This window comes from Hydrogenophaga sp., from assembly GCF_014773545.1.
Classification (GTDB): domain Bacteria; phylum Pseudomonadota; class Gammaproteobacteria; order Burkholderiales; family Burkholderiaceae_C; genus Hydrogenophaga.
In genome coordinates this window covers 1-57,545 of sequence record NZ_SDDV01000001.1, presented here as the reverse complement: position 1 = coordinate 57,545, position 57,545 = coordinate 1, and the positions used below count along the sequence as shown (strand labels likewise).

The window sequence follows — 57,545 nt, the reverse complement described above, 5'->3', positions numbered from 1 at the left end:
ACGGCATGCTGGTCGGACCGGCCGCCAGCACGGCCGAGATCGAAGCCTTTCGCCACGTGCTGCTGGCCAAACCCGAGAGCTACATCGCCCAGCCCACCCTGGCGCTCTCGACCTGCCCGACCTACGTGCAAAGCGGCGTGGCGCCGCGCCACATCGATTTGCGGCCGTTCGTGCTGTCGGGCAAAACGGTCCAGATGGTGCCGGGCGGCCTGACCCGCGTGGCGCTGAAAGACGGCTCGCTGGTGGTCAATTCTTCGCAGGGCGGAGGCACCAAAGACACCTGGATTCTTGAGGACTGAGCCATGCTTTCTCGCACCGCCGACCACCTGTTCTGGATGTCTCGCTACACCGAGCGAGCCGAGAACACCGCCCGCATGCTCGACGTGAATCACCAGACGGCGCTGCTGCCCTTGTCGGCCGTCGTGGCCCAGCAAGGCTGGGAGGGCCTGCTTGCCATCAGCGAACTGGTGCCGCTCTACACCGCCCGGCACGGCGCCGCCATTGCACCGCGCCAGGTGCTCGACTTCATGGTGCGCGACGAAAACAACCCCTCGAGCATCGTCGCCTGTTTGCGCGCGGCGCGCGAGAATGCCCGCGCGGTGCGTGGCGTGCTCACCACAGAACTCTGGGAGACGCAGAACCAGACGTGGCTGGAGATGACCCGCTTGCTTGGCAGCGACGAGTTCGAGCGCGATCCAGGCCGGTTTTTTGAATGGGTCAAGTACCGCTCGCACCTCTCGCGTGGCGTGGCAGTCGGCACCATGCTGCAAGACGAGGCGTTTCACTTCTACCGCATGGGCTCATTTCTGGAGCGCGCCGACAACACGGCGCGTTTGCTCGACGTCAAGTTTCATGCGGCGCAGAACGATTTTTTTGGTGCGGTGCGCGAAACCGAGCAGGAATACGACTTCTACCACTGGAGCGCCATTTTGCGCAGCGTCAGCGGCTTTGAGGTCTACCGCAAGGTCTACCGCGACGTCATCTCGCCCGAGCGCGTGGCCGAGCTCTTGATTCTGCGCGCCGACATGCCGCGCAGCCTGGCCGCCAGTCTCAACGAAGTGGTGAACAATCTCAGCGTGGTGGCCAACGACCATTCGGGTGAAACCCTGCGCCGCGCCGGCAAGCTCAAGGCTGACTTGCAGTACGCTCGCATCGATGAAATTCTGGCCACCGGCCTGCACGCCTTTCTGACCCAGTTTCTCGACCGGGTGAACGAACTCGGCCGTCGCATCAGCAAAGATTTTCTACTGCCAAACGTGCACTGAACCCGATCTGCGCTTTGCCCGGGGACTTAAAGCCTGCGACAAGCGCGCGCGGCGGCCCTGCCGCCGATGGCTGCTCGGGCCAGGCAAACAGCGCTGACCCGTGACTGAGCGACCTGCATCCGCATGGACCATTTGTCAACCCGACCGCCGAACGCGTGTGCGCCTGTCGCCGCCGGCAGCGCCGCTGCGCCGCTGGACGTGGCCGTCATCGGTGCCGGAGCGGCCGGCCTGATGGCCGCCCAAGTGCTGCAAGCAGCCGGCCAGCGTGTGCATTTGTTCGACGCCATGCCTTCGGCTGGACGAAAATTTTTATTGGCCGGCAAAGGCGGCTTGAACCTGACGCACGCCGAAGCACCGGACGCCTTCATCAGCCGCTTTGGCGCGCGCGCCGAGGTGCTGCGCCCGCTGCTGCAAGCCTTTGGTCCGCAGGCCGTGCGCGATTGGGCCGCAGGTCTGGGCATAGACACATTCATCGGCAGCTCGCAGCGCGTCTTTCCGCTCGACATGAAAGCCGCGCCGCTGCTGCGCGCTTGGTTGCAGCGGCTGCGTCACAGCGCGCTGGCGGCGCCAGCGGTGCAGTTTCACATGCGGCATCGCTGGCTGGGCTGGGCCGAAGACGACCCCGGCACGCTGCGTTTTGCCACCCCGCAAGCCCTGCTGGCTGTGCGTGCCAAAGCCACCGTGCTCGCCTTGGGTGGGGCGAGTTGGGCGCGACTGGGCTCTGACGGCGCCTGGGTGCCCCACTTGCGCCAGGCCGGGGTGGCGGTGGCCGACCTGCTAGCCAGCAACTGTGGCTTTGATGTGGCCGGTGCGGCTCTGCATGGCCAGACGGAGGGTTGGAGCCCGCACTTTGCCAGCCGCTTTGCCGGTCAGCCGTTCAAGTCGGTGGCGATTGACTGCAAGGACTCATGCGGTCAGCGATTTTTGCGCCAGGGAGAACTCGTAGCCACCGCCACGGGCGTAGAAGGCAGCCTGATCTACGCCGCATCGGCCTTGCTGCGCGATGAAATCGCCCGCAACGGATACGCCACGCTGGCGCTCGACTTGCTGCCCGCGCGCAGCAGCGAGCAGGTGCTGGCGCAACTGAGCCATCCGCGTGGCTCGCGCAGCCTGTCGTCGCACTTGAAAAGCCGACTGGGGCTAGACGGCATCAAGCTCGCCATCCTGCACGAGTTGCTGTCCAAAGACGTGTTGCACGACCCGCCCCGCCTGGCGGCTGCCCTTAAAGCCTTACCGCTGCGCCTGCTAGCGGCGCGCCCGATCGATGAAGCCATCAGCAGCGCCGGTGGCGTCACGTTTGAGGCGCTGGACCGGCAACTGATGGTCAAACACCGGCCCGGCCTGTTCTGCGCCGGCGAAATGCTGGACTGGGAAGCGCCTACCGGCGGCTATTTGCTCACCGCCTGTTTGTCCAGCGGCGTGGCCGCCGGGCAAGGTGCGGCCCGGTACCTGGCCGATAATCCCACATAATCGGGTTCGCCGCAGTTGCTTTATCAACCGTCGGCAAACCCAGAGAACCTCTCAGTGGAGAAGATGGTCATGACGACAATTCGCAGCATAGTGGCAGCCACCGATTTTTCGTCCGGCTCCAACGCCGCTCTCGAGCGCGCCTTGCAACTGGCGCTGGCGCACAAGGCCTCGCTGTGCCTGCTGCATGCCTGCGATGCAGGCGCCTGGAGCCGGGTCAAAAGCATGTTTGCGCCAGGCAGCCTGAGCGCCGCTGCGCCCCCTTCAGCCTCCTTGCTGCAAGAGCGCCTCAACGCGCTGGGGCAGGAACTGAGCGAGCGCGCCGGTTGTGCGGTTCCTGTGCATTTGAGCCTGGCGCCGGCGCACGAGGCGATCAAAGACCGTGTGGCAGCGCAAGGGGCTTCATTGGTGGTGCTGGGCTCGCGCGCAGAGCCGGCCCTGATAGGCCTGGGCAGCACGGCGTCCAAGGTCGCCCACGCGGGCGTTGCACCGGTGCTGATCGTGCGCAGTGCAAGCGCGCAGCCCTACACCAAAGTACTGACTGCACTCGATATGCGCGACGGCGCGGCGCACACCGCTGCAGCCGCGCTCGGTCTGTTTCCGGCTGCCCACCATTATTGGCTGCACGCCCTCGATGGCGCGCTGGCCAAAATTCACGGCTTCGGCGGCATGCCCAAGGAAGGGCTCAGGGTGTTGCAAGACGCGCTGGAGTCGCACCTCAAGCAACAGATGGAGCAACTGGCGCAGAGCTTGCAGGCACAGGCCGCGCATCCGATCGATACCGAAGTGGTCGACGACGTGGCAGCGCGTGCCGTCGTTGCCATCGCAGCCGAATTGGCGGTCGATTGCGTCGCGATTGGCCACCACAGCGAGCGCTCGCTCGGCCAGCGCCTGCTGGGCAGCATGACGCAGCATGTGCTGCACCAGACCCGCTGCGACGTGCTGGTGATCCCCTGAGGTTTTTCATCCTGCAGCCGGCCAGCTTGAGACTGACTGGTCCCGATGGATCTGGTCGGCTCAAAGCCGGATTTGGCTTGCGGGCGTGGCCTGGCAGCGCTGCGGCACAATCGACGCATGTCCCTGCTGTCGCCTTCGCCAACCACGGACTTTGCGGCCGTCAATGAAGTGCCCGCCCAGGGCGAGTGGGTGCGCTTTGCCGGCTCGCCGTTTAAGCTCTTCATGCCCTACCCGCCCGCCGGCGACCAGCCCGAGGCGATTGACCAACTGGTCCAAGGCATACAGCACGGCGAGGTGTTCCAGACCTTGCTGGGGGTGACCGGCTCGGGCAAAACCTTCACCATGGCCAACGTGATCGCCCGCCTGGGCCGCCCGGCCATCGTGTTTGCGCCCAACAAGACGCTGGCGGCCCAGCTCTACAGCGAGTTTCGCGAGTTCTTTCCGCACAACGCGGTCGAGTATTTCGTCAGCTACTACGATTACTACCAGCCCGAGGCCTACGTGCCGCAGCGCGACTTGTTCATCGAGAAAGACAGCGCGATCAACGAGCACATCGAGCAAATGCGCCTGTCTTGCACCAAAAGCATTCTGGAGCGGCGCGATGTGGTGATCGTGGCGTCGGTGTCGGCCATTTACGGCATCGGCAAGCCCGAGAGCTACCACCAAATGGTACTGACGCTGCGCAGCGGCGACAAAATCGGTCAGCGCGATTTAATCGCGCAACTGGTGCGCATGCAGTACACGCGCAACGAGCAAGACTTCTCGCGCGGCAAGTTCCGCGTGCGCGGGGACACGATCGACGTCTTTCCGGCCGAACACTCCGAACTGGCGATCCGCATCGAGTTGTTCGACGACGCGGTCGAGGCACTGCAACTGTTTGACCCGTTGACCGGCCGCCTGCGGCAGAAAATACCGCGCTTCACGGTCTACCCCAGCAGCCACTACGTGACGCCGCGCGAGCAGGTGCTGCGCGCGGTGGAGGCGATCAAGCTGGAATTGAGCCAGCGCTTGCAAGAGCTGCAGGCCATGGGCAAGCTGGTCGAGGCGCAACGGCTCGAGCAGCGCACCCGCTTCGACCTGGAAATGCTCTGCGAGCTGGGCCACTGCAAGGGCATAGAGAACTATTCGCGCCATCTGGCCGGCAGCGCCGCTGGCGAGCCGCCGTCGACCCTGACCGATTACCTACCCAAGGACGCGCTGATGTTCCTGGACGAAAGCCATGTGCTGATGGGCCAGTTTGGCGGCATGTACAACGGCGACCGGGCGCGCAAGACCACACTGGTCGAATACGGTTTCCGGCTGCCCAGCGCGCTCGACAACCGGCCGCTCAAGCTGGAGGAATTCGAGCAGCGCATGGGTCAGGTGGTGTTCGTCTCGGCAACGCCGGCCGACTACGAAAAAACCCACTCGGGTCAGGTGGTCGAACAACTGGTGCGCCCAACCGGCCTGGTCGACCCCGAGCTTGAGGTGCGCCCGGCCACGCATCAGGTGGACGACGTGTTGCAGGAAATTCGGCTGCGGGCAGAAAAAAGCGAGCGCGTGCTGATTACAACGCTGACCAAGCGCATGGCCGAGCAACTGACCGACTATTTGACTGAAAACGGCGTCAAGGTGCGCTACCTGCACAGCGATGTCGACACGGTGGAGCGGGTCGAGATCATTCGTGACCTGCGCCTGGGTGTGTTTGACGTGCTGGTCGGCATCAACTTGCTGCGCGAGGGCCTGGACATCCCGGAAGTCTCGCTGGTGGCGATTCTGGACGCCGACAAGGAAGGTTTTTTGCGTTCCGAGCGCAGCCTGATACAGACCATAGGCCGTGCCGCGCGCAACCGCCACGGACGCGCCATCTTGTACGCCGACCGCTGCACCGGGTCGATGAAAAAGGCGATCGACGAGACCCAGCGCCGCCGCGTCAAACAACTGGCCTACAACCAAGCGCATGGCATCGAGCCGCGCAGCATCCAAAAACCCATCCGGGACTTGATCGACGGTGTCTACAGTGAAAAGTCAGATCGGCAGGTGCAGCGCCAGGCGGCCGCGATGGCCGACCTGGCAGGCAGCGAAGAAATGAGCGAGCGCGAGCTGGCGCGCGAGATCAAGCGGCTGGAAAAACGCATGCAGGAGCACGCGCGCAACCTGGAGTTTGAGCAGGCCGCGCGCCTGCGCGACCAATTGGCACACCTGAAAGAGCGGGTGCTGGGTGCCAGTGGCGCCGACCACGTGGCCTGAGAGCGCAGATGCACAGAGCACACCCATGTGGCCGCCAGCCACTGCGCTGGCTGGCGATCAAGACATGGGTTTTGCGGTATACTCGACGAAAATAGTCGGGAAAAGAAAACGCAGGGAATTCAACCCGGTTGACCAGAAAAGCTGTCCTCGCAAGGTTTTTCAGGCACGTCTTGCGCAGATCGATCGAACGACGTTCGGGCCCATTTTTCAAGGAGCTTGCCATGCGCCTCACGACCAAAGGCCGCTTCGCGGTCACTGCCATGATCGACCTGGCCCTGCGCCAGCACAGCGGTCCGGTCACGTTGTCCGCCGTCAGCCAGCGCCAGCAGATTTCGCTCTCTTACCTGGAGCAGTTGTTTGGCAAGCTGCGCCGCAACGAACTGGTCGAATCGACCCGGGGGCCGGGCGGTGGCTATACGCTGGGCCGCAAGGCCACAGAGATCAGCGTGGCCGACATCATCGTTTCGGTCGACGAGCCGATTGACGCCACCCAATGTGGCGGCAAGGAAAACTGCCTGGGTGCAGGTCAGCGCTGCATGACGCACGATCTCTGGGCCACACTGAACGCCAAAATGGTCGATTTTCTGAATTCGGTGTCGCTGCAGTCGCTGGTCGACGAGCAGCTTGCCAAGGGGGTGGTGGTGGAAAGCAACCCGCCCAGCATCAAGCGCGCCATCTCCAGTCCGTCGGTGGTCAAGCCGATTCGGGTCAATGCGCCCAATTCCGTCTTTGCTCTGGGGTCGGCGATGTCCAAATAAACCGACGCTCCGCCGTCGATTCGCGCCAGACGTTTGCGCAAACCACGCCACACATCGAATTCAGCCAGCCCTCAGCCAGCCATGACCACACCGCATTTTCCGATTTACATGGACTACAGCGCCACCAATCCCTGCGATCCGCGGGTGGTCGAGGCCATGATTCCCTGGTTGCACGAGCACTTCGGCAACCCGGCCTCGCGCAGCCACGCCTGGGGCTGGGAGGCTGAAAAGGCGGTCGAGACCGCGCGCGAACAGGTCGCCGCCTTGATCGGCGCCGACCCGCGCGAAATCGTCTGGACCAGCGGTGCAACCGAGTCGAACAACCTGGCGCTCAAGGGCGCAGCGCACTTCTACCAGTCCAAAGGCAAGCACCTGATCACGGTCAAGACCGAGCACAAGGCGGTGCTCGACACCTGCCGCGAGCTGGAACGCCAGGGTTTTGAGCTGACGTATCTTGATGTGCAGTCCGACGGCTTGCTCGACCTCGACGTATTCAAGGCGGCGCTTCGGCCCGACACGATTGTGGCCAGCGTGATGTTCGTCAACAATGAAATCGGCGTGATTCAGGACATTGCCGCCATTGGCGCGATCTGCCGTGCCCGCGGCGTCATCTTTCACGTTGACGCCGCGCAAGCCACCGGCCGGGTCGATATCGACCTGAAAAATCTGCCGGTCGACCTGATGAGCCTGACCGGACACAAGACCTACGGCCCCAAGGGGATTGGCGCGCTCTATGTGCGGCGCAAGCCGCGCGTGCGCCTGGAGGCGCAAATGCACGGCGGCGGCCATGAACGCGGCATGCGCTCGGGCACGCTGCCCACGCACCAGTGCGTAGGCATGGGAGTGGCGTACGCCATCGCCAAGGACGAGATGCACGGCGAGAACCTGCGCATCCAGGCCTTGCACAAGCGCCTGCTCGACGGCCTCAAAGACATCGACGAGGTGTTCATCAACGGCCATCCGACGCAGCGCGTGCCGCACAACATCAACATGAGTTTCAACTACGTCGAGGGTGAGTCGCTCATCATGGGCATCAAGGGGCTGGCCGTCTCCAGCGGTTCGGCCTGCACATCGGCCAGCCTGGAGCCCAGCTATGTGCTGCGCGCGCTGGGCCGCAGCGACGAACTCGCCCACAGCAGCCTGCGCATGACGATAGGCCGCTGGAGCACCGAACAGGAGATCGATTACGCGATCGCCACCATCAAGGAAAACGTTGCCCGGCTGCGCGAACTCTCACCCCTGTGGGACATGTTCAAAGACGGCATCGATCTGTCCACCATCCAGTGGGCAGCACATTGAAGGAGAGAAATCATGGCATATTCAGACAAGGTCGTTGACCACTACGAAAACCCGCGCAACGTTGGCTCGTTTGACCAAGGCGACGAGACGGTTGGCACCGGCATGGTCGGTGCGCCCGCCTGCGGCGACGTGATGAAGCTGCAGATCAGGGTCAACCCGAGTACCGGCGTGATCGAGGACGCGCGCTTCAAGACCTACGGCTGCGGCTCGGCCATTGCGTCGAGCTCGCTGGTGACCGAATGGGTCAAGGGCAAGACGCTGGAGCAGGCATCTGCGCTGAAAAACAGCGAAATCGCCGCCGAACTGGCCTTGCCACCGGTGAAAATTCACTGCTCCATCCTGGCCGAAGACGCCATCAAGGCGGCGGTGGACGACTACCGCAAAAAGCACTCGCACTGACGCCACCGCTCACCGCTGAAGATCTACCCATGGCCATCTCCATTTCTGAAGCCGCTGCGCGGCACGTCACCCGTTACCTCGGCAAGCGCGGCAAGGGCGTGGGCGTGCGTTTGGGTGTGAAAACCACCGGTTGCTCCGGCCTGGCCTACAAGCTCGAGTACGCGGACGAAATTGCGCCGGAAGACGTGGTGTTTGAGGACAACGGCGTCAAGGTGCTGGTAGACCCGAAAAGCCTGCCCTACATAGACGGCACCCAGCTCGACTTTGTGCGCGAGGGTCTGAACGAGGGCTTTCGTTTCAACAACCCCAACGAACGCGACCGCTGCGGCTGTGGCGAGAGCTTTCGGATTTGACGTCCATGCCCCCGACGGCGGGCATCGGGCCCGAATCAATCCCGCTGCACGCCAGCGACTTCGAAATTTTTGCCTTGCCCGCGCGCTTTGCGTTCGAGCGCGACGCACTCGATCAGCGCTGGCGCGACTTGCAGCGCAGCGCGCACCCAGACCGCTTTGCCAGCGCCGACGCCGCCACCCAGCGGCTGGCGATGCAGTGGTCGGTGCGCATCAACGAAGCCTACCAGCGCCTCAAAGACCCGCAAAAGCGCGCCGCCTACCTGTGCGAGCAGCACGGCGTGCCGGTGCAGGCCGAGCAAAACACTGCCATGCCAGCGGCGTTTTTGCAGCAGCAGATGGAGTGGCGCGAAGCGCTGGATGAAGCGCGCAGCGCGACCGAACTCGAACACCTGGCCGCAGCGGTGGCACAGGCGCGCACCGAGCTGCTGGGCCAGATGCAACGCAGCGCTGACGAACTGGCCGATTTTGACGCGCTGGCGCAGCAGGTCAGGGCGCTGATGTTTGTCGAACGCTTTGCGCGTGCGGTCGAACAGCGCAGCGAGCCTGTGCAAGATTGAAACGCCGGGCCGCCGTGCCGCTGTTGCGTCATGCCGCTGCCGACCGATTTCCCCCTCTTTCTTCCCCCTTTGACCACATGGCTTTGCTGCAAATCTCCGAACCCGGTCAGTCGCTCGACCCGCACCAGCGCCGACTGGCGGTGGGCATAGACCTGGGCACCACGAATTCGCTGGTGGCCGCGCTGCGCCATGGCGTGCCCGAATGCCTGCCCGACGCTCAGGGTCGGGTGCTGCTGCCCAGCGTGGTGCGCTACCTGGACCCCAGTCTGGGTGGGCCCGGACGCGAGATCGGCTTTGCGGCGCTGGCCGCGCAACTGCAAGACCCCGCCAACACCATCAGCTCAGTCAAACGCTTGATGGGGCGCACGCGCGCGCAGGTGGCCAGGGTTGAGAAGCTGCCCTACCGCGTGCTGGACTTGCAAGACGCCAGCATGTCAGCGCAGCCCGCAGCCGGCATGGCGGTGGTGCAAACCGTGGCCGGGTGCAAGACCCCGATCGAAGTCAGCGCCGAGATTTTGGCCGCGCTGCGCCAGCGGGCCGAAGACAGCCTGGGCGACGATTTGTTTGGCGCTGTCATTACAGTGCCGGCTTACTTTGACGATGCGCAGCGCCAAGCCACCAAAGACGCCGCCGAATTGGCCGGACTCAAGGTGTTGCGGCTGATCAACGAGCCCACCGCTGCCGCCATTGCCTACGGGCTGGACAACGGGGTCGAGGGCATTTTTGCTGTCTACGACTTGGGCGGCGGCACCTTTGACGCCTCCATTTTGCGCCTGACGCGCGGCGTGTTCGAGGTCATGGCCACCGGAGGAGACTCGGCCCTGGGCGGCGACGACTACGATGCGGCGCTGGCGGCCTGGGTGCTGGCGCAGCAGGGCTTGAGCGCCGCTTTGACGCCAACGGCACGCGCGGCCTTGCAGGCCGAGGCGCGCCGCTGCAAAGAGGCGCTCTCCAGCGTCGATCAAGCCGACGGCTCGGTGTTGTTTGGCGTCGATCTCGATGGCCACTCGGTGCAGCAGCGCGTCACGCCGGCGCAGTTCGAAGCCTGCACAGCCGCGCTGACCGAGCGCACCATGGTCTCGGTGCGCAAAGTGCTGCGCGACGCTGTACTGGGCAAGGCCCAGATGCAGGGCGTGGTGCTGGTGGGTGGTGCGACCCGCATGCCGCAGATTCGTCGCACGGTGTGTGAATTTTTTGGCCAAGCGGCGCTGACCAACCTGAATCCGGACGAGGTGGTGGCGCTGGGGGCGGCGATTCAGGCCGACGCGCTGGCCGGCAATAGCCGTCGCGCCGACAGCGGTGACGAGCTGCTGCTGCTCGACGTGATACCGCTGTCGCTCGGCATCGAGATCATGGGCGGTCTGGTCGAGCGCATCGTGCCGCGCAACAGCACCATTCCGACCGCGCTGGCGCAAGACTTCACCACCTACCAAGACGGCCAGACCGCGCTCACCCTGCACGTGCTGCAGGGTGAGCGCGATCTGGTGGCCGACTGCCGCAGCCTGGCGCGTTTTGTGTTGCGCGGCATCCCCCCCATGGCCGCCGGTGCGGCGCGCATCCGCGTGACCTTCACCATCGATGCCGACGGACTGCTGTCGGTCAGCGCCAAGGAACAAGGCAGCGGCGTGCAGGCCAGCATCGAAGTCAAGCCGTCCTATGGCTTGTCGGACGAACAGATTGCCGCTATGCTCAAAGACAGCTTCGTCACCGCCGAGCAAGATATGCAAGCGCGTGCGCTGATCGAGGCCCGCGTCGACGCCGATCGCATGATCGCGGCCACGCGCAGCGCGCTGGCGGCAGACGCCGACCTGCTCGATCCCGGCGAAGGCGAGCAAATCGGCCACCTGATCGACGCCTTGACCCAGCGGCAAAGCAGCAGCGATGCAGCCGCGATCGAGGCCGCCACCGAGTCGCTGGCCAAGGGCACCGAGGCCTTTGCCGCCATGCGCATGAACCGCAGCATCCGGCAGGCGCTGGCCGGCAAGAAGCTTGAACAAATTTAGCGTCAACCAAGCACGAACCCACCAGACTGTCGCCCTTGCACCCAAGCCGGCGCAGCCGCACGCCGACCCAAAGACCGACCACATGCCCACAATCAAAATCCTGCCGCACGCCGAATACTGTCCGCAGGGCGCTGTCGTCACGGCGCCAGCGGGCACCTCGATCTGCGAAGCCCTGCTGGACAACCACATTCTGATCGAGCACGCCTGCGACATGAGCTGCGCCTGCACCACCTGCCACGTGATCGTGCGCGAGGGCTTGAGCAGCCTCAACGAGCCGGACGAAAACGAAGAGGACATGCTGGACCGCGCCTGGGGGCTGGAGCCGAACTCGCGCCTGTCGTGCCAGGCGATCCTGGCGCAAGCCGACCTGACGGTCGAAATCCCCAAATACTCGATCAACCACGCCAAAGAGCAACACTGATGCGTCAGATCGTTCTCGACACCGAAACCACCGGCTTGTCGGCTGAAAATGGCGACCGCATCATTGAAATCGGTTGCGTCGAGCTGCTGCAGCGCAAGCTGACCGGCAACAACTTGCACTTCTACCTCAACCCCGAGCGCGACAGCCACGAAGACGCGCTCAAGGTACACGGCATCAGCAACGAATTTCTGCGCGACAAACCCAAGTTCGCTCAGATCGTCGATGCGCTGCTCGATTACGTGCAGGGCGCCGAGCTGATCATTCACAACGCGCCGTTCGACATCGGTTTTCTGAACCAGGAACTCGCCCGGCTGCAGCGCCCACCGATCAGCCGCGTGATCGGGTCGGTGATCGACAGCCTGGTGTTGGCCAAGGAAATGTTTCCCGGCAAACGCAACGGGCTCGACGCCCTGTGTGAGCGACTCGGGGTGGACAACTCGGGCCGCAGCTTGCACGGCGCCTTGCTCGACGCTGAATTGCTGGCCGAGGTCTACATCAACCTCACGCGCGGCCAGGAGGCCCTGCTGATCGACCTCGATGTCGCAGCCGATCCGGCCACCGGACTGGCGCAGATCGATTTGCGCACGTTCGAATTGCCGCTGTTGTGCGCCAACGAACAAGAGCTGCAGGCGCACGAAAGCGTGTTGCAGGAGATCGACCGGGCCAGCAAGGGCAAGACCGTCTGGCGCGCCCGGCAGACCGCCTGAGGCACGCTGCCGGTGGGCTGCTTTTTGTGGGAAAATGCCGGGTTAACCATACGGCAAGAGCGAGAAAGTCAGTTGGCTGCTGGTGCACGAACGCCGGGATTTGGCACTGAAGTCAAACAAACCCGGCCTGTTTGCACCCGACCAAATCGCCTCAGCCCTCTTGTGTCAGCGCGGCCCCGGCCGCGTTTTTTGTTTTTTTACCCATGATTCAGATTACGCTTCCTGACGGTTCCCAGCGCGCATTTCCTGGCCCGGTCACGGTGGCCGAGGTGGCGGCATCCATTGGCCCCGGTCTGGCCAAGGCGGCACTGGGCGGAAAAATTGGCAATCGGCTGGTGGACACCCGTTTTCAGATCGACGCCGACGCCGAACTGGCCATCGTCACCGCCAAGGACGCCGACGGCCTGGAGCTGATTCGGCATTCGACCGCTCATTTGCTCGCTCATGCGGTCAAGCAGTTGTTCCCGCAAGCACAGGTCACCATCGGCCCGGTGATAGAAAACGGCTTTTTCTACGACTTTTCCTGCCCGCGCCCGTTCACCCCCGAAGACCTGGTGGCGATCGAAACGCGCATGAGCGAACTGGCCGCCAAGGACGAGCCGGTGCTGCGCCGCGTGCTGCCGCGCGACGAGGCGCTGGCGCTCTTCAAAGCGCAGGGCGAGCACTACAAAGCCGAGCTGATTGCCAGCATTCCGAGCCACGAGGACGTTTCGCTCTACCGTGAAGGCGATTTTGAAGACCTGTGCCGCGGCCCGCACGTGCCCAGCACCGGCAAACTCAAGCACTTCAAGCTCATGAAAGTCGCTGGCGCCTACTGGCGCGGCGACCACCGCAACGAGATGCTGCAACGCATCTACGGCACCGCCTGGGCCAGCAAGGAAGACTTGCAGCAGCACCTGCGCGTGCTGGAAGAAGCCGAACGGCGCGACCACCGCAAACTCGGGCGCGAACTCGATCTGTTTCACCTCGACGAACACGCCCCTGGTCTGGTATTTTGGCACCCCAAGGGCTGGACACTGTGGCAGCAGGTCGAGCAATACATGCGCCGCGTCTACCATGACAACGGCTACCAAGAGGTCAAAGGCCCGCAAATCATAGACAAAAGCTTGTGGGAGAAAACCGGCCACTGGGACAAGTACCGCGAGCACATGTTCATTACCGAGAGCGAAAAGCGCGACTATGCCTTGAAGCCGATGAACTGTCCGGGCCACATCCTGATTTACAAACAGGGCATCAAGAGCTATCGCGACTTGCCGCTGCGCTACGGCGAATTCGGTCAGTGCCACCGCAACGAACCCAGCGGCGGTCTGCACGGCATCATGCGGGTGCGGGGCTTCACGCAAGACGACGGCCACATCTTTTGCACCGAAAGCCAGATTTTGTCCGAATGCCTGGCCTTCACCGCGCTGCTGCAAAAGGTCTACCGCGACTTTGGCTTTGTCGACGTGATCTACAAAATCGCCACCCGACCGGCGGCGCGAATCGGCTCCGACGACAGTTGGGACAAGGCGGAAGACGCGCTGATGCAAAGCCTGCGCGCGGCCGACTGCGCGTTCGAGATTGCGCCTGGCGAAGGCGCTTTCTATGGGCCAAAGATCGAATACACGCTGAAAGATGCGCTAGGTCGCCAGTGGCAGTGCGGCACGATTCAGGTCGACTTTTCCATGCCCGAGCGGCTCGGCGCCGAATACGTGGGCGAAGACGGTGCGCGCCATCGGCCGGTCATGTTGCACCGCGCCATCGTTGGCAGCCTAGAGCGCTTCATAGGCATTTTGATCGAGCAATACGCTGGCGCGCTCCCCGTTTGGCTGGCTCCGGTGCAGGTGGCGCTGCTCAACATCACCGACGCACAGGCCGGCTACTGTGGTGAAATTGCCAAAGCAATGCAAGATCAAGGGCTTAGGGTTGTCACCGATCTGCGCAACGAGAAAATTACGTTTAAAATACGAGAGCATGCATTGCAAAAGCTGCCTTACATTTTGGTCGTGGGTGACAAAGAGAAGGCCGCTGCTGCGGTTGCCGTGCGGGCGCGAGGCAATAAAGACCTCGGTGTCATGCCGCTGGAAGACTTTTCCAGGCTGATCGCGGCAGACGTTTCATCCAAAGTTTGACTTCAAACACCCGGTTGACTCCCAGCGGCAAAGGTGCATTTTTCACCTGCCCTTGGGTCGCTGCCGCTGGTGCGCCCGTTTGAACTGTCCACGTCAAGGAACTCGCCATAGCTACCAATTTTCGTGACCGCCGCCAACGCGAAGAGCGCGCGCACCGACTCAACCGTGAAATCATGGCCCCCGAGGTCCGACTCTACGGGCCCGAAAACGAGGCACTGGGTGTCGTCAATGTGAACGAAGCCCTGCGCATGGCGGGCGAACTCGACGTCGACTTGGTCGAAATCGCCGCCACCGCGATTCCGCCGGTGTGTCGTTTGATGGACTACGGCAAATTCAAGTACCAGGAGCAGAAAAAAGCCGCCGAAGCCAAGGCCAAGCAAACCGTCATCGAGATCAAGGAAGTCAAATTCCGACCGGGTACCGATGACGGGGACTACAACATCAAGCTGCGCAACATCCGGCGCTTTCTCGAAGAGGGCGACAAGTGCAAGATCACGCTGCGTTTTCGCGGCCGCGAGATCACGCACCAGGATCTCGGCCTGGCGTTGCTGAACCGCCTGCGTGACGACCTGGCCGACAGCATCGTCGTCGAGCAGTTTCCCAAGCTCGAAGGGCGTCAAATGATCATGATGATTGCGCCCGGACGCAAGAAATCCGGTGCGGCAAGCGCAGCCAAGGTCACGGCAGACAGCGTGTCCACGGCGGCCTGAAGGCGGCTCTGTCTATGCAAGCGATTGGGGTTCGCAGATTCGTCTGCTGCGAGCCTCTGGCCCAGGGTGAGAGCCCGGGGTCGAAATGAAGAGCCGAAAGGCTTTTCGCCACAAGTGGCTCGGGGCCTGCGGCAAGTGCGCGAATAGGTTCGCGCCGCCTCACGAGCACAAATGAAAAGGAGCATGAGAATGCCAAAAATGAAGACCAAGAGCAGCGCGAAGAAGCGTTTTCGCGTTCGTCCCGGTGGCACCGTCAAGCGCGGTCAAGCCTTCAAGCGTCACATCCTGACCAAGAAGACCACCAAGAACAAGCGCCAATTGCGCGGAGCGGTGTCGGTGCATGAGACCAATATGGGTCACATGGCACAGATGCTGCCCGGCATGGGTATTTGATCAACGACGAACCAGGAGCAACACATGCCTCGCGTCAAACGTGGTGTAACGGCACGCGCCCGTCACAAAAAAGTTCTCGCCCTTGCCAAGGGTTTCCGTGGTCGCCGCGGCAACGTCTTCCGGATCGCCAAACAGGCGGTAATGAAGGCCGGGCAATACGCCTACCGGGATCGTCGCACCAAAAAGCGCGTGTTCCGCCAACTCTGGATCGCGCGCATCAACGCCGGTGCACGCGCCTGTGGCCTGAGCTACAGCCAGTTCGCCAACGGCCTGAAAAAAGCACAGATCGAGATCGACCGCAAGGTGCTGGCCGATCTGGCGGTGAATGACCCGGCCGCCTTTGGCAGCATCGTCGAACAGGTCAAAGCCCGGCTGGCCGCTTGATCCATGACGGGGGGTAGCACCTCCAGTCGCTCAAAGGGGTTGAAGCTTGAGGGGTTTTCCTCGCGGCTCTCAACCCCTTTTTTGTTTCGCAACGCACAAGCACGCACACAAACACGCACATGAACGAGTTGGATGCACTGGTACAGAGCGCCCGCAGCGGCTTCGCGCAAGCCATCACCCCGGCTGAACTCGAGAACGCCAAGGCCCAGTATCTGGGCAAGGCCGGCAGCATCACCGAACTGATGAAGGGTCTGGCGGCACTTTCGGTGCCAGAAAAGAAAAGCCGTGGCGCGGCGATCAACCTGGCCAAACAGGCGATCGAAGCGGCTCTCAACGAGCGGCGCCGCGCGCTGGCCCAGGCCGAGTTGCAAGCCCAGCTCAAGGCCGAGGCGCTGGACCTGAGCTTGCCGGGGCGACAGCGTGGCAGCGGTGGCTTGCACCCGGTGAGTCTGACGCTCGAGCGCATCGAGGCGATTTTCGGCTCAATGGGTTTCGAGCTTGCCGAAGGCCCAGAGATCGAATCCGACTGGTTCAATTTCACCGCGCTCAACACGCCCGCCGACCACCCGGCGCGCTCGATGCACGACACCTTCTACGTCGAAGGCGGCAGCGAACAAGCGCCTTACCTGTTGCGCACCCACACCAGCCCGATGCAGCTTCGCTACGCGCTCGCGCACGTCAAGCGGCACCGGGCGGCCATCGATGCCGGCGCCGGCATGCCCGAGATTCGCGTCATCGCGCCGGGTCGCACCTACCGCGTCGACAGCGACGCCACCCATTCGCCCATGTTTCATCAGTGCGAAGGCCTGTGGATCGGGGAAAACGTCAGCTTCAAAGACCTGAAATACGTTTTCACCGATTTTTGTCGTCTTTTCTTCGAATCCGACGATCTGGCGCTGCGTTTTCGTCCCAGCTTTTTCCCCTTCACCGAGCCCAGCGCCGAAGTCGACATCCAGTTTCAGAGCGGGCCGCTGGCCGGGCGCTGGCTGGAAGTGGCAGGTTCCGGCCAGGTGCATCCGAACGTGGTGCGCAACATGGGGCTGGACCCCGAGCGCTACATCGGCTTTGCCTTTGGCATGGGGCCGGATCGACTGACCATGCTGCGCTACGGTGTCAACGACCTGCGCCTGTTTTTTGACGGTGACATCCGCTTTTTGGCGCAGTTCAACTGACACACCCAGAAAACGACGGCGGCGCTGCGGCGTGTCGAGATTTGTTGAGACCACAAGATGCAATTTCCTGAATCCTGGTTGCGCACTTTTTGCAACCCGCCGCTGAGCACTCAGCAACTGGCAGATACGCTGACCATGGCCGGCCTCGAAGTCGAGGCGCTGACGCCGGTTGCGCCGCCTTTTTCCGGCGTGCTGGTGGGCCGCATTCTGTCGCTGCTGCCACATCCCAACGCCGACCGATTGCGCGTCTGTCAAGTCGACGTCGGCGCCGCGCAGCCTTTGTCCATCGTGTGTGGCGCGCCCAATGCGCGCGCCGGAATTTTGGTGCCTTGCGCCACCGTCGGGGCGCAACTGCCACCGCTGGCCGGCGGACCTGCGCTGCAGATCGGGCTGGGCCAGTTGCGCGGGGTGCAAAGCCAGGGCATGTTGTGTTCGGCCAAAGAGCTCGGCTTGTCCGACGAGAACGGCGGCCTGCTCGAACTGGCGCCAGACGCACCGCCCGGGCGCGACCTGCGCGCGCAACTGGCACTCGACGACCAGTTGTTCACCCTCAAGCTGACCACCAACCTGGCGCATTGTCTGAGCGTCTACGGCATTGCGCGCGAGCTTGCCGCACTCACCGGTGCGCCGCTGCAAGAACCTGAATTCAGCCCCGCAGCGGTCAGCCTGTCCGAATGCTTGCCGGTGCGCGTGGACGCGCCCGACCTGTGCGGACGCTTCAGCGGCCGCATTGTGCGCGGCGTCAATACCCGCGTGCAGACCCCGGCCTGGATGGTCGAGCGGCTGGCGCGCTGCGGCCAACGCAGCGTCTCGCCGCTGGTCGACATCTCCAATTACGTGATGTTCGAGCTCGGTCGGCCGTCGCACATTTTCGACCTCGACAAGATCAGCGGCGGCTTGCAGGTGCGCTGGGGCCGCAGCGGCGAGACGCTCACGCTGCTCAACGGCAACACCATCGCGCTGGACGAACAAGTGGGCGTGATCGCCGATGAACGGGCGGTCGAGTCGCTGGCCGGCATCATGGGTGGCGCGGCCTGCGCGGTCAGCGAGGAAACGCGCCACATCTTCATCGAAGCGGCGTTCTGGTGGCCCCAGGCCATTGCCGGACGCTCGCGCCGCTACCACTTCTCCACCGACGCCGGCCATCGTTTCGAGCGCGGCGTCGATCCCTCGACCACGCGGCAACACGTCGAGCGCATCACCCAACTGGTGTTGCAGATATGTGGCGGACAGGCGGCCACGCTGGACGACCAAATCATCCGCTTACCGCTGGCGCAGCCGGTCACGCTGCGCGTGGCGCGGGCGGCCAAGGTGCTCGGCATACCATTGACGCAGCCGCAGTGCGCAGCCGCCTTGCAACGCCTGGGTTTAGAGCCCTGCGAAAGCGAGGGCAGCCTGACGGTCACACCGCCGCCGTATCGCTTTGACCTGCATCTGGAGGAAGATCTGATCGAGGAGGTGGCGCGCGTGATCGGCTATCAAAATCTGCCGCACACGCCGCCGCACGCGCCGATTTGCGCGCGTATCGACAGCGAGACGCGCCGCAGCCCGTTTGCCGTGCGGCGCGCATTGGCCCAGTTGGGTTATCAGGAAACCATCAACTTCAGCTTCGTGCAAGAGCGCTGGGAGCACGAACTCGCGGGCAACCCAAACCCGATTCGCTTGCTCAACCCGATCTCCAGCCAGTTGAGCGTGCTGCGCTCGTCCTTGCTGGGCAGCCTGCTGGCGGTGCTCAAGTTCAACCTGGACCACCGGGCCGAGCGCGTGCGCCTGTTTGAAGTCGGGCGGGTGTTTCGCAAAGACCAGACCGTAGCCGACAGCGAGCGCACGCTCGCCGGTGTCGATCAGCCCATGCGCGTGGCCGGCCTGTGCCAAGGTGGCACGAACGCGTTGCAGTGGGGCTTGCCGACCCGTCCGGTGGATTTTTACGACGTCAAAGGCGACGTGCAGGCCTTGCTGGCGCCACGGGCGGCCGAATTCCGCGCCGCCGAGCACCCGGCCATGCACCCCGGTCGCTGCGCCAGCGTCTGGCTGGATCAGCGCTGCATCGGCCATGTCGGCGAACTGCACCCCCGGTGGCGCCAGAGCTACGAGCTGGCGCAGGCGCCGGTGCTGTTCGAGCTGGCGCTCGATGCGGTGCAGGAGCGCACCATCGCGCAGCACCAAACGATCAGCCGCCACCAGAGCGCAGCGCGTGATCTGGCGTTGGTGGTCAAGGAATCGGTCGATTTTGCGGCCGTGCAAGCCGCCATCGGTGCCGCCTGCAACCCCTGGCTGCGCGACCTGGTATTGTTTGACGTGTATCGACCCAAAGCAGGTAGCGCTGGCGAAGCCTTGGCCAGTGACGAAAAAAGCCTGGCGGTGCGGCTGCTGCTGCGGCGTGACGACGCTACACTGACCGAGGAGGAGATCGACGCTGCCGTCAAGGCCGTGCTCGAATCACTGGTCAAGCGCGTGCAGGCGCGTCTGCGCGCCTGACGACAACATTCATCTCAGAGGTTCATTGCATGCAACTCGCCGTCGAAAGTCTGGCAACCCCGGCCCTGACCAAGGCGCAACTGGCCGAACTGCTGTTCGATCAGATCGGCTTGAACAAGCGAGAGTCCAAGGATATGGTGGACGCTTTCTTTGTGCTGATCGCTGAGCGCCTGGTCAACGGCGCCGACGTAAAAATCTCGGGTTTTGGCAATTTTCAGATTCGCACCAAGGCTGCGCGACCAGGACGCAACCCACGCACCGGCCAGACGGTGGCCATCAAGGCGCGCCGCGTGGTCACCTTTCACGCCAGCCCCAAGCTCAAGGAACAGGTGCAAAACGCCGCGCTGGGTGACTGAGAGGCACCCGTGTGCAGCCCGCATGCGCCAAAATGGCCTGGGTTTTTCGCTGCCGTCAAGTCGGCAGCCGGTTTGCAACACGGCGCCTGGAATTTTCGCTTTCCCTTTGCACCGCGCACCTGGCTTGAAGTAGATTCAAGGGTGTGCGCTGCTCTGTCTGGATGTTCATGGAAAAACCACTGCCGCCGATTCCTGCCAAACGCTATTTCACCATCGGTGAAGTCGGCGAACTGTGTGGCGTCAAACCGCATGTGCTGAGGTACTGGGAGCAGGAGTTCACCCAGTTGCGACCGATGAAGCGCCGCGGCAACCGGCGCTACTATCAGCACCACGAGGTGCTGATGATTCGCCGCATCCGTGAATTGTTGTACGAGCAGGGCTTCACCGTCCAGGGTGCGCGCAACCAGTTGCAAGAAATCGAACTCGACCAGACGCAGCGCTCGAATCCAGACGCCTCGCAGACACACAGGGGGGCGCCGGCTGGCGCCGACTTCGAGCTGCCGGAAGACCTGTTGCGTCAGATGCGCTGCGACCTGCTGGAGATTCGGGAGATATTGCGCCTGGACACCCTGGTGGCGCCGGCCCGAACGCTGTCCTGACCGTGCCAGCCACCCCGTTTGATCCCCGTCTGGTGCCTGCGCTGCCACGCTTGGCACAGCAAGCGCAGGCCCAGGCCGATCCACAGCGTCTGACTGCGGCGGGTTTGCGCCGCTTGTTTGCCGACCCACCGCGCTGGCAACCCGAGCTGCTGCAAGAGCGCAACATCAGCGAACGCTCCAGCACCCAGGCGGCCGTGTTGCTGCCGCTGGTGATGCGCGAGCAACTCATGCTGCTGCTGACACAGCGCGCCGGCCATTTGTCCACCCATTCGGGCCAAATTGCCTTGCCGGGCGGCAAAATAGACCCTGGCGACGCCGACGCCACCGCCGCAGCGCTGCGTGAGACGCAGGAAGAAATCGGGTTGATGCCGCAGCAGGTCGAGGTGCTGGGCACGCTGCCGCGCTACACCACCGGCAGCGCCTACATCGTCACGCCGGTGGTTGGGCTGGTGCAACCAGACTTTGACTTGTGTCTGAATCCGAACGAGGTGACTGAGGTGTTCGAAGTGCCGCTGGTGTTTCTGATGCAGCCGGCGCACCACCACCGCCATGCGCTCGAGCTGGGTGGCATACAACGCGAGTGGTATTCCATGCCCTACCAAGACGGCCCGCGCGAACGCTTCATCTGGGGTGCCACTGCGGGCATGTTGCGCAATTTTTATCATCTGATCTGCGCCTGAGAGCGTGTCGCTGCAGGCCGCTGCAAGTCGCTGGAGCCTGAGGGCGCTGGCCGGCGTGTCGCTATGATGCCGCCATGAGTTTCTTTGCCATTCTCATTGCCTTGCTGTTGGAACAGGCGCGACCCTTGTCTGCGGACAACCCGGTACAGCGCGCTTTGCGTGCCTGGGCGCGCTGGCTGCGGCGCAGCCTAGACGCCGGGCAGACCTCCTACGGCTGGCTGATCTGGGCCTTGGCAGCGGTCACCCCGGCGCTGCTGGCGGCCCTGCTCTACTGGGGTTTGGCGTATTTCAGCGCGCTGCTGGCCCTGGGCTGGCTGGTGGCGGTGCTGTACGTCACCCTCGGATTGCGACAATTCAGCCACCAATTGAGCGATGTTCGGCAGGCGCTGGAGGCGGGCGACGAAGACAGCGCCCGGCAGCGGTTTTCCCGCTGGTTGCGGGTCGAGCCGAGCAGCCTTGCACCTGCCAGCTTGCTGCGCAGGGTGATTGCCCACGCGGTGCTGACGGCGCACCGGCAGGTGTTTGGCGTTCTGGTGGCCTTCGTGCTGTTCTGGATGCTGGGCCTGGGGCCGGCTGGCGCGCTGTTTTATTGTCAGGCCCAATTCCTGGCGCACAACTGGCGCGCGCGGCCAGACGGCACGCCCAGCGCCGCCTTGCAACACGCGGCGGCGCGCGCCTGGGTCTGGGTCGACTGGTTGCCCGCGCGCCTGACCGCACTTGCGTTTGCCGTGGTCGGCAATTTCGAGGAAGCGGCGGCGAGTTGCCGCGGTGACACCGACCGCTACGCTGCCGACGGCGATGGCGTGGTGCTGGCGGCCAGCTCGGGCGCGCTCAATGTCGGGCTGAGCACCCGCGACGCCGCCGCTCAAAGGGGTGAGGATGTCGATGGCATGCGCCGCGCCGAGCCACAACTGGCGCACCTGGGCGGCGTGCTCGCCTTGGTCTGGCGCGCCGTGGTGTTGTGGATGCTGCTGCTGGCGCTGCTGACACTGGCGCAGATGCTGGCTTGAACCGGGAAGTTCATCCTGATCGAATATGATGCGCAGCTTCTTCAGAACAGCCGCAGACCTGCATTCGTTCGCAAACGCGGCTCCCGGCGGCGTCACTTCGTATGGACATACCTTTATTAATCAAAGCCGCCATCATGGGCGTGGTGCAGGGCGTGACCGAGTTCTTGCCGATCTCGTCCACCGGGCACCTGATTCTCACCGCCGATTTGCTGGGCTGGCACGGTGAGACGGTCAAGCTGTTTGAAGTGGTGATCCAGGTCGGTGCGATCCTGGCCATCATGTCCCTCTACGCCGAAAAACTCTGGAGCACCCTGGTCGGTCTGCCCAGCGAGCGCGTGGCGCAGCGCTTTGCCTTCAATGTGGTGCTGGCCTTTGTGCCGGCGGCGCTGGCCGGCGTGCTGTTCTTCGATTTCATCAAGGGTGTGTTGTTTCAACCGCTGGTGGTGGCGCTGGGTTTCATTGGCGGTGGCTTGGTGATGCTGTGGGCCGAACACCTGCAAAAGCGCGCTGCCAGCATGCGCGTGACCGACATCGACTGCGTGCACTGGAGTGATGCGCTCAAGGTCGGCCTGATTCAATGCACGGCGCTGGTGCCGGGGGTGAGCCGCTCGGGCGCTACCATTATCGGCGCCATGCTGCTGGGATTCAATCGCAAGGCCGCAACCGAGTTCAGCTTTTTCCTTGCCATTCCGATGATTCTGGGCGCGGCGACACTCGATTTATTCAACAGCCACGACCTGCTCAGCGTCGCCGATTTGCCTTTGTTCGCCGTTGGCACCCTGGTGTCGTGGCTGGCGGCCTGGGCCACGGCGCGCTGGTTGCTGGGCTACGTCAGCCAGCACACTTTCGTCCCCTTTGCCTGGTACCGCATTGCCTTTGGCGGCCTGATACTGTTGACGGCCAGCCTGGGTTGGGTCGATTGGGTGCGCTGACCCCACTGAGCTGGCCTGGTGCAGCACCAACAGGGCACCTCTATAAAGCCAAGAAACCGCCGTTCGGGCTGAGCCCTTCGACCCTTCGACAGGCTCAGGACAGGCCAAGCTCAGGACAGGCTCTGTCGAAGCCCGCTTGCGATATGCGTCAACCACTTATGGCGCAAACTCTTCGCCAAGCTCAGGGCGAACGGAACTCAAGACGGCGCCGGGGGCTGCAGCACTAGATCAGCTTTTCTCTGGCGTTGCGGATTTTCTTCAGCGGCAAGTGACGCATGCCGGCGCACAGCAGAGGCACCTCGGTCGGGCTGCCATCCCAGCTCGGGTGCTCGATGCTGTCGAACACTTCGCGCAGTTTTTCGCCCCAGCGGCGGCGCAACATGCGCAAATAAGGGTTGTCTTCGTCGATGCAGGTGATTTTGTCGGTTTGCAAGTGGTCGGCCTCGTAGACCACGAGGTCCAGCGGCAGGCCGACCGACAAATTCGACTTGAGCGTCGAGTCCATGGACACCAGCGCGCACTTGGCCGCCTCGTCCAGCGGCGTCTCGGGCTGGATGACGCGGTCGAGCACCGGCTTGCCGTACTTGGATTCCCCGATCTGGAAGTACGGCGTCTCGGCCGTGGCTTCAATGAAGTTGCCGGCCGAATAAACCTGAAACAAGCGCATGCCCTCGCCCCGAATCTGGCCGCCGAAAATCAGCGACACATTGAAATCGAGGCCGGCGCGGCGCAGCGATTCGCCGTCGCGCTGGTACACGTGGCGCACCGCCGAGCCGAGCACCCGCGCAGCATCGAACATGCTGCTGGCGTTCCAGATCGTGATCGGCTCGCCGCCTTCCTGGTCTTTTAGTTGCTCGACCTGCAAAATTTCACGCACCGACTGCGAATTGCTCAGGTTGCCGGCTGATAGCAGGCACATGAAGCGCTCGCCCGGCTGCTCGTAAACGATCATCTTGCGAAAAGTGCTGATCTGGTCTAGCCCGGCGTTGGTGCGCGAATCGGACAGGAACACCAGACCGGCATTGAGTTTGATGGCGACGCAGTAAGTCATGACAAGTTGGACAATTGTTTGAGAAGGTAGAGCTGCTCCAGCGCCTGGCGCGGGTTCAGGGTGTCGGGGTCGATCGCCTGCAGCGCGGCTTGCAGCGGGTGAATGCCGGGTGCGGCGCTGGCCGGTGCGGCGGCAAACAGGTCGACCTGATCGCGCTCGTGCTCGCGCTGCGCCTGCAGCGCGGCCAGCGCGTGGCGTGCCTGCTGTACCACGGCTGCCGGTATGCCGGCCAGGCGCGCGACTTGTATGCCGTAGCTGCGGCTGGCTGGGCCGGGTTCAATCTGGTGCAGAAACACGATGCCGTTGCGCCCGCCGCCTTCGACCGCGCTGACGTGTACGTTTTGCGCCGCATGGTGGCTGGCTGGAAATTCAGTCAGCTCGAAGTAGTGGGTGGCAAACAGGGTGAAGGCGCGCGACTTGTCGTGCAAGTGCGTCGCTATGCCGGCCGCCAGCGCCAGCCCGTCCAAGGTGGAGGTGCCGCGGCCAATCTCGTCCATCAGCACCAGACTTTGCGGCGTGGCCGCGTTGAGAATCTGCGCCGCCTCGGTCATCTCGACCATGAAGGTCGATTGCGCGTTGGCCAGGTCGTCGGCCGCGCCGATGCGGGTGTGAATGGCGTCTATCGGCCCCAGCCGGCAAGACTGCGCCGGCACGAAGCTGCCCATGCTGGCCAGCAGCACGATCACCGCCACCTGCCGCATATAGGTGGACTTGCCGCCCATATTGGGGCCGGTGATGATTTGCATGCGCTGCCTGGGGCCGAGCACGGTGTCGTTGGCGCTGAAGTCGGTTGCGCCGGTTTCGTTCAAACGTGCCTGCACCACCGGGTGGCGGCCGGTGCGGATTTCGATGCAGGGCTCGGGAACGAACTGCGGCTGACACCAGTTGAGTGTGTGCGAGCGCTCGCACAGCGCACACAGCGCGTCGAGCGCGGCCAGGGCGCGCGCCAGGCGGCCCAGGGGTTCCACGTAAGTCTGCAACTGGTCGAGCAGTTGCTCGTAGAGCCATTTCTCGCGCGCCAGCGCACGCTCCTGCGCCGACAGCGCCTTGTCCTCGAACGCCTTGAGTTCGGGCGTGATGAAGCGCTCGGCATTTTTCAGCGTCTGGCGGCGCCGGTAGTCGGCGGGCACGCGGCTGGCCTGGGCCTGCGAGACCTCGATGTAAAAACCATGCACCTGGTTGAACTGCACCCGCAGGTTGGCAATGCCGCTGCGCGCGCGCTCGCGCGCTTCCAGCTCGATCAAAAAACCGTCACAGTTGTGCTGGATCGCGCGCAACTCGTCGAGTTCGGCGTCCAGGCCGTCGTTGATCACGCCGCCGTCGCGCAGCAAAGCGGCTGGCTGCGGCCGCAGCGCTGCGCGCAGCAGGTCGGCGCAGCCCGCTGGCGGCTGCAATTGGGTCGCCAGCTCGGCCAGCAAAGCCGCTGCAGGGGCTTGCGCGGTCTGCTGCTGCAGCGCTTGCGCCAGTGCGTGCGCGCGCTCGAGCGTCTGGCCCAGCCCGACCAGCTCGCGCGGGCGCACCTGGCGCAGCGCCGTGCGCGCGCAGATGCGCTCGGCGTCGTTGACCCCTTTGAGCAGCTCGCGCAGCGGCTGCCACATGCCGCTGCGCAGACTGGCAACGGCCTCGTGTCGGGCGCGCGCCAGCGCGCGTTCGCGTGCCGGCTCGAGCAGCCAGCGCCGCAGCGCGCGGCTGCCCATGCCGGTGCAGCAAACGTCGAGCAGAGAAAACAGGGTCGGACTGGTCTCGCCGCGCAGCGTGTGGGTCAGCTCCAGGTTGCGTCGCGTGCTCGCGGGCAGGTCGAGCAGCGTGTCGCTGCGCCAGACTTGCAGACTCCTGACGTGTGTCAGCGCCCGGCCCTGCGTGTGTTCGGCGTAGTCGAGCAGGCCGGCCGCAGCGGCGTGCGCGTCGTGCAGGTCTTGCGCCTCCCAGGCCGCCAGGCCGGCGACTTGCAACTGCTCTTGCAGCTTGCGCTGCCCCAGTGCGGCGTCAAAGGCCCAGGCCGGGCGCGCCAGCGTCACCAGCCGCACCGCCGCTTGCGCTGGCAAGGCCACCAGTGCCTGCAAGGATTTTTCAAACGCCGGCGTGACTTCGGCGCTGTAAATCAGCTCGCCAGCGGCAATGCGCGCCACCCAGTCGGGCAGTTCCTTGTGGGCGCACTGCGCCAAAAATATCGTGCCCTGCGTGAGCGAGAGCCAGGCCAGGCCGCAGCCGCCGCGCGCGCCGGCGTGCACCGCCAGCAGCAGCGCTTCGCTCTTGTCGGACAGCAGTTCGCTGTCGGTCAGCGTGCCGGGCGTGAGCACCCGCACCACCTGGCGCGGCAGCGGCCCCTTGCTGCTGCCCGACTCGCCCATCTGCTCGCAGATCGCCGCCGATTCGCCCAGTTGCAGCAGCCGCGCCAGGTAGGTATCGGCCGAATGAAAGGGCACGCCGGCCATAGGCACTGGCGCACCGGCCGACTGGCCGCGCTGCGTCAACGTGATGTTGAGCAGGCGAGCGGCCTTTTCCGCGTCGGCGTAAAACAACTCGTAAAAATCGCCCATGCGGTAGAACACCAGCGTGTTCGGGTACCCAGCCTTGATCGACAGGTACTGCTGCATCATGGGCGTGTGGGCGTCGGCTGGGGCGGTCAAGGCGGGTGGTGGCTGGCTGATCGGGTCAAGCGGCGACTGTAGCAGCATGGCCGGCCGCTTCGCTCGTGCTGACGGGCGGCGCTGTCAGACACGCACCGACACGCACAGTTGTCGATCCCCGGGTAAAATGAAAAATGTTACAAAAAGCAATGGGAAAGCGCGCATGACCACCAATTCTCAGCCTTCGCCTTCGCCTTCTCCTGCTTCAATCTCACTTGCCGACGCCGATGCGGCAGACGCGTTGCCTTCGGACCCGGCCCCAGTCGCCGCGTCGCTGTTTGAGGTGCTGTTTCAGTCAGCGCCGCTGCCCGCCTGCGTCAGCCGCCTGAGCGACGGCAAGCTGATCGCCGTCAACGACGCGTGGCTGAGCCTGTTCGGTCTCACGCGCGAGGCGGCTATCGGTCGCACAACGGTCGAGCTCGGGCACTGGGCGTCGCAGGAAGATCGAACCCTTGCGCTGAACCAATGGATCGCACAGGATCAGTCTGAGAGTCAATTCCACAGCCTGAAAATGACGTATGGCCAGACACACCGGGTGCGTATGCACGGCTGGGTGATTCAGCAGCAGCCCGAGCCCTGGATAGCGGCTTTTTACACCGAAGCGACGCGGGAATGGCAAACCGAGCAAGCCCTGCGCCAGACCAATCTGGACTTGCAGCAGCGCGTCGAGCTGCATGCGGCAATTGAAAAACTGGCCCGCGTCGGCCACTGGAGCGCTGCCACCGACAAAGAAGGGGTGCACTGGTCGCCCGGTTTATACGCGATTTCCGGTTTTGAATCGCAGGCGACGATGGACCGGTCGTGCAGCCGCAGCGGCATCCACCCGGACGACTTGCCGGCCTGGTTGCAGGCGCGCCAGGCCTGCGACGGCCGCGAACTGCTGGCCCGTTGGGTGCACCCCGACGGACGCATGCGCTGGATGCGCACGCGCATGAGCCGCACGGCGGTGGCCGGCAACCCGCAAGCCGAGTTTGGCGTGGTGCAAGACGTCAGCGCCGAGGTCCAGGCCAGGCAGGCGCTGGCGCAACAGCTCGAGTTCTTGCAAAACATAGCGGCCCAACTGCCCGGCCTGATTTACCAGGCGCGTCTAAGCCCAGACGGACGCAGCAGCATCACCTATGTCAACGCGGCGGTGCGCGAGGTGTTTGAGCTCGAACCCGACGAGTTGTGGCGCGATGTGCGCTGCTTTCTCAGCCGCTTGCATCCCGACGACAAAGGCCCTGTGCTTGCTGCGCTACAGGTTTCGGCGCGCAATCTCACCCCGTGGGCGATGGACTTTCGCACGCACCTGCCGCGCAAGGGCTTGCGCTGGCACCGGGTGCAGGCCATGTCGCAGCGCGAAGCCGACGGCTCGATTTTGTGGCATGGCTTCATCGCCGACGTCACCGAGCTGAAGCTGGCAGCGCAGCGCCAGCAGCGCCAGCAGCGCATGCTGGCGGCGGTGCAGCAGGCGCAGACGATCTACATCGAAGCCGAAGACAAGCGCCAGGCGTTTGAGGCGCTGCTTGAAGCCTTGTTGTCCGTCACCGGCAGCGAATACGGGTTCGTCGGCGAGGTCTTGTACGACCCGCAGGGGCAGCCCTACTTGCGTTCCCACGCATTCTCACCCATTGCCTGGAATGAGGCGACGCGCAAGCAGTATCAGGAGCAGCACAAGCAGGGGTTGGAATTTCGCAACCTGAAATCGCTGTTCGGTCAGGCGCTGGCGACGGCGCAGCCGGTGATCGCCAACGACGCACCGAACGATCCACGCGCCGGCGGCACGCCGCCCGGGCACCCGGCGCTGAACGCCTTTCTGGGCGTGCCGCTGCTGGTGGGCGAACGTCTGGTGGCCCTGGTCGGGCTGGCCAACCAGCCGGGCGGCTACAGCCAGGGCGACATTGATTTTTTGCAGCCGCTGCTGGGGGCGGTACGCCAACTGGTGCTGGCCTGGCGCGGCCATGCCGAGCGCGCGCGCACGCGCACGCAGTTGGCGGCCACCAGCGCCTTGTTGGCCGAAAAAAGCGCCACCCTCGCGCTTGCGCTCGACAGCATGAGCCAGGGCTTGTGCAAGATCGACCGGCATGGCCGCGTCATTTTGTACAACCAGCGCTTGCTGGAGTTATTGGATTTGCCCAACGACATGCTGGCTGCGCGGCCCTGGCATCGGGACGTGGTGCGGTTTCAGCTCGAACGGGGCGATTTTGGTGAAAATCTGGACTGGGTCGATCCGCACGCGCGTGCACACATTGAGCAGCAACAGTCTGGCCTGTCGCCCGAGAAATACTGTCGCACAACGCGCTGGGGCCGCACGCTGGAAATCCAGAGCCGGCAGTTGCCCGACGGCGGCATGGTGCGCACCTACGCCGACGTCAGCCCGTACATCGAGGTCCAGCAGCAGGTGCGCCGCCTCAACGCCAGCCTGGAACGCCGGGTGGCCGAGCGCACCGCCGAACTCGAGCGCGCCGTCCAAGACGTGGAAGAGATCGCGTATTCGATTGCGCACGATCTGCGCACGCCGCTGCGCTCGATCAACGGTTTTTCCAGCCTGATTGCCGAGCAGGAGGCCGATCGCTTGAGTGCGCAGGGGCGTGGCATGTTCGAGCGCATCGGCCGCACCTCGCGCACCATGGGTCAGATGCTGAGCGACCTGCTGGAGCTGCTGCGGGTGGTGCGCGTGGAGCTGAAGCTGGAGCCGGTTGATCTGCTCGCGCTGGCGCAGGAGGTGATTAAAGCCCTGGGTTCGCGCGCGGCGGCCGCGCGCGTCGAGCTGCTTGCCATGCCGACCGCGCGGGCCGACGCCGGTTTGTTGCGCCTGCTGCTGCACCAGTTGCTGGACAACGCCCTGAAATACGCCAGCCAGCAGCCGCAACCGGTGCTGCAACTGGGCTTTGACGCTGACCAGGGCGCTTACTTCCTGCGCGACAACGGCTGCGGCTTCAACATGGCGCGCGCCGACAAGCTGTTTGGTCTGTTCCAGCGCCTGCACGCAGGCACCGATCTGCCGGGCACCGGTATGGGGCTGGCAATCGTCGCGCGCATCGTCGAGCGCCACGGCGGGCGCATCTGGGCCCAATCGGCACCCGGCGCCGGCGCCACTTTCTGGTGGACGCTGCCACCGACTTGAGCGGCGCTGCGCCCCGCGCGGCCGCTCAGAGTGGGGCGGCGCTGTCGTCGGGTGGCGCTGTGGCCGCCGCAGCGGTCTGTCGCAGCGCCGCTTTTTCGCCCGCGCTGGCAAATTTGCTGTACTTGGCGGTGATGCCGACCAACTGGCCGTAAATCTTTGGGTTGGCCGCCAGGCATTCTTTTTGTTCCAGGAAATTGGAATCGCCGGTGAAGTTTCCCACCAGCCCGCCGGCCTCGGTCACCAGCAGCGCACCGGCGGCCACGTCCCAGGGCGACAGGCCCAGCTCGAAAAAGCCGTCGGTAAAGCCGGCCGCCACGTAGGCCAGGTCGAGCGCGGCCGATCCCGGTCGGCGCACGCCGGCGCAGCGCGGCATCACTTCACTCAGCATGTGCAAATAGGTCTGAAAGGAATCGCCCGGGCGAAACGGAAATCCGGTCGACAACAGGCAATCGCGCAGACCGATGCGCTTGGCCACGCGCAAGCGCCGGTCGTTCAGGTAGGCGCCGCGCCCGCGCGTGGCGCAAAACAAGTCGTTGCGCGAGGGGTCGTAAATCACCGCCTGCTCGAGCCGCTTGCCGACCATCAGCGCAATGCTCACGCAGTAGACCGGAAAACCGTGAATGAAGTTGGTGGTGCCGTCCAGCGGGTCTATGATCCAGACGTGGTCGGCGCCGCCGTGCTTGCCCGCGCGCCGGCCTGATTCTTCGGCCCAGATGGCGTGCTCCGGGTAGGCGCTGAGCAAGGTGTCTATGATGGCGGCCTCGGCCGCTTGGTCGATTTCGGTCACGAAATCGTTGGTTTGCTTGGCCGAGACCCGCACCGACTCGACGTCGAGCGCGGCTCGGTTGATGATGGTGCCGGCCAGGCGCGCGGCCTTGATGGCCACGTTGAGCATGGGGTGCAGGGTAGACGACATACGGGAGCAGCCTTGGCGCGTCGGGCGCAACAGTGGTAAAGATCATGCGCGCGCCCGGCGATGCGAGGCGGCGACAATAGCGGCCATTTTACTTTGTGCCACTGCATGCGTACCCGCTTTGTTCTGCTCCAGACCAGCCACGCCGGCAACGTCGGTGCGGTGGCGCGCGCCATGAAAGTCATGGGCTTTGACGACCTGGTGCTGGTCGCGCCGCGCTGGCCCAACGTGCTGCGGCGCGAAGAAACCATTCAGCGCGCCAGCGGTGCGCAGGACGTGTTGGCCCAGGCCCGTATTGTCGACACCCTCGAGCAGGCGCTGCAAGGCATGGATCATTTGTGCGCCACGGTGATGACGGCGCGCGACTTTGGCCCGCCCACACGCGCGCCACGGCAGCATTTCAGCCAACTGCTGGCGCCAGACCAGGCTGCCCCACCGGGCGGCGTGGCGTTTTTGTTTGGTTGCGAGCGCTTTGGCATGAGCAACGAAGACGTTTACCGCTGCCATGTGGCGCTGAGCATTCCGACTGCACCTGGCTTTGGCTCGCTCAACTTGGCGGCGGCGCTGCAACTAATCGCCTACGACTGGCGCCAAGCGCTGGCTGGCTTTGTCCCGTTGCAAAAACCCGCCGGCGCAGCGCTGGCCGATGCACCGGCGCTGGCGGGCATGTTGGCGCATCTGGAACAGGCCTTGGTAGCGCTTGATTTTCTGGACCCGGCAGCACCCAAAAAACTCATGCCGCGGCTCAACCAGATGTTCAACCGCGCCGCCTTGCAGGAGGAGGAAATCCACATTCTGCGCGGTGTCGCCAAGGCCGTGCTGCAATGCGCCGAACGCGCCAGACGCTAAACTTGACGCCATGTTTTCCCGCATTCGTTCCGATATTCAGTGCATTCTGGAGCGCGACCCGGCCGCGCGCAACCGCTGGGAGGTGCTGACTTGCTACCCCGGCCTGCACGTGTTGTGGATGCACCGGCTCGCGCATGCGTGCTGGGTGCGCGGTCTGAAGTGGCCGGGCCGCTTCATTTCTTACCTGGCGCGCTGGCTGACCGGGATTGAAATTCACCCCGGCGCCCAAATTGGTGAGCGCGTTTTTTTCGACCACGCCATGGGCGTGGTGGTCGGTGAAACAGCCGAAATAGGCGATGGCTGCACCATTTACCAGGGCGTCACGCTGGGGGGCACATCGCTCTACAAGGGCAGCAAACGCCACCCGACGCTGGGGCGCGACGTGGTGGTAAGCGCGGGTGCGAAGGTGCTGGGTGGGTTTTTGGTGGGCGACGGCGCCAAGATCGGCAGCAACGCGGTGGTCATCAAGCCGGTGCCGGCCGGTGCCACGGCGGTAGGCATCCCGGCGCGCATCATCCCCTCCAAAACCGGCGTCAGCGCTGACGTGAGTGAGAAATTCAGTGCTTACGGCCTGACACAGGAGGACGACCCCCTGTCGCAGGCCATGCGCGGCCTGATCGACAGCGCCGCCGCCCAGGAGCACCAGATCGCGCTGCTGTGGCAAACCATAGAAGCGCTGGCGGCGCAGCGCCCGGGCTCTGACTGCGTGCCGCAGGGTGCGGCGCGGCAAGAGCAATTCGAGGCCGACAAACTCAACCAGTTGATGGGCAAGTAGGGCGCTGTCTCTGGCGCCCTACTCGATACGGCCGATGGGGCGCGTTTCGGGAACAAACATGAGCGCCACCCGGCCCAAGACCTGCGGCGGCGACCAGCGCCGCGGCGCATCATCGCCTGCGGGTCAGCAGACTGCCGAGCACCCCGCGCACAATTTGCCGCCCCAGGCTGCTGGCGACGCTGCGCACGGCGCTTTTGGCCATGGTTTGCATCAGGCCGTCGCGTTGTCCGCCGCGCGGTCCGGTGCGGCCAAACAGGGCGTCGCTGACCGTGCCGCCCAGATCGCTGGGCGCGCTGCTGTTGCGGCTGTGGCTGGAGCGGGTGTGGTTGGCGGGAATGCTGGCCACTCGGCCTGACTCGGGCGCGCGCGGCGCGGCCACAGGGCTGAGGCTTGGCGTGTCAAAGTCTTCCGGTGCGGCGTCGGCGTGAGCGCGAAACATTTCGTACGCGCTCTCGCGGTCCAGCACCTGCTCGTACACGCCCGCCACCAGCGAGGTTTGCAGCAGCGTCTGGCGCTGCTCGGGCGTGATGGGGCCGAGCTGGCTGCTGGGCGGCAGCACATAGCCGCGCTCGGTTTCACGCGGGCGGCCTTTGGCGTCGAGCAGGCTGATCAGCGCTTCGCCCACCGCCAGCTCGGTGATGGCGGCCTCGATGTCGAGCCCGTTCTTGGGGCGCAAGGTCTGCGCTGTGGCCTTGACGGCTTTTTGGTCACGCGGCGTGAAAGCGCGCAGCGCGTGCTGCACCCGGTTGCCCAACTGGCCGAGCACGCTATCGGGAATATCGAGCGGGTTTTGCGTCACAAAATAAATGCCCACGCCCTTGGAGCGCACCAGCCGCACCACCAGCTCGATGCGCTCGAGCAATACCTTGGGCGCGCCGTTGAACAGCAGGTGCGCTTCGTCGAAGAAAAACACCAGCCTGGGCTTTTCCGGGTCGCCGATTTCGGGCAGTTGCTCAAACAGCTCAGACAGCATCCAGAGCAAGAAAGTGGCGTACAGGCGGGGCGCGTTGAGCAGTTTGTCGGCCGCCAGAATGTTGATCACGCCCTTGCCGTCGACGGTTTGCATGAAGTCCTTCAGGTCGAGCATGGGCTCGCCAAAGAACTGCGTGCCGCCCTGGCTTTCCACCTGCAACAAGCCGCGCTGGATGGCGCCGATGCTGGCGGCGCTGACGTTGCCGTACTCGGTGGTGAACTGCTTGGCATTGGTGCCCACGTGCTGCAGCATGGCGCGCAGGTCTTTCAAGTCCAGCAGCAGCAGGCCGTTGTCGTCGGCTATTTTGAACACCAGGTTGAGCACGCCAGACTGGGTTTCGTTGAGGTTGAGCATGCGCGCCAGCAGCAGCGGCCCCATGTCAGAGATGGTGGCGCGCACCGGGTGGCCTTGCTCGCCAAACACATCCCACAGCGTGGTGGGGAAGGACTGCGGGGTCGGTGGGGTGATGCCGCGGCTGCGCAGCACCGTGCTGATTTTTTCGCTGAAGCGGCCCGGCTGGCTGATGCCGGTCAGATCGCCCTTGATGTCGGCCATGAACACAGGCACGCCGATCAGGGAGAACTGCTCGGCCAGAGTTTGCAGCGTGACAGTTTTTCCGGTGCCGGTGGCGCCAGTAATCAGACCGTGGCGGTTGGCCAGCGCGGGCAGCAACTGGCATGTGGTTTGGGAATTTTGGGCAATCAACATGGGTTCGGCCATGGCGGGTAACTTTCTCAAAGAACGCAAGAGGCAGAGCAAGAAAAGTAAAATCGACGCTCATTAGACCAAATTCTTCTCAAAAAACCGGAGTCGCTTGTGGCTGGACACAGCAAATGGGCCAATATTCAGCACCGCAAGGGGCGTCAGGACGAAAAGCGCGGCAAGGTGTGGACGCGCGTCATCCGTGAAATCTCGGTTGCCGCGCGCCAGGGCGGCGGCGATCCGGCTATGAACCCGCGCCTGCGGCTGGCGATTGAGAAAGCCAAGGCCGCCAACATGCCGGCCGACCGCATCAAGTACAACGTCGACAAAGCATCGGGCGCCCTCGAAGGGGTGAATCTGGAAGAAATCCGCTACGAAGGCTACGGCATCGGCGGCGCGGCCATCATCGTTGACACCATGACCGACAACCGGGTGCGCACGGTGGCCGAGGTGCGGCACGCTTTCTCCAAACACGGCGGCAAGCTGGGAATCGAGGGCTCGGTGGCGTTCCAATTCAAGCACTGCGGGCAACTGGTGTTTGCGCCCGGCAGCTCGGAAGACCGGGTGATGGAGGTGGCGCTGGAAGCGGGCGCACTGGACGTGCTCAGCGACGCCGACGGCGCCATCGAGGTGCTGACCGATGTGTCTGACTTCGAGGCGGTGAGAAATGCCTTGCAGGCGGCCGGCTTTCAGCCCGAGCTGGCCGAGGTGACCATGCGGGCCGAAAACCCGATGGCACTGGGCGCAGAAGACGCCGCGCGCATGCAAAAACTGCTCGACGCGCTGGAAGACCTGGACGACGTGCAAGACGTTTTCCATAATGCCGAGTTGGCTCTTTAACGTGGGAGTCGGGCCGCGACTGACTTCGCTCCCCTCTCCCGCGTGCGGGAGAGGGGTTGGGGGTGAGGGAGAACGGGCAGGACTTTCATTTTTTGGGGCGCCTTTCAAAGTCATGCCCGTTAGCCGCCGCTGTGCTCGCGCCCGGCGGCCCGCAGCCCCGGGCACCCGCAGCAGCCTTCAATAAGAAACGATGTGCAGGTCAAACTGATGAAAATTTTGGTCATAGGCGGCGGTGGCCGCGAACACGCACTGGCCTGGAAACTCAGGCAATCAGCCGGGGTGCAACAGGTGTTCGTGGCGCCGGGCAACGCCGGCACCGCGCGCGATGCGCGGCTGTGCAACCTGAACTTGAGCGACAAGGTGGCGCTGCGCGAGTGGGCGCAGACGCTGGACATAGACCTGACCGTGGTGGGGCCCGAGGCGCCGCTGGCCGCTGGCGTGGTGGACGAATTTCGCGCCCACGGTCTGCCCATTTTTGGCCCCACCCAGGCGGCAGCGCAACTGGAGAGCTCGAAGGCGTTTTCCAAGGCTTTCATGCGGCGCCACGGCATTCCGACCGCCGACTACCAGACCTTCACCGATCCGGCGCAGGCACATGCCTACGTGGACGACAAAGGCGCACCGATCGTCATCAAGGCTGATGGCCTGGCGGCAGGCAAGGGCGTGGTGGTGGCGCAAACGCTGGCCGAGGCACACGAAGCCATTGATTTCATGCTGCTCGATAACGCCTTGGGCGTGGCCCATAACGCGGGCGGCGCACGGGTGGTGATAGAGGAGTTTCTGGCCGGAGAAGAGGCCAGCTTCATCGTGCTGTGTGATGGCAGCCATGCGCTGGCGCTGGCCAGCAGCCAAGACCACAAGCGCTTGCTCGACGCCGACCAGGGGCCCAACACCGGTGGCATGGGGGCTTATTCACCAGCGCCGGTGCTCACGCCCGAGGTGCACGAGCGCGCCATGAACGAGGTAATTTTGCCGACCCTGCGCGGCATGGCGGCCGATGGCATCGTGTACACGGGGTTTCTCTACGCCGGGCTGATGATCTCGCCCAGCGGTCAGGTCAAGACGCTGGAATTCAACTGCCGCCTGGGCGACCCTGAAACCCAGCCGATCCTGCTGCGCCTGCAAAGCGACTTGGCGCAGGTGCTGCTGGCCGCCACGCGCGTCGAGCTCGATCGCTGCACGCTGCAATGGGATCCGCGCGTGGCGCTGGGCGTGGTGCTGGCGGCAGCCGGCTATCCGCTGCAGCCGCGCCAGGGTGACGCCATCAGCGGTTTGCCCGCCGACGCCGCCGACCTGATGGTGTTTCATGCCGGCACCCGCGCCAGTGCCGACGGCGGGGTGCAGGTGGCGGGGGGGCGCGTGCTGTGCGTGACCGCACTGGCCGACACCGTGACGCAGGCGCGTGAGCGGGCCTACGCCGCGCTGCAAGGTATCAGGTTTGACGGCATGCAGTACCGGCGCGACATTGGTCACCGCGCGGTGAGCGACGAGGCCATTGTGGCCGGGCGCACCGGCGGTCGCACATGAGCCCGTCGAAGATGGCGCGGGCGCCGGGTTTGTCGGTGTCGCGGGTGAGCCGGATCGTGGCGCGGGCGCAGAGCCCTCAGCCATGAACCTTGACACGAGAAGAGGTCAGACCACCACCGGCTCCGGCTCCAGCCGGAGCCCGAAGCGCTCGTACACGCTGGTCTGAATGGCTTTGGCCAAGGTCATGACCTCGCCGCCCGTGCAAGGATGCACGGGCCCGCCACGATTCACCAGCACCAGCGCCTGCTTCTCATACACCGCTGCGTTGCCCACGCTCTTGCCCTTCCAGCCGCAGGCATCGATCAGCCAGCCCGCAGCCAGCTTGATGCTGCCGTCGGCCATGGGGTAGTGCACCACCTTGGGCTCGCGCGCGATGATGTCGGCGCACTGCTCGGGCGTGACGGTCGGGTTCTTGAAGAAGCTGCCCGCGTTGCCCAGCACGGCCGGGTCGGGCAGCTTGGCGCGGCGCACGGCCACCACCCAGTCAAAAATCTGCTGCGCGCTGGGCGCGTCGATGCCGGTTTCGGCCATTTTGCGCTCTAGGTCCAGGTAGCCCAGCACCGGCCTCCAGGGTTTGGGCAGCCACAGACGCACGCGCGTGATTAGCGCATGGCCAGCCAGGCCAAAGCCGCGCGGATCGGACGGCGCGTGTTTGAACACCGAGTCGCGGTAGCCAAAACCGCACTGCGCGGCGTCGAGCGTGAAGGCCGCGCCGCTGCGCAGATCGACCGCGTCGAGCGAGTGAAAACGGTCTTGCAGCTCGACCCCGTAGGCGCCGATGTTTTGCACCGGCGCAGCACCCAGCGTGCCGGGAATCAGCGCCAGGTTTTCCAGCCCTGGCCAGCCCTGCGCCAGCGTCCAGACCACGAAGTCGTGCCAACTTTCGCCCGCACCCCCTTCGACCAGCCAGCCTTTGGGCGTTTCTTCGAGCAGGCGGCGCCCGCCGATCTCGACTTTGAGCACCAGCGCCTTGATGTCGCCGGTGATAACCAGGTTGCTGCCGCCACCGAGCACGAACACCGAGGGAGCCGCATCAGTGGGCCAAGCGGGGCTGGCCATGAGCTGCGCCAGATCGGCCGGGCTGCGCACGCGCAGCAAGCGCTGCGCCCGCGCCGGGATGCCAAAGGTGTTCAAGCGCTCGAGCGCCACATTGTTCTCGACTAACATGGACGGATTGTCTCATTCACACTTTGCACAACCCGGTCGGGATTGATCCATCATGCCTTCTTTTGACACCGTACTCGAAGCCGATTTCGTCGAAGTGAAAAACGCCGTCGAACAAGTGGCGCGCGAAATCGGCACCCGCTTCGACTTCAAGGGCAGCAGCGCCGCAATCGAACTCAAGGACAAGGAAATCACCTTGTTCGGTGACGCCGACTTCCAGCTCCAGCAGGTGGACGATGTGTTGCGCAACAAACTCGCCAAGCGCAGCGTCGATCTGCGCTTCATCGACAAGGGCAAGGTCGAAAAAATCGGCGGCGACAAGGTCAAACAGGTGCTCAAGGTGCGCAACGGCGTCAGCACCGAAGACGGCAAGAAAATTCAGCAAGCGCTCAAAGCCAGCAAGCTCAAAGTTCAGGGCGCCATTCAGGGTGATGCGGTGCGCGTGAGCGGCGCCAAACGCGACGACTTGCAAGCCGCGATGGCGCTGATTCGCGCAGAGTTGAAAGACCTGCCGCTGTCGTTCAATAATTTTCGCGATTAATACCCGCGCCAGGGCTTATTTTTTTGCCCCTATCTTGCTCTCTTGGCCCGCCAGCAGGCGGTTGATGTTGTCGCTGTGGCGCCAGACCAGCAGCAAGCCCATGAGCGAGAGGCTGAGCACCAGCACGCCCGGCGCGTCCCAGAGTACGCTGTGACCGAACAGAAAAAACGCTGGCGCCAGCAACCCGGCCACCATAGACGCCAACGCAACGTAGCGCGAGAAATACGCCACCACGGCCCAGATCGCCAGCGCCACCAGACCCAGCCAGGGCTGCACGGCAAAAATCACGCCAGCCGCAGTGGCCACTCCTTTGCCGCCGCGAAAACGAAAGAAGACCGGAAACAAATGGCCCATAAAGGCTGCCAACGCCACCAGCGCCAGCGTGCCGTCGCCCAGACCATAGGCCGGGCCCCAGCATTTCACTGCCACCACCGGCAGCCAGCCCTTGAGCGCGTCGAGCAACAAAGTGGCAATGGCCGCCACCTTGCTGCCCGAGCGCAGCACATTGGTGGCACCCGGGTTTTTGCTGCCGTAGGTGCGCGGATCGCTCAGACCCATGAGGCGGCTGACCAGCACGGCAAACGAAAGCGAACCAATCAAATAAGCGGCCGCAGTGAGCAGCAGCACGTAGACGAATTCCAAACCAGACTCCTGCAAAGTTGAGCGGGCCACGCGCAGGTGCGCAGCAGCGACGCAAACGGCTATTTTGCCAGCGCGCCATGCACCGGCTGCGCGCCCAGTGGCTGGAGCAGCAGCGCTGGCGCCAGCCCCAGCAGCAAGCCGCGCCGCCCACCGTTGACCCAGATGCGGGGCAACTCCAGCACCGTGGCCTCAACCCAAATGGGCATGGCGCGCTTGAACCCAAACGGCGAGATGCCGCCGACCAAGTAGCCGCTATACCGCTGCGCGTCGCCGGGCGTGCAAGGCTGCACCGATTTGACGCCGATCTGACGCGCCAGCGCCTGAGTCGAGACGCTGCCAATGCCGTGCATCAACACCGCCAGCGGCCGACCGACCTCGTCTTGCATGATGAGCGTCTTGACCACCGCCAGCGGGTCCAGGCCGAGCGCCCGGGCAGCGTGCAGCGCACCGCCTCGCTCCTGGTACGGGTAGCAGTGACAGGAATACGCCAAGCCCTGCCTTTGCAGCCAGGCCAACGCGGCCGTGCCTTTGGCGAGCTTGCTGCTGTGGGCCGATGACACCGTTTTCCACCCCCTTTGTGTGCATGGGCGCGCGCACCGCTCAAGCTGCATCGAGCAGCATCAAACAAGCCTGTTGCCGCTGGGTCGCAGCCGGCGGCGCCAAGACAGGCTGGCGCTATGGCGCCGCGTCACTGCGCCGGATCGCGCATTTCCCAGCGAATCCGGTCCAGCGCCTGCAACAACTCCGGGCCCAGCGGCGTGTCCCAGGCGTCCAGACATTCATCCAACTGGGCCAGCGAAGTCACGCCAATGATGGTGCTGGCCACGCGCGGATTGCGGTAACAAAACGCCAGCGCCAGTTGCAGCGGGCTCAGGCCGTGCTGGCGCGCCAGCGCGTTATAGCGCCGCGCAGCGGCAAGCGCCTCAGGTCGGCCCCAGCGCTGGCGGCGCAGGGTCTCAAACAACGCCATGCGGCCGGTGCCCGCACTCAATCCATGCTCGTCGTACTTGCCGCTGAGCAAGCCAAAACCCAGCGGCGAGTAGGCCAGCAGCGCCACGCCCAGGCGGTGGCAGCTTTCGTCTAGCCCGTTTTCGAAGCTGCGGTTGAGCAGGCAATAGGGGTTTTGCAGCGATGCCACGGTCGGCAGGCCGTGCTGCTGCGCCAGCCGCACGAACTCGTGCACACCGTAAGGCGATTCATTGGACAGCCCCACCGCGCGCACCTTGCCCGATTGCACCAGTTCGGCCAGCGCTTCGAGCTGCTCGCGCATCGAGGCGCAAGGCCAGTCTTTGGCCGGGTTGAAAGACAGCGCGCCGAAACTGGGCACATTGCGCGCGGGCCAGTGAATCTGGTAGAGGTCGATCACCTCGGTTTGCAAGCGGCGCAGACTGCCCTCACAGGCTTGAATGATTTCGGCCCGGCTCAGCCCGGCTTGGTCGCCGCGAATCCAGGGCATGCCGCGTGATGGCCCAGCCACCTTGCTGGCCAGCACCACCCGCTGGCGCACGCCGGGGCGACGCGCGAACCAGTGGCCAATGATGCTTTCGGTAGCGCCACAGGTCTCGGGCCGCGCGGGTACGGCGTACATCTCGGCGGTGTCTATGAAATTGACGCCGCGCTCAAGCGCACGGTCCAAAATGTGGTGCGCCGCCTCTGCATCGACTTGTTCGCCAAAGGTCATGGTGCCTAGGCAGATCGGCGTGATCTGCAGCGCGCTGGCTGCGAGTGGAGTGGTTTGCATGCAATCGTATGTAATCGAAGACACAAAGCCCAATCAAAATGGGGTGACAGCGCAAATTCTGACAGACTGGCCGCGCTTACCATGACATGATCGGGCACTGATGTGATGTGATGTGGGCGTGCCAACACCCAAGTCTGGCGCGGCGCCCCGCGTTTGCACCAATCAACCATCAGCCAACACAAAAGGACTTTGAGCATGACACAAAACCCATTCTCCTTGCTGCGCGGCCGCGGTTTCACCCTCGCGGCCCTGGCTGGCGCCTTGACACTGAGCGGTTGCGCCACCATGACGCCGACCCAGCAACACGCCGCCACCGGCGCAGCCATTGGCGCAGCCGCCGGCGCGCTGCTGGGCGCAGCCACCAACGGCTCGCGCGGCGTGGGCACCGGCGCCGTGCTCGGCGGCGCTGTCGGTGCGCTGGGCGGCTACGTCTGGTCGCGCCAAATGCAAGAGCAAAAAGAAGCCATGGAGCGCGCCACCGTCGGCACCGGCGTGGCCGTCAGCCAGACGCCCGACAACCGGCTCAAGCTCTACATTCCAAGCGACGTTTCGTTTGACGTCGGCCGCGCCCAGATCCGGCCCAACTTCGCCCGCGTGCTCGACCAGTTTGCCAGCACGCTCAACGCCAACCCGGTCACCAGCGTCTACATCGTCGGCCACACCGACAGCACCGGCACCGACGCGATCAACAACCCGCTCTCGGTGGACCGCGCCAACAGCGCGCGCAACCACCTGGTGGCGCGCGGCGTGGCGGCCCACCGCTTCCAGACCGAAGGCCGCGGCTCGCGCGAGCCGGTGGCCGACAACGGAACCGCTGAAGGTCGAGCACAGAACCGCCGGGTGGAAATTTTCGTTGCCCAGGCAGCAAGCCCGGCCGCACGCTGAGCGCCGCGCCAGCCCGTGCAGGTTTTGGCCATCGTGTTCGTCGCACGGACCAAGACAGACAGCACGCTGACAAACAAGGTCTAACGCGAGCGTCTGCGCCAAAACAGGCGCTTCCTTCGGGCTATCATTGATGCGGCCCAGTGATGTATCAACCGTTCCCCCGAGCCTGTAGCGGCGCGCGATTGTTCGCCAGCCACCCATCCGCAACCCCTGCGCAATAAGTGGCATTTACCTTGCAGGCTGCACAGGAACCGCGCACCACACCGGGGTGGCTCAGTTGACGCGAATCGGCTGGGGGCGGACCGGCCGCCGAACCCCAGTCAGCGCATCATGCCTTCGAGCTTGATCGTGTCAACCACGAACGCGCGGATGCCCTCGGCCAGTTTCTCGGTCGCCATCGCGTCCTCGTTCAGCGCGAAGCGAAAGCCCGCCTCGTCGTATTGCACGAACGGAATGTCCATCGCCTTTGCGGCTTCGGCGTCCAGCGCTTTTGCCAGCGGCGCTTCGCTGGCGGCCAATGCGCTGAGCAGCTCGGGGCTGATGGTCAGCAGGTCGCAGCCGGCCAACGCCGTGATCTGACCCACGCTGCGAAAGCTCGCCCCCATCACCTCGGTGGCGATGCCGTGCTTCTTGTAGAAGTGGTAGATCGCGCGCACCGACCGCACGCCGGGGTCGTTCGCGCCCGCCATCGCGGCCTCGTCCCAGCCGGCGCCAGCCTGCTTCTTAGTCCAGTCGTAAATGCGGCCCACAAACGGCGAGATCAGTTGCACCTTCGCCTGCCCGCAGGCCACGGCCTGGGCGAACGAGAACAGCAGCGTCAGGTTGGTGTGAATGCCGTCGCGCTCCAGCCGCGCCGCCGCCTGTATGCCTTCCCAGGTGGCGGCGATCTTGATCAGCACGCGGTCCACGTGCACACCCTCGCCCTGGTACAGGTCGATGATGCGGCGCGCGCGCGTCACGCTGGCTTCGGTGTCAAAGCTCAGCCGCGCGTCCACCTCGGTGGAAACACGGCCCGGGATGTGTTTCAGTATCTCGATGCCAAAAGACACGAGCAGGCGGTTCATCACCTCGTCCGGGCCCTGACCACCGTATTTCGCCACCGCGTCTTTGAGCAGATGCGCGTATTCGGGCTTTTGCACCGCCTTCAGGATCAGCGAGGGGTTGGTGGTGGCGTCCTGGGGTGAAAAGACCGCGATCTGATGAAAGTCGCTGGTGTCGGCGACCACGGTGCTGAGTTGTTTGAGTGCGTCAAGCTGATTCATGGGGCGATTATCAGGGTGTATCAGGGCGTGCAATTCTGCACGGGTTAGAATGCTGCCCGTGAAGCGCCTGCTCATCATCTTTTTGCTGCTGCTCGTTCCGCTGCAGACCAGTTGGTCGCTGGCGATGAGCGTGCACGGTCACGTGGGCGAAGACTGGCCCACGCTGGGCCTGCATTCGCATGCCCACGAGCACGAGCACAGCCACGACCCGTCGCCGCCGAGTCAGGACCAAGCCCAGGCCAGCGCACCCCACGACGACGGCCACCACCATTCCCATTCCCATCAGACGGTGGACCTGCTGGCCACCCACCTGAGCTTCGGACTGAGCCCGTCTGGCAGCGCACCGCTGCCGCAGACGCCGCGCTTTACGTCCCACATCCCCGCCCTGCCCGATCTTCCGCCTACAGCGCGCGCCTGACCGGCGCGACGCTCTGCACCCACGCGGCTGGCCCCTAGGAGCCTGTCGGACTTGGGAATCGTCGGCTGCAAATCGACCGCAGCGATCCATTTTTAGCGAAACTTCGTTTTTACCGTCTTTTTGCCCCATAGCTTGGCTATGGGGCGGCAAATCCGGCAAAAACTGTCCTCGCTGGGGCCGATTTTCGCTTTCGACGCCCCAAGTCCGACAGGCCCCAAGCGCCAAACCCGCTTGTCACCTGCGCGCGCCGGTGTTCTTCGTACCCCCTGTTTTTTCACGAGGAAAACCATGCGACTCGCGCGCCCCCTATCCCTATTTGTTTGCAGCTTTTGTCTGCTCGCGCTGCCCGCCGCAGCCTGGGCCCAATCCGAACCCGGCGCGGCGACGCGACCGGCCCTAACGGGCATGACTTTAAAAGGCGCCCCAAAAAATGAAAGTCATGCCCGTTCTCCCTCACCCCCAACCCCTCTCCCGCACGCGGGAGAGGGGAGCGAAGTGAGTCGCGGCCCGACTTTCACGTTAAGCGAGGCCGAAGCGATCCGCATGGGTCTGGCCCGCAGCGACCTGAACGCCCTCGAGCAAAGCCTGCGCCAAGGCGCACAGGCCGATCTGCTCGCTGCCGGGCAAGGCCCGAATCCGGTACTGAGTTACAGCCGCGAGCGGGCCGGCGACGCCGCCGGCACGGTCGAACAAGGGCTGATGCTGAGCCAGACTTTCGACCTGGCGGGGCGGCGCGGCCTGCAGCGCCAGGCGGCGCAGCGTCGGCTGGACGCGGTGGACGCCGAGCGTCACGTGCGCATGACCGAACGCGCCAGCGAAATTCGGCGCCAATTCCATGCCGCCTTGTACCGACAGGCGGTGAGCGAGGCCACGCAGGCCTGGGAGCAGGAATTTGCCCGCATCGAGGCTTTGGTGGACAAACTGGTGCGCGCCGGCCAGGCTTCGGCTTTCGACCGCCAGCGGCTGGCGCTGGAGCGCGCCGCTTCGCAAGCCCGGCTGGCCAGCGAACGCGCCGAACTCGAGCGCACCCGGGCGCGGCTGGCGCAACTGCTCGAAACCCCGGCGCTGCCTGCGCTCACTGGCGAGCTGTTGCCGCCCTGGGCCGATCTGGAACAGGCTTTGCTGCAACTGGAGCACAACCCGACCCTGCTGGCGCTGGCGCGACGCGCCGAAGCGGCCGAGTTCGAGCAAAGCGCCGCTGCCCGCGGCTGGCTGCCTGAGGTGAACCTGGGCGTGGGCCAGCGCTGGACGCGCAGCGCCACCGAGCGCCACCAGGGCCTGAGTGTGGCGCTGAGTGTGCCGCTGCCGCTGCACGACCGCCAGCAGGCCGCGCAGCAGCGCGCCGGTGCCGAAGCGATGCGCTGGCGCGCCGAGCACCGGCTGGCGCACAGCAAAGCCAGCAGCGAGCTGCGCAGCCTGCACCGCCAGACCGAACAACTGCGCAGCGCGGCGCTGCAATTCCGCGCTCAGGCGACCCAGCCGCTGCCGCGCCTGCTGCGTGTGGCCGAACTGGCCTACCAAGGCGGCGAGTCCAGCCTGCTGGAGCTGCTCGACGTGCACCGCAGCGCGCTGGAAACCCACATCAACGGACTCGCCCTGGAACACCGGGCACGCGAAGTCCACATCGACTACGAGCAAACGAAAGGGAGCACCGAATGACACACCGCAAACACCACCGCCTGGTCTGGGGCAGCCTGCTTGCCGCTGCCGCCTTGAGCCTTTTGTCAGGCTGCGACGACCACGGGCACCCACACAACGGTGCCGCCGGCGCGCACGCCGAGCAGCCCGGCCCCGGGGTGGAAAAACTGACTAACTTCAGCCAGCACACGGCGCTGTTTGTCGAATTTCCGCGCCTGGTGGCGGGCCAAGCATCGCCCTTCCTGGTGCGCCTGAGCACGCTGACCGACTTCAAAGCCCTGGCCGCCGCCAGCGTGAGCGCCCACCTGAGCAGCCCCGGCCAGCCCGACCTGGTGTTTGCCGTCGACAGCGCCAGCCAGCCGGGCATTTTTCGCCTGCCGGTCAAGCCCGTTCAGGCGGGCGATTACGAGTTGCGCATCGAGGTCAAGACAGCGGCTTTCAGTGTCACGCACCTGCTCGGCCCGGTGACGGTGTTTGCGGACCCGCAGGCGGCTGCGGCCGACCCGCTGCCGCACGACGACGACGCCATCACCTTCACCAAAGAACAACAGTGGAAGGTCGACTTTGCCAGCGCCGAAGTGGGCCTGCGCCCGATTCGCGCCGCCGTGGCCGCCACCGGCAACGTGCGCGCCAACCCGCAGGGCGAAGCCTTGCTGAGCGCGGCCGCCACCGGCCGCATTCAAGCCGCCGGCAGCTTCCCGCAACTCGGGCAGACGGTGCAAAAAGGCCAGTTGCTGGCCTACCTGGTGCCGCGCCTGGGTGGCGACACCGACCTGGCCAGCCTGCGCGCCGCCGCCCGCGCCGCCGAGGTGGAAAAAGCGCTGGCCGACCAGGAGCTGGCGCGGCTGGAGCAGCTCTACCGCGAAGGGGCGCTGGCGCAGCAGCGCGTGCTCAACGCGCGCGCCAGCGCAGCCCTCAGGGCCAGCGCGCAGGACGCCGCACAACAACGCCTGGGCCAGTTCGGTGGCGCCAGCGGCGGGGTGCCGATTCGCGCTGCGCAAAGCGGCACCCTGGTCGACGTGCGCGTTGCGCCGGGCGCCTTCGTGCAAGAAGGCGCGCTGCTGTTTCACATTGCCGACCGGCGTTCGCTGTGGCTGGAGCTGCGGGTGGCCGAGTCCGATCTGGCCCGACTCGGTCAGCCGGTCGGTGCCAGCTTTCGCGTCGCCGGGGCGAGCGAGGGCATTGAAATCGTTCCCGGCCAAAACGGACGGCTGGTGGCGGTGGGTGGCGTGATCGATCCGATCAGCCGCACGCTGCCGGTGGTGTTCGAGCTGAGCGGCGCCAGCAGCAGCGCGCTGCCGATCGGCATCGCCGTGCAGGCGCAGGTGTTCAGCGGGCAGGCGGCCCCGGTGCTGGCCATTGCGGCCGACAGCGTGATCGACGAAAACGGCTTGTCGGTGGTGTTCGTGCAGACCGGCGGCGAGTCCTTCGAGCGCCGCACGCTGCGCCTGGGCGCGCGCGAAGGCGACTGGGTCGAGGTGCTCGACGGCTTGCAGCCGGGCCAGCGCGTGGTTTCGCGCGGCGCCTGGCTGATCAAGCTCGCCGCCACCGGCGCGGCCGCCATCGGCCACGGCCATGCCCACTGAGCGGAGCCGCCCCATGACACACACCCTTGTTTTGTGGGCCGCTGGCCGGCCCAACCCACCCCAGTTGCAGGAGGCCACATGATTGGTCACATCATCGCGTGGTCACTGCGCAACCGGTTTTTCGTCATCGCCGCCGGCCTGCTGTTGCTGGCCTGGGGCGGCTGGCAAACCGCCCGAATGCCGGTCGACGTCTTCCCCGACCTGACCGCCCCCAGCATCACGGTGGTGACCGAAGCGCACGGCATGGCGCCCAGCGACGTTGAAAACCTGGTCACCTACCCGATCGAGACCGCGCTCAACGGCGCACCCGACGTGCGCCGCGTGCGCTCCACCACCAAGATCGGCCTGTCGGTGGTGACGGTGGAGTTCGAATGGGGCACCGACCTGTTCCGCGCCCGCCAGGTGGTGGCTGAGCGGCTGCAACTGGCGCGGGCGGCGCTGCCGCCCGACATCGAGGCGCCCAGCATGACGCCGGCGGCGTCCATCATGGGCGAGATCATGTTCATTGCGCTGGCCTCAAAGCAGCACTCGACCATGGAGCTGCGCAGCACCGCCGAGCAGGTGATACAGCGCCGCGTGCTGGCGGTCCCCGGCGTTGCCGAGGTGATGTTGATCGGCGGCGACACGCGGCAGTTCCAGGTCACGCTCGACCCGCAGCGTCTGGCCACGCAGGGGGTGACGGTCGATCAGGTGGCGCAGGCGCTGGCCGACTCGAACCAGAACACCTCGGCCGGCTTCATGGTCACCGGCGGCCAGGAGTACCTGATTCAGGGCCTGGGCCGCATCGAGTCGCTGGCCGACATAGCCAACACCGTGGTGGCCCAGCGCGGCGGCCAGCCGGTGCTGGTGCGCCACGTGGCGCAGGTTGACACCGGCGCCGCACCCAAACGCGGCGTCGGCTCGCACAACGGCCAGCCGGCGGTGATTCTGGGCATTCAGAAGCAGCCCGGTGCCAACACGCTGGAGCTGACCGCACGGCTGGACAGCACGCTGGAGACGATTCAGGCCGGCCTGCCGAGCGGCATGAAGATCGATCGCCACATCTTCCGCCAGGCCGACTTCATCCGGGTCTCGATCGACAACCTCGCGCTGGCGCTGCGCGACGGCGCGATTCTGGTGGTCGCCATCGTGTTTGCCTTTTTGCTCTCGGCGCGCGCCACCGCCATCAGCCTGGTGGCGATTCCGCTCTCGCTGGTGACGGCGATCCTGGTCATGAAGGCGCTGGGTGTCACGCTCAACACCATGACGCTGGGCGGCATGGCGATCGCGCTCGGCGCGCTGGTCGACGACGCCATCATCGTGGTGGAAAACATCGTGCGCCGCTTGCGCCAGAACCTGCTGCTGGAGCCGGCGCAGCGCAGCGGCACGCTGCAACTGGTGTACCAGGCCACGCGCGAAATCCAGGGCTCGATCGTGTTTGCCTCGCTCATCATCATCCTGGTGTTCGTGCCGCTGTTTTTTCTGCCCGGCGTCGAAGGGCGGCTGATTGCCCCGCTCGGGCTGGCCTACGTGGTCTCGCTGGCCGCTTCGCTGGTGGTGGCCATCACCGTCAGCCCGGTGCTGGCTGCGCTGCTGCTGCCCAGCTCAAGAGCGGTGCGCAACAACACCGAGCCGCGCTTCATCCACCTGCTGCGCAGCGGCTACCGCCGCGTGCTCGACGCCAGCCTGGCCCACTGGAAGCTGGTCGTCGCCCTGAGCGTGGCCTGCTTGCTGGCCGCGCTGGTGGCGCTGCTGCTGGCCGGGCGTGCCTTTTTGCCCGACTTCAACGAGGGCACCCTGACCGTTGGCATGGCCACCGTGCCGGGCACCGCGCTGGAGGAGTCCGACCGGCTCGGCCGCATGGTGGAAAACATCCTGCTCTCGCACCCCGAGGTGGTGGCCACGGCGCGGCGCACCGGCCGCGCCGAGGGCGACCCGCACGCCATGGACGTGTCGGCCTCGGAGCTGGAGGTGACGCTGAACATGGGTGAGCGCAGCAAGGAGGACTTCCTGGCCGCGCTGCGCGCCGACCTGGCGCTCGTGCCCGGCAGCCAGATCGTCATCGGCCAGCCGATCTCGCACCGCATCGACCACATGCTCTCGGGCAGCCGATCGAACATCGCGATCAAGATTTTCGGCCCCGACCTGCAAGAGCTGCGCCGCCTGACGCAAGAGATCAAGGCGATCGCGCAAGGGGTGCCGGGGGCGGTTGACGTCAGCGACGAGCAGCAGATCGACATTCCGTTCCTGACCATCCGCCTGCACCGCGAGGCGCTGGCGCAACACGGCCTGAGCGTGCGCGAAGTCTCGCAAGCAATCGAAACCGCCTTCTCCGGCCGCAGCGTCAGCCGGGTGCAGCAAGGCCAGGCGGCCTACGACCTGGTGCTGCGCTACGACCCGACGGTGCGGGCCCACATCGAAGCGGTGCGCGCCACCCTGATCAGCACCGCCGACGGCGCGCGCCTGCCGCTGTCGGCGCTGGCCGACATCCGCAACGACCGCGCGCCCTACTCGATCAGCCGCGAAAACGTGCAGCGCAAAATGGTGGTGATGGCCAACGTGGCCGGGCGCGACCTGGTCAGCGTGGTGAGCGACATCCGCACCCAGGTGGCCGCCGCTGTCACGCTGCCCAGCGGCTACCACATCGAGTACGGCGGGCAGTTCGAGAGCGCACAGGCCGCCACGCGCAGCCTGATGCTGCTGTCGGTGGCGGTCACCATCGGCATTTTTCTGCTGCTGTTCATTGCCTTTCACAGCGTGCGCGACGCGCTGCTGGTGATGATCAATCTGCCGCTGGCCATGATCGGCGGCGTGATCGGCGTGTTCGCGGTCGGCGGCGTGCTGTCGGTGGCGTCCATCATCGGCTTCATCACGCTGTTTGGCATTGCCACCCGCAACGGCGTGATGATGATCTCGCACATTCACCACCTGGTGCGGCACGAAGGGGTGCGCGACGCCAGGCTGGCGGTGCAGCGCGGCGCCGAGGAGCGGCTGGTGCCGATACTGATGACCGCCCTGGCCACCGGGCTGGCCCTGGTGCCGCTGGGCCTGGCCGCCGGCCAGCCCGGCAGCGAGATTCAGGCCCCGATGGCGGTGGTGATTCTGGGCGGCCTGGTCAGCTCGACGCTGCTCAACATGGTGGTGGTGCCCGCACTTTACCTGCGCTTTGGCGCCGTGCACCAGATGATCAAAGAGGCCCAAGCGCCGAGCCAGCGTGTGGTGGAAAGCATAGACACCAGCTACTGATCCGGCCGCTTCCAAGCGCATCGCCTGCGCCCTTTCTTTCTCTCTCTTTTTCTTTCTTTCTTTCTTTTTCAACCGGAGCTTCACATGAAAACCTCTCTCTGCAAATTCAAAGCATTCACCGCCGCCGGTCTGGGCGCCGCCTGCATCGGCCTGCTGGCCAGCGCGCCCGCCTGGGCCGGCCCGGGCGCGGCCGGCCACGACCACGGCCCCCAGCACGGCGGCGTGGTGCGCGAGGTGAAAAACCTGAACTACGAGCTGGTGGCCCAGCCCAAGCGCCTGACGCTGCACGTCAGCAGCCACGGCAAGCCGGTCTCGACCGCCGGCGCCAGCGCGCAGGCCACCCTGTTTGCGGGCAACGAGCGGGTGACGGTCAAGCTGGCGCCGGCCGGTGAAAACCGCCTAGTGGCCGAGGGCAACTTTCGCACCGGCGTGGGCGTGCGGGTGGCTGTGGACCTCACCCTGGCCGGCCAGCAGCCGACCCGGGTGAACTTCAACCTGCGCTAACGCCCATACCCGTTCAGATAGAGCGCCATCCGTTCCCCCTTCGGGCTGAGCCTGTCAGCCCGAAGGGGGAACGCTCGTTGCTGGCGTCATGACGCGCCACCCGCCACCCGCTCCTTGCTCCCCGCTCCTTGCTCCCTGTTCCCCGTTCGGGCTGAGCCTGTCGAAGCCCATGCCCACCCTTCGACCGGCCTGTCCTGAGCCTGGCCTGTCCTGAGCTTGGCCTGTCCTGAGCCTGTCGAAGGGTCGAAGGGTCGAAGGAAGCTTGTCGAAGGAAGCTTGTCGAAGAAAGCAAGGCGTCAACATACGCGATCTGCTTGGGGTATTGGTAGAGCGCCAGCAGCAGGCAGACCTTGACTTGGTCCGATGCGGTAAGCAGCCGAACTTAAACATGTCGTCGGCACAGCCCTGATTCCAGAGATGGCTGTTGACGTCGCGCAGCGCCAAGTCGCCGGTGCGCCACCAACTGCAAGAGGGGTCGCCTCTGAACCGGGCCCGGGTAGCGGCCCAGTTGGGATGAACCTGTAACTTCTGTGTCGTGCTGCCCTGCGACAATGGCACCATGACCGACGCGTTCGCTTTTCTAAATCAATTCTGGTTCACGCTGCTGCTGCTGATTCCGGTCGTGCTGGTGGCGCGCGCGGTGGTGGCGGGATCGTTCTACTCGCCCATCCTCATCATCGTGGTGTTTGGCCTGAGCCTGGGTGCCTTGTTGGTACTGACCCAGGCCGGCACGCCCGGCCTGCCCGACTTTTACTTGCTGGGTTTGCTCGGGCGCGCCACCATCATCGCGCTGGCGGCCTCATTCTTCGTCGGCGGGCAGGAGCTGCGACGCCTGTTTGGCCGTGCACAGATGGAGACCGACAACTCCATGCTGCCCAACAAGACCGAGGTGCTTCTGGGCACCGGCCGCACCCAGTTGTTTTTCATCGTGCGCGCTTTCTTCGTGCTGCTGGGCGTGGACGCCTGCGTGCGCGTGCTGCTGGGCACGGGCGGCGATCAGGCCGCCATTTTTCCCTTGCTGGCCTACCTGGGGCTGGTGTTCGCGGCGATCGTGATCGACCCCGGCGCTCAGGTCGAGAACAAGCGCCGCTATCTGGGCAAAGGCGCACTCGAACTGTTGCTGCTGATTCTGGCATTGGCGGCAGCCAGCCTGATCGCCATGCGCGTGCGCGAATATGCGGCGTTTCCGCCCATCTTCTTCATCATGCTGATGGCGATCTTGCTGGGCTGGCTCTGCCCGCGTTGGCGCCATGGACCGGCGCTGCGCGCGCTGCTGTTTGGTGGCATTCCGGTGGTGCTGGCGGCCAACTTCCTGGTCGGCGGCTCGCTGCTGCTGCAAGCCCTGGCACTCGACGGCGTCTCGGTGTTGCTGCTGTACGGCTTCTTCGGCCAACTGATGTGGATGTTTGGCGGCATCTCGCTGCTGATGCTGCTGGGCCATACGACGGCGGTGCGCAATCTGGCACCCGGCATGGCCGGCGCGCTCTCGCACGCCGGCCTGACCGGCGCCTGCACCGCCGGCGACATGGGCGAGATTGCGCAGCGGCGCGCACCTATCATGATTGGCGTGCCCTTCTTCGGCCACGTGTTCTTGTTCGCCATTTTGGCCTTCAGTCTGGAAACCGGTCGGCTGCTGCTGTGGCCGACGGCACTGGCGGCCTTGTGTGGTGTCGTCCTCAGCGCGCTCGCGTTTGGGCAACTGCGCCGCGCCGGCGGCGATGACCGCGCCGAGGTCAAGGCTCTGATGCTGTTCTCGTTCGGCTGGCAACTGACTGCAATGTTCGGCGGCTTGGTGTTGTTGTCGGGCCTGCCGCTGGCCGACGCGGCCATGGCCGCCAGCTCGTCGCTGTCGCACTTCGGTCTGTTTGCCGCCCTGCAGGGCGGCTTGTTCGGCCCCGAGGCTGCCTTGCTGATTGCCTTCGTGTTTGCCATGCCGTTTCTGGTCCACCCCTTTGTATTCTTTCTGTTCGGGCGCGGTATGGCGCGCGGCGGCGACATACCGCGCCGACCCGCCTATGCCCTGGCTCTGCTCGGCGTCTGCGGCGTGCTGGTGACGCTGCTGGGTTTTTCCTGAGCGCAAGCCGCTCAAAGCTTGGCACACCGGGGCAGTCGGCGCGCTGAGCTTGAACCACCCAGCACAATCAAACGTGAGAAAATTGTGCTTTTATCCCTCTCTCATTCAAAGCGCACCCCCATGATTGAAGCCGAACGCAGCAACGCCATCCGCAGCCAACTGGCCGACCTGAGCCAGCGCGTGATTGAACTCCGGGGGTATCTTTGACTACGATGCCAAGGCATTGAAACTCAAAGAAGTCGAAGCGGCACTGGAAGACCCCAAGGTCTGGGACGATCCCAAGCGCGCCCAAGACCTGGGCAAAGAGAAAAAAATGCTCGAAGGCGTGGTGCTGGCGCTCGATCGCCTCAGCAGCGAGCTGTCGGACAACACCGAGTTGTTCGCGATGTCGAGCGAAGACGGTGACGCCGCCGGCCTCCTCACCATAGAGAGTGAAGCCGCCCAAATCGCAGCCGAGGTGGAAAAACTCGAATTCCGTCGCATGTTCAACAACCCGGCCGATCCGCTGAACTGCTTTGTGGACATCCAGGCTGGCGCCGGCGGCACCGAAGCCTGCGACTGGGCCAGCATGCTGCTGCGCCAGTACCTGCGCTACGCCGAACGCAAAGACTTCAAGACCACTCTGGAAGACGAAACCCCGGGTGACACCGCTGGCATCAAAAGTGCCACCATCAAGGTCGAAGGTGAGTACGCCTTTGGCCTGTTGCGCACCGAAACCGGCGTACACCGGCTGGTGCGCAAGAGTCCGTTCGACTCTTCGGGCGGGCGCCACACCTCGTTCGCGTCGGTGTTCGTGTACCCCGAAGTCGATGACTCGATCGAGATCGACATCAACCCGTCCGACGTGCGAACCGACACCTTCCGCGCCTCCGGCGCCGGCGGCCAGCACATCAACAAGACCGACTCGGCGGTGCGCCTGACGCACATGCCGACCGGCATCGTGGTGCAGTGCCAGGACGGCCGCAGCCAACACAGCAACCGCGACGTGGCCTGGAAGCGCCTGCGCTCGCGCCTGTACGACTTTGAGCTGCGCAAGCGCATGCTAGAACAGCAAAAACTCGAAGACAGCAAGACCGACGTCGGCTGGGGACACCAGATTCGATCCTACGTGCTGGACAACAGCCGCATCAAAGACCTGCGCACCAACGTCGAGATTTCAGCCACGCAAAAAGTGCTGGACGGCGATCTCGACCCCTTCATCGAAGCCTCGTTGAAGCAAGGCGTTTGACAAGAACCCCCATGAGCTCATCGCGTCAAGACCCTCCCAGCGTGGTGCACCGCCAGGACTACGCCGCCCCGGCTTTTCTGATCGACAACGTCGATCTGTGTTTCGATCTCGACCCGGCCAAGACCCGGGTGCTCAACAAAATGCGGCTGCGCCGCAACCCCGCGCAGCCCGCGCAGGCGCTGCGGCTCGACGGCGAAGAGCTGCAACTCGCGCGCGTGCTGCTCAATGGCGCAGGCTGCTCGTTCAAGATCGAAGGCTGCCAACTGGTGCTGGAAAACCTGCCGACCGACGACGACCCGTTCGAGCTGGAAATTTTCAGCACCTGCGCGCCGGAAAAAAACACCCATCTGATGGGCTTGTACGTCAGTCAAGGCACGTTTTTCACCCAGTGTGAAGCCGAAGGTTTTCGCCGCATCACCTACTTTCTGGACCGCCCCGACGTGATGGCCAGCTTTAGCGTGACGCTGCGCGCCGACCCGGCCCAGTACCCGGTGCTGCTGTCCAACGGCAACCTGGTCGAGCAGGGCACGCTGCCCGACGGCCGCCACTTTGCGCGCTGGGTCGATCCGCATAAAAAACCCTGCTACTTGTTTGCCCTGGTGGCCGGCCAACTGGTGGCGCGCGAGCAGCGCATCACGGCGCGCAACGGCAGCGAGCACCTGCTGCAAATTTATGTGCGACCGGGCGACATGGACAAGACCGAACACGCCATGGCCTCGCTGATCGCCAGCGTGGCCTGGGACGAAGCGCGCTTTGGCCTGGCACTCGATCTGGAGCGCTTCATGATCGTGGCCACCTCCGACTTCAACATGGGTGCGATGGAGAACAAAGGCCTCAACATCTTCAACGCCAAGTACGTGCTGGCCAATAGCTCCACCGCCACCGACGCCGACTTCGCCCACATCGAGTCGGTGGTCGGCCACGAGTACTTCCACAACTGGAGCGGTAACCGCGTGACCTGCCGCGACTGGTTCCAACTCAGCCTGAAAGAAGGTCTGACGGTCTTTCGCGACCAGGAATTCAGCATGGACTTGTGCGCCGATGCGTCGGCGCGCGCGGTCAAGCGCATCGAGGACGTGCGCGTGCTGCGCACCGCCCAGTTTCCGGAAGATGCCGGCCCGATGGCGCACCCGGTGCGGCCCGACAGCTACGCAGAAATCAACAACTTCTACACCGTCACGGTGTACGAAAAGGGCGCCGAAGTGGTGCGCATGATGCAGACCCTGGTCGGGCGTGCCGGCTTTGCCGCCGGCATGAAACGGTATTTCGAGCGCCACGACGGCAGCGCCGTCACCTGCGACGACTTTGCCCAGGCGATGGCCGACGCCAACCCGCACAGCGATCTGGAGCGCCTGCTGCCGCAGTTCATGCGCTGGTACAGCCAGGCCGGCACGCCGCGCCTGCACGCCCGCGGCGAATACGACGCCGCCGCGCGCAGCTACACGCTCACGTTTTCGCAAAGCTGCGCGCCCACACCCGGCTCGGCGCCGAAAGAACCGTTCGTGATCCCGCTGACTCTGGGTCTGCTCGATGCCGACGGGCGCGAACTGCCGCTGCAACTGGCGCACGAAAGCTGCGCCACAGTCGGCAGCCGCACCCTGGTGCTGACCGAAGCCAGCCAGCGCCTGACTTTCGTCAACATCGACGCCCAACCCCTGCCCTCGCTGCTGCGCGGATTCTCGGCCCCAGTGCTGCTCGACTTCGACTACAGCGACGAGCAATTGCTCGGCCTGCTGGCCTGTGACAGCGACCCGTTCAACCGCTGGGAAGCAGCACAGCGCCTGACGCTGCGCCGCGCCCTGCACGCCGTTCTGGCCAGCGGCGCACCAACGCGCGAACCGCTGGACGCGGCCTGCCTGCACGCCTTGCGTGCCGTGCTGCGCCACCCGGAGCTGGACGCGGCATTCAAAGAGCTGGTGCTCACCCTGCCGTCCGAGAACTACTTGGCCGAGCAGCTCGACGTGGTCGACCCGCCGCGCATTCACGCCGTGCGCGAAGCCATGCGCACACAACTCGCCCAGGCACTGCACGACGACTGGGTCTGGGCCTACGAAAACCACAAAGACAGCGGCGCCTACCGTCCCGACCCGCGCAGCAGTGGCCGGCGCGCCCTGGCCGGCCTGGCGCTGGGCATGCTGTGCCTGGCTGCAAGCGAAAACGACCCTTCGACCCTTCGACCAGGCCAAGCTCAGGACAGGCCAAGCTCAGGACAGGCGGTGTGGCCTGGCAAGGCGCTGCAACGCTTCAAAGACGCCGGCAATATGACCGACCGCTTCAATGCGTTGTCGGCCCTGGTGCGCAGCGGGCAGCCGCTGGCGCAGGACGCGCTGGCGCGCTTTCATGCCTTGTTCAAGCACGATGCTCTGGTGCTGGACAAGTGGTTTGCCGTGCAAGCAGGCGCCCCCGAGCGCACCGGCCAGGTGCTGCCCGTCGTGCGACAGCTCATGGCGCACCCGGACTTCAATCTGAAAAACCCAAACCGTGCGCGCAGCCTGATCTTTAGCTACTGCAACGCCAACCCGGCCGCTTTCCACCGCAGCGACGCCGCCGGCTACGTGTTCTGGAGCGAGCGCGTGCTCGAAATCGACGGCTTCAACCCGCAACTCGCCGCGCGTCTGGCGCGCGCGCTCGACCGCTGGAAAAAGCTCGCCGAACCCTACCGCAGCGCGGCGCGCGAAGCCATCTCCCGCGTTGCCGCCAAGACCGATTTAAGCAAGGACGTGCGCGAAGTCGTTACGCGCGCACTGACCGATTAACGGGCATGACTTTGAAAGCCACCCCGGAAAATGAAAGTCATACCCGTTCTCCCTCACCCCCAACCCCTCTCCCGCACGCGGGAGAGGGGAGCGAAGTGAGTCGCGGCCCGACTCTCACGTTAACCCCATCAGGAACCCCCATGACCCAACGCATCGCACTGACTCGCTATCTGGTCGAACAACAGCGCGTGCACGGCCGCATACCGCCAGAGTTGCGGCTGCTGCTCGAAGTGGTGGCGCGCGCCTGCAAAAGCATCAGCCAGGCCGTCAACAAGGGCGAGCTCGGCGGCGTGCTGGGTACGGCGCAGACCGAAAACGTGCAGGGCGAGATGCAAAAACAACTCGACATCATCGCCAATGACGTGCTGATCGAGGCCAACGAATGGGGCGGCCACCTCGCGGCCATGGCGAGCGAGGAAATGGACGGCATTTACCCGGTGCCCAACCGCTACCCGCAGGGCGAGTACCTGCTGCTGTTTGACCCGCTCGACGGCTCATCCAATATCGATGTCAACGTCAGCATCGGCACCATCTTCAGCGTGCTGAAAAAACCAGAACACCCGCCCGGCCAGAACCACGGCGTGAGCGAACAAGACTTCCTGCAACCCGGCAGGGACCAGGTGGCAGCCGGCTACTGCGTCTACGGCCCGCAAACCACCCTGGTGCTGACAGTGGGCAACGGTGTTGATTTGTTCACGCTCGACCGCGAGCAAGGCTCTTTCATGCTGACCAGGGAACAACTGCAAATCCCGCCCGACACGCAAGAGTTCGCCATCAACATGAGCAATATGCGGCACTGGGACGCGCCGGTCAAACGCTACGTGGACGAATGCCTGGCAGGACTGGGCGGCCCGCGCGGCAAGGACTTCAACATGCGCTGGGTGGCCTCCATGGTGGCCGACGTGCACCGCATCCTCTCGCGCGGCGGCGTCTTTCTGTACCCCTGGGACAAGCGCGATCCCGGCAAGCCCGGCAAGCTGCGGCTGATGTACGAAGCCAACCCCATGGGTTGGCTGGTCGAACAAGCCGGCGGCGCCGCCAGCAACGCCCGCCAGCGCATTCTGGACATCCAGCCTAACCAACTGCACGAACGCGTCAGCGTGATCCTAGGCTCCAGAAACGAGGTCGACCGAATCACCAGCTACCACACCGGGCTATAATGGAAGGCGTTGCCGGTGTAGCTCAGTCGGTAGAGCAGCTCATTCGTAATGAGAAGGTCGGGTGTTCGATTCATCTCTCCGGCACCAATTAAATCAACAACTTAGCCCAACTCAC

At 64.7% G+C, this 57,545-nt stretch carries 49 protein-coding genes and 1 tRNA gene (1 of these 50 running past the window's edge); 41 read left to right on the top strand and 9 right to left on the bottom strand.

The genetic code is table 11. The features are described from left to right. The 24 genes from EST26_RS00250 to EST26_RS00135 all read left to right on the top strand — a co-directional run. Positions 1-299, top strand: partial view of a circularly permuted type 2 ATP-grasp protein gene (locus tag EST26_RS00250; RefSeq protein ID WP_291064429.1) — the 3' end only. The gene continues 1,135 nt to the left of window position 1, outside the view; only the last 299 of its 1,434 coding nucleotides appear in the window; its start codon lies off the left edge, out of view; the stop codon is at positions 297-299. Between the two features lie 3 nt (positions 300-302). Beyond that, positions 303-1,265 carry an alpha-E domain-containing protein gene (locus EST26_RS00245; RefSeq protein ID WP_291064428.1) on the top strand — a complete coding sequence of 321 codons (963 nt, stop codon included), beginning with the start codon at positions 303-305 and terminating at the stop codon, positions 1,263-1,265. Between the two features lie 123 nt (positions 1,266-1,388). Further along, the gene (locus tag EST26_RS00240; protein WP_291064427.1) at positions 1,389-2,735 is read left to right on the top strand and encodes a TIGR03862 family flavoprotein; all 1,347 of its coding nucleotides are present in this window, start codon (positions 1,389-1,391) and stop codon (positions 2,733-2,735) included. A gap of 69 nt (positions 2,736-2,804) precedes the next feature. Beyond that, positions 2,805-3,689: a universal stress protein gene (locus EST26_RS00235; protein ID WP_291064426.1), complete on the top strand. Its 885-nt coding sequence runs from the start codon at positions 2,805-2,807 to the stop codon at positions 3,687-3,689. 117 nt (positions 3,690-3,806) lie between these two features. Further along, entirely contained in the window at positions 3,807-5,918 is a 2,112-nt protein-coding gene (uvrB, locus tag EST26_RS00230) for an excinuclease ABC subunit UvrB (RefSeq protein WP_291064425.1), read from the top strand. 221 nt (positions 5,919-6,139) lie between these two features. Beyond that, positions 6,140-6,676 (top strand): Fe-S cluster assembly transcriptional regulator IscR, encoded by a 537-nt coding sequence (gene iscR / locus EST26_RS00225; RefSeq protein ID WP_291064424.1) that lies wholly within the window; start codon positions 6,140-6,142, stop codon positions 6,674-6,676. Between the two features lie 81 nt (positions 6,677-6,757). Then, positions 6,758-7,975, top strand: coding sequence for an IscS subfamily cysteine desulfurase (locus tag EST26_RS00220; RefSeq protein ID WP_291064423.1), 1,218 nt, complete (start codon positions 6,758-6,760; stop codon positions 7,973-7,975). A 12-nt stretch (positions 7,976-7,987) separates the two neighbouring features. After that, on the top strand, positions 7,988-8,374 hold the full coding sequence (iscU, locus tag EST26_RS00215; RefSeq protein WP_291064422.1) for a Fe-S cluster assembly scaffold IscU: 387 nt from the start codon (positions 7,988-7,990) through the stop codon (positions 8,372-8,374). Positions 8,375-8,403: 29 nt separating this feature from the next. Continuing rightward, positions 8,404-8,727 (top strand): iron-sulfur cluster assembly protein IscA, encoded by a 324-nt coding sequence (gene iscA / locus EST26_RS00210; protein ID WP_291064421.1) that lies wholly within the window; start codon positions 8,404-8,406, stop codon positions 8,725-8,727. A 38-nt stretch (positions 8,728-8,765) separates the two neighbouring features. Beyond that, on the top strand, positions 8,766-9,284 hold the full coding sequence (gene hscB / locus EST26_RS00205; protein ID WP_291064816.1) for a Fe-S protein assembly co-chaperone HscB: 519 nt from the start codon (positions 8,766-8,768) through the stop codon (positions 9,282-9,284). A 77-nt stretch (positions 9,285-9,361) separates the two neighbouring features. Then, positions 9,362-11,287, top strand: a complete 1,926-nt coding sequence (gene hscA, locus EST26_RS00200; RefSeq protein WP_291064420.1) for a Fe-S protein assembly chaperone HscA — start codon at positions 9,362-9,364, stop codon at positions 11,285-11,287. An 82-nt stretch (positions 11,288-11,369) separates the two neighbouring features. Continuing rightward, entirely contained in the window at positions 11,370-11,708 is a 339-nt protein-coding gene (gene fdx, locus EST26_RS00195; protein ID WP_291064419.1) for an ISC system 2Fe-2S type ferredoxin, read from the top strand. Next, complete coding sequence (gene dnaQ / locus EST26_RS00190; RefSeq protein ID WP_291064418.1) at positions 11,708-12,415, top strand: DNA polymerase III subunit epsilon; 708 nt, start codon at positions 11,708-11,710, stop codon at positions 12,413-12,415. Before fdx ends, dnaQ begins: the two co-directional genes overlap by 1 nt. A gap of 203 nt (positions 12,416-12,618) precedes the next feature. Next, a complete protein-coding gene (gene thrS, locus EST26_RS00185; RefSeq protein ID WP_291064417.1) occupies positions 12,619-14,526 on the top strand; it encodes a threonine--tRNA ligase in 1,908 nt (635 codons plus the stop codon). 107 nt (positions 14,527-14,633) lie between these two features. Further along, the gene (infC, locus tag EST26_RS00180) at positions 14,634-15,236 is read left to right on the top strand and encodes a translation initiation factor IF-3 (RefSeq protein ID WP_291064814.1); all 603 of its coding nucleotides are present in this window, start codon (positions 14,634-14,636) and stop codon (positions 15,234-15,236) included. Positions 15,237-15,425: 189 nt separating this feature from the next. Next, positions 15,426-15,629 (top strand): 50S ribosomal protein L35, encoded by a 204-nt coding sequence (rpmI, locus tag EST26_RS00175; protein ID WP_291064812.1) that lies wholly within the window; start codon positions 15,426-15,428, stop codon positions 15,627-15,629. A 24-nt stretch (positions 15,630-15,653) separates the two neighbouring features. Further along, positions 15,654-16,013: a 50S ribosomal protein L20 gene (rplT, locus tag EST26_RS00170; protein ID WP_291064416.1), complete on the top strand. Its 360-nt coding sequence runs from the start codon at positions 15,654-15,656 to the stop codon at positions 16,011-16,013. Between the two features lie 119 nt (positions 16,014-16,132). Then, positions 16,133-17,185 (top strand): phenylalanine--tRNA ligase subunit alpha, encoded by a 1,053-nt coding sequence (pheS, locus tag EST26_RS00165; protein WP_291064415.1) that lies wholly within the window; start codon positions 16,133-16,135, stop codon positions 17,183-17,185. Between the two features lie 57 nt (positions 17,186-17,242). After that, entirely contained in the window at positions 17,243-19,663 is a 2,421-nt protein-coding gene (gene pheT / locus EST26_RS00160) for a phenylalanine--tRNA ligase subunit beta (RefSeq protein WP_291064414.1), read from the top strand. 29 nt (positions 19,664-19,692) lie between these two features. Beyond that, on the top strand, positions 19,693-20,019 hold the full coding sequence (locus EST26_RS00155; protein WP_291064413.1) for an integration host factor subunit alpha: 327 nt from the start codon (positions 19,693-19,695) through the stop codon (positions 20,017-20,019). A 167-nt stretch (positions 20,020-20,186) separates the two neighbouring features. Next, positions 20,187-20,618 (top strand): MerR family transcriptional regulator, encoded by a 432-nt coding sequence (locus tag EST26_RS00150; protein ID WP_291064412.1) that lies wholly within the window; start codon positions 20,187-20,189, stop codon positions 20,616-20,618. A gap of 2 nt (positions 20,619-20,620) precedes the next feature. Beyond that, entirely contained in the window at positions 20,621-21,298 is a 678-nt protein-coding gene (locus EST26_RS00145; RefSeq protein WP_291064411.1) for a CoA pyrophosphatase, read from the top strand. Positions 21,299-21,372: 74 nt separating this feature from the next. Next, a complete protein-coding gene (locus tag EST26_RS00140) occupies positions 21,373-22,308 on the top strand; it encodes a cobalamin biosynthesis protein (RefSeq protein WP_291064410.1) in 936 nt (311 codons plus the stop codon). 101 nt (positions 22,309-22,409) lie between these two features. Beyond that, positions 22,410-23,240 (top strand): undecaprenyl-diphosphate phosphatase, encoded by an 831-nt coding sequence (locus EST26_RS00135; protein WP_291064409.1) that lies wholly within the window; start codon positions 22,410-22,412, stop codon positions 23,238-23,240. A 223-nt stretch (positions 23,241-23,463) separates the two neighbouring features. Here the strand turns inward: EST26_RS00135 and EST26_RS00130 are convergent, their stop codons facing one another. Further along, a complete protein-coding gene (locus tag EST26_RS00130; RefSeq protein WP_291064408.1) occupies positions 23,464-24,291 on the bottom strand; it encodes a proteasome-type protease in 828 nt (275 codons plus the stop codon). After that, on the bottom strand, positions 24,288-26,891 hold the full coding sequence (gene mutS, locus EST26_RS00125) for a DNA mismatch repair protein MutS (protein ID WP_291064810.1): 2,604 nt from the start codon (positions 26,889-26,891) through the stop codon (positions 24,288-24,290). Before mutS ends, EST26_RS00130 begins: the two co-directional genes overlap by 4 nt. Before the next feature lie 193 nt (positions 26,892-27,084). On the opposite strand from mutS, the gene EST26_RS00120 reads away from it, so the two are divergent. Further along, positions 27,085-30,027: a PAS-domain containing protein gene (locus EST26_RS00120; RefSeq protein WP_291064407.1), complete on the top strand. Its 2,943-nt coding sequence runs from the start codon at positions 27,085-27,087 to the stop codon at positions 30,025-30,027. 25 nt (positions 30,028-30,052) lie between these two features. Here the strand turns inward: EST26_RS00120 and EST26_RS00115 are convergent, their stop codons facing one another. After that, positions 30,053-30,943, bottom strand: a complete 891-nt coding sequence (locus EST26_RS00115) for an inositol monophosphatase family protein (RefSeq protein ID WP_291064406.1) — start codon at positions 30,941-30,943, stop codon at positions 30,053-30,055. Positions 30,944-31,048: 105 nt separating this feature from the next. On the opposite strand from EST26_RS00115, the gene EST26_RS00110 reads away from it, so the two are divergent. Then, a complete protein-coding gene (locus tag EST26_RS00110) occupies positions 31,049-31,789 on the top strand; it encodes an RNA methyltransferase (protein WP_291064405.1) in 741 nt (246 codons plus the stop codon). Positions 31,790-31,799: 10 nt separating this feature from the next. After that, positions 31,800-32,564 (top strand): serine O-acetyltransferase, encoded by a 765-nt coding sequence (gene cysE, locus EST26_RS00105; RefSeq protein WP_291064404.1) that lies wholly within the window; start codon positions 31,800-31,802, stop codon positions 32,562-32,564. A 109-nt stretch (positions 32,565-32,673) separates the two neighbouring features. On the opposite strand, the gene EST26_RS00100 is transcribed toward cysE, so the two are convergent. Continuing rightward, positions 32,674-34,257 carry a helicase HerA-like domain-containing protein gene (locus EST26_RS00100; RefSeq protein ID WP_291064403.1) on the bottom strand — a complete coding sequence of 528 codons (1,584 nt, stop codon included), beginning with the start codon at positions 34,255-34,257 and terminating at the stop codon, positions 32,674-32,676. Positions 34,258-34,353: 96 nt separating this feature from the next. On the opposite strand from EST26_RS00100, the gene EST26_RS00095 reads away from it, so the two are divergent. Both EST26_RS00095 and purD read left to right on the top strand, forming a co-directional pair. Then, a complete protein-coding gene (locus tag EST26_RS00095; RefSeq protein WP_291064402.1) occupies positions 34,354-35,079 on the top strand; it encodes a YebC/PmpR family DNA-binding transcriptional regulator in 726 nt (241 codons plus the stop codon). 207 nt (positions 35,080-35,286) lie between these two features. Next, positions 35,287-36,606, top strand: coding sequence for a phosphoribosylamine--glycine ligase (purD, locus tag EST26_RS00090; protein ID WP_291064401.1), 1,320 nt, complete (start codon positions 35,287-35,289; stop codon positions 36,604-36,606). A gap of 105 nt (positions 36,607-36,711) precedes the next feature. On the opposite strand, the gene murB is transcribed toward purD, so the two are convergent. Further along, entirely contained in the window at positions 36,712-37,773 is a 1,062-nt protein-coding gene (gene murB, locus EST26_RS00085) for a UDP-N-acetylmuramate dehydrogenase (RefSeq protein WP_291064400.1), read from the bottom strand. A 52-nt stretch (positions 37,774-37,825) separates the two neighbouring features. Here murB and EST26_RS00080 point away from each other — a divergent pair, with 52 nt between their 5' ends. Beyond that, positions 37,826-38,311 (top strand): YajQ family cyclic di-GMP-binding protein, encoded by a 486-nt coding sequence (locus tag EST26_RS00080; protein ID WP_291064399.1) that lies wholly within the window; start codon positions 37,826-37,828, stop codon positions 38,309-38,311. A gap of 15 nt (positions 38,312-38,326) precedes the next feature. On the opposite strand, the gene plsY is transcribed toward EST26_RS00080, so the two are convergent. From plsY to EST26_RS00065, 3 genes are all read right to left on the bottom strand, one after another. Then, on the bottom strand, positions 38,327-38,953 hold the full coding sequence (plsY, locus tag EST26_RS00075; protein WP_291064398.1) for a glycerol-3-phosphate 1-O-acyltransferase PlsY: 627 nt from the start codon (positions 38,951-38,953) through the stop codon (positions 38,327-38,329). Positions 38,954-39,012: 59 nt separating this feature from the next. Further along, positions 39,013-39,468, bottom strand: a complete 456-nt coding sequence (locus EST26_RS00070) for a YbaK/EbsC family protein (RefSeq protein ID WP_291064808.1) — start codon at positions 39,466-39,468, stop codon at positions 39,013-39,015. A gap of 173 nt (positions 39,469-39,641) precedes the next feature. After that, entirely contained in the window at positions 39,642-40,694 is a 1,053-nt protein-coding gene (locus EST26_RS00065) for an aldo/keto reductase (RefSeq protein ID WP_291064397.1), read from the bottom strand. Positions 40,695-40,889: 195 nt separating this feature from the next. Here EST26_RS00065 and EST26_RS00060 point away from each other — a divergent pair, with 195 nt between their 5' ends. Then, the gene (locus EST26_RS00060; RefSeq protein ID WP_291064396.1) at positions 40,890-41,579 is read left to right on the top strand and encodes an OmpA family protein; all 690 of its coding nucleotides are present in this window, start codon (positions 40,890-40,892) and stop codon (positions 41,577-41,579) included. Positions 41,580-41,899: 320 nt separating this feature from the next. Here the strand turns inward: EST26_RS00060 and tal are convergent, their stop codons facing one another. Beyond that, entirely contained in the window at positions 41,900-42,841 is a 942-nt protein-coding gene (gene tal / locus EST26_RS00055) for a transaldolase (RefSeq protein ID WP_291064395.1), read from the bottom strand. 58 nt (positions 42,842-42,899) lie between these two features. On the opposite strand from tal, the gene EST26_RS00050 reads away from it, so the two are divergent. From EST26_RS00050 to EST26_RS00005, 10 genes are all read left to right on the top strand, one after another. Continuing rightward, positions 42,900-43,259, top strand: a complete 360-nt coding sequence (locus EST26_RS00050) for a hypothetical protein (RefSeq protein WP_291064394.1) — start codon at positions 42,900-42,902, stop codon at positions 43,257-43,259. Positions 43,260-43,754: 495 nt separating this feature from the next. Further along, on the top strand, positions 43,755-44,918 hold the full coding sequence (locus EST26_RS00045) for a TolC family protein (RefSeq protein WP_291064393.1): 1,164 nt from the start codon (positions 43,755-43,757) through the stop codon (positions 44,916-44,918). Then, positions 44,915-46,483 (top strand): efflux RND transporter periplasmic adaptor subunit, encoded by a 1,569-nt coding sequence (locus EST26_RS00040; protein WP_291064392.1) that lies wholly within the window; start codon positions 44,915-44,917, stop codon positions 46,481-46,483. The genes EST26_RS00045 and EST26_RS00040 overlap by 4 nt, the downstream gene beginning before the upstream one ends. 78 nt (positions 46,484-46,561) lie before the next feature. Next, positions 46,562-49,708 carry an efflux RND transporter permease subunit gene (locus EST26_RS00035; RefSeq protein WP_291064391.1) on the top strand — a complete coding sequence of 1,049 codons (3,147 nt, stop codon included), beginning with the start codon at positions 46,562-46,564 and terminating at the stop codon, positions 49,706-49,708. 84 nt (positions 49,709-49,792) lie between these two features. Continuing rightward, entirely contained in the window at positions 49,793-50,212 is a 420-nt protein-coding gene (locus EST26_RS00030; RefSeq protein WP_291064390.1) for a hypothetical protein, read from the top strand. Positions 50,213-50,771: 559 nt separating this feature from the next. Then, on the top strand, positions 50,772-52,286 hold the full coding sequence (locus EST26_RS00025) for a hypothetical protein (RefSeq protein ID WP_291064389.1): 1,515 nt from the start codon (positions 50,772-50,774) through the stop codon (positions 52,284-52,286). A gap of 123 nt (positions 52,287-52,409) precedes the next feature. Beyond that, positions 52,410-53,514 (top strand): peptide chain release factor 2 gene (prfB, locus tag EST26_RS00020; RefSeq protein ID WP_291064806.1). Its coding sequence is split into 2 segments (ribosomal slippage): positions 52,410-52,490 and positions 52,492-53,514, totalling 1,104 coding nucleotides; the frame shifts between segments, so codons are not numbered across the junction. An 11-nt stretch (positions 53,515-53,525) separates the two neighbouring features. After that, on the top strand, positions 53,526-56,270 hold the full coding sequence (pepN, locus tag EST26_RS00015) for an aminopeptidase N (RefSeq protein ID WP_291064388.1): 2,745 nt from the start codon (positions 53,526-53,528) through the stop codon (positions 56,268-56,270). 140 nt (positions 56,271-56,410) lie between these two features. After that, a complete protein-coding gene (locus EST26_RS00010; RefSeq protein ID WP_291064387.1) occupies positions 56,411-57,430 on the top strand; it encodes a class 1 fructose-bisphosphatase in 1,020 nt (339 codons plus the stop codon). Positions 57,431-57,441: 11 nt separating this feature from the next. Then, positions 57,442-57,517, top strand: a tRNA-Thr gene (locus EST26_RS00005). The last annotated feature ends 28 nt before the right edge of the window (positions 57,518-57,545 follow it).

What these genes read in the sequence shown, in the direction of transcription:
- EST26_RS00115 (WP_291064406.1), bottom strand. Translation starts at nt 30,943, where the DNA reads ATGTCGTCTACCCTGCACCCCATGCTCAACGTGGCCATCAAGGCCGCG.
- iscU (WP_291064422.1), top strand. Translation starts at nt 7,988, where the DNA reads ATGGCATATTCAGACAAGGTCGTTGACCACTACGAAAACCCGCGCAAC.
- EST26_RS00235 (WP_291064426.1), top strand. Translation starts at nt 2,805, where the DNA reads ATGACGACAATTCGCAGCATAGTGGCAGCCACCGATTTTTCGTCCGGC.
- uvrB (WP_291064425.1), top strand. Translation starts at nt 3,807, where the DNA reads ATGTCCCTGCTGTCGCCTTCGCCAACCACGGACTTTGCGGCCGTCAAT.
- EST26_RS00040 (WP_291064392.1), top strand. Translation starts at nt 44,915, where the DNA reads ATGACACACCGCAAACACCACCGCCTGGTCTGGGGCAGCCTGCTTGCC.
- tal (WP_291064395.1), bottom strand. Translation starts at nt 42,841, where the DNA reads ATGAATCAGCTTGACGCACTCAAACAACTCAGCACCGTGGTCGCCGAC.
- hscA (WP_291064420.1), top strand. Translation starts at nt 9,362, where the DNA reads ATGGCTTTGCTGCAAATCTCCGAACCCGGTCAGTCGCTCGACCCGCAC.
- cysE (WP_291064404.1), top strand. Translation starts at nt 31,800, where the DNA reads ATGTTTTCCCGCATTCGTTCCGATATTCAGTGCATTCTGGAGCGCGAC.
- EST26_RS00065 (WP_291064397.1), bottom strand. Translation starts at nt 40,694, where the DNA reads ATGCAAACCACTCCACTCGCAGCCAGCGCGCTGCAGATCACGCCGATC.
- EST26_RS00220 (WP_291064423.1), top strand. Translation starts at nt 6,758, where the DNA reads ATGACCACACCGCATTTTCCGATTTACATGGACTACAGCGCCACCAAT.
- dnaQ (WP_291064418.1), top strand. Translation starts at nt 11,708, where the DNA reads ATGCGTCAGATCGTTCTCGACACCGAAACCACCGGCTTGTCGGCTGAA.
- EST26_RS00120 (WP_291064407.1), top strand. Translation starts at nt 27,085, where the DNA reads ATGACCACCAATTCTCAGCCTTCGCCTTCGCCTTCTCCTGCTTCAATC.
- EST26_RS00245 (WP_291064428.1), top strand. Translation starts at nt 303, where the DNA reads ATGCTTTCTCGCACCGCCGACCACCTGTTCTGGATGTCTCGCTACACC.
- EST26_RS00080 (WP_291064399.1), top strand. Translation starts at nt 37,826, where the DNA reads ATGCCTTCTTTTGACACCGTACTCGAAGCCGATTTCGTCGAAGTGAAA.
- pepN (WP_291064388.1), top strand. Translation starts at nt 53,526, where the DNA reads ATGAGCTCATCGCGTCAAGACCCTCCCAGCGTGGTGCACCGCCAGGAC.
- EST26_RS00135 (WP_291064409.1), top strand. Translation starts at nt 22,410, where the DNA reads ATGGACATACCTTTATTAATCAAAGCCGCCATCATGGGCGTGGTGCAG.
- EST26_RS00030 (WP_291064390.1), top strand. Translation starts at nt 49,793, where the DNA reads ATGAAAACCTCTCTCTGCAAATTCAAAGCATTCACCGCCGCCGGTCTG.
- rplT (WP_291064416.1), top strand. Translation starts at nt 15,654, where the DNA reads ATGCCTCGCGTCAAACGTGGTGTAACGGCACGCGCCCGTCACAAAAAA.
- pheT (WP_291064414.1), top strand. Translation starts at nt 17,243, where the DNA reads ATGCAATTTCCTGAATCCTGGTTGCGCACTTTTTGCAACCCGCCGCTG.
- EST26_RS00110 (WP_291064405.1), top strand. Translation starts at nt 31,049, where the DNA reads ATGCGTACCCGCTTTGTTCTGCTCCAGACCAGCCACGCCGGCAACGTC.
- EST26_RS00150 (WP_291064412.1), top strand. Translation starts at nt 20,187, where the DNA reads ATGGAAAAACCACTGCCGCCGATTCCTGCCAAACGCTATTTCACCATC.
- EST26_RS00240 (WP_291064427.1), top strand. Translation starts at nt 1,389, where the DNA reads ATGGACCATTTGTCAACCCGACCGCCGAACGCGTGTGCGCCTGTCGCC.
- EST26_RS00060 (WP_291064396.1), top strand. Translation starts at nt 40,890, where the DNA reads ATGACACAAAACCCATTCTCCTTGCTGCGCGGCCGCGGTTTCACCCTC.
- EST26_RS00035 (WP_291064391.1), top strand. Translation starts at nt 46,562, where the DNA reads ATGATTGGTCACATCATCGCGTGGTCACTGCGCAACCGGTTTTTCGTC.
- mutS (WP_291064810.1), bottom strand. Translation starts at nt 26,891, where the DNA reads ATGATGCAGCAGTACCTGTCGATCAAGGCTGGGTACCCGAACACGCTG.
- EST26_RS00010 (WP_291064387.1), top strand. Translation starts at nt 56,411, where the DNA reads ATGACCCAACGCATCGCACTGACTCGCTATCTGGTCGAACAACAGCGC.
- EST26_RS00025 (WP_291064389.1), top strand. Translation starts at nt 50,772, where the DNA reads ATGACCGACGCGTTCGCTTTTCTAAATCAATTCTGGTTCACGCTGCTG.
- murB (WP_291064400.1), bottom strand. Translation starts at nt 37,773, where the DNA reads ATGTTAGTCGAGAACAATGTGGCGCTCGAGCGCTTGAACACCTTTGGC.
- EST26_RS00130 (WP_291064408.1), bottom strand. Translation starts at nt 24,291, where the DNA reads ATGACTTACTGCGTCGCCATCAAACTCAATGCCGGTCTGGTGTTCCTG.
- pheS (WP_291064415.1), top strand. Translation starts at nt 16,133, where the DNA reads ATGAACGAGTTGGATGCACTGGTACAGAGCGCCCGCAGCGGCTTCGCG.
- EST26_RS00100 (WP_291064403.1), bottom strand. Translation starts at nt 34,257, where the DNA reads ATGGCCGAACCCATGTTGATTGCCCAAAATTCCCAAACCACATGCCAG.
- purD (WP_291064401.1), top strand. Translation starts at nt 35,287, where the DNA reads ATGAAAATTTTGGTCATAGGCGGCGGTGGCCGCGAACACGCACTGGCC.
- EST26_RS00155 (WP_291064413.1), top strand. Translation starts at nt 19,693, where the DNA reads ATGCAACTCGCCGTCGAAAGTCTGGCAACCCCGGCCCTGACCAAGGCG.
- iscA (WP_291064421.1), top strand. Translation starts at nt 8,404, where the DNA reads ATGGCCATCTCCATTTCTGAAGCCGCTGCGCGGCACGTCACCCGTTAC.
- rpmI (WP_291064812.1), top strand. Translation starts at nt 15,426, where the DNA reads ATGCCAAAAATGAAGACCAAGAGCAGCGCGAAGAAGCGTTTTCGCGTT.
- EST26_RS00140 (WP_291064410.1), top strand. Translation starts at nt 21,373, where the DNA reads ATGAGTTTCTTTGCCATTCTCATTGCCTTGCTGTTGGAACAGGCGCGA.
- thrS (WP_291064417.1), top strand. Translation starts at nt 12,619, where the DNA reads ATGATTCAGATTACGCTTCCTGACGGTTCCCAGCGCGCATTTCCTGGC.
- fdx (WP_291064419.1), top strand. Translation starts at nt 11,370, where the DNA reads ATGCCCACAATCAAAATCCTGCCGCACGCCGAATACTGTCCGCAGGGC.
- iscR (WP_291064424.1), top strand. Translation starts at nt 6,140, where the DNA reads ATGCGCCTCACGACCAAAGGCCGCTTCGCGGTCACTGCCATGATCGAC.